Source organism: Cupriavidus sp. SK-3, assembly GCF_000611145.1.
In the GTDB taxonomy this organism is placed as follows: Bacteria; Pseudomonadota; Gammaproteobacteria; order Burkholderiales; family Burkholderiaceae; genus Cupriavidus.
Genome location: NZ_JFJV02000228.1, coordinates 1 through 55,318 on the forward strand (window position 1 = coordinate 1; position 55,318 = coordinate 55,318).

Sequence of the window (55,318 nt, forward strand, 5' to 3'; positions counted from 1 at the left end):
CGCAGGGGGGTGAAACCGCCTTTGACTTTGACTTTAAGGTTTTAGGCTTCTGACGGACCCACAAAAAAGAAACCGGGGAGTACCAAATTGGCTGACTTCGAAATCGGCGGGATCGTACTAGCCCTGCAGCAAGTACGCCAACAATGGCGCGAAGGCCAACAACGCCTGCTGGAACCAGGCGGCCGGGACCTACCCTCCCGCGACGCCCTGTCACAAATCATCGCCACGCTAAAAGGCATCCTGTTCCCCATGCGCCTGGGCCCCCCCGACCTCCGCCAGGAAAGCGAAAACCTCTACATCGCCCACTCCCTCGACGCAGCCCTGCACGGCCTGCTGGCCCAGACACGCCTGGAACTGCATTACGCGGCGCGCCATGGCGACCGCGACGAAGCCGCGCTGCGCGCGCGGGCGCTGACCGCAACACGTGAATTCGCCGGAGAACTCCCCCGCATCCGCAGCCTCCTCGACAGCGACGTCCTGGCCGCCTTCCACGGCGACCCCGCCGCCGGCAGCGTCGACGAAGTCCTGCTCTGCTACCCCGGCATCCTCGCGATGATCCACCACCGCATCGCCCATGCCCTCTACGGCCTTGGCCTGCCACTGCTCGCGCGCATCGTCGCCGAACTGGCGCATGCCGAGACCGGCATCGACATCCATCCCGGCGCCCGGATCGGCGGCGGCTTCTTTATCGATCACGGCACCGGCGTGGTGATTGGCGAGACCACCATCATCGGCGAGCGAGTCCGCTTGTACCAGGCCGTCACGCTGGGCGCCAAGCGGTTCCCGCGCGACGCCACCGGCAAACTGGAGAAGGGCCTGCTGCGCCATCCCATCGTCGAGGACGATGTGGTGATCTACGCCGGCGCCACCATCCTCGGCCGCGTCACGCTGGGCCGCGGCGCGGTGATCGGCGGCAACGTCTGGGTGACGCAGGACGTAGCACCGGGCGCGCATGTCACACAGGCCGTGTCGCGCAACGAAACCGCCAGGGCGCCATCCGCAAGCGGCGCGCAGCGCGCCATCGAGGCGAGCCTGCCATGAACGACCTCGTAAGGACCCTGGGCGCCACGGTGCGCCAGTTGCGCGAGGCGCACGCGTGGTCGCAGGAAGAGCTTGCCGAGCATGCGGGGCTGAACCGCTCGTATATCGGCGAGATCGAGCGCGGCAGCGCGATTGCCTCGATCGTCACGGTGGAGAAGCTCGCCGCCGCGCTGGGCGTGCCGATCTCCTGGCTGTTGAAAACGGGCGGCGCGCATGTGCCGCCACGCGACGTGGAGATTGCCGGCACACGGACGTAGCAAGTTCCGGGGGATGCGCGCAAATCCGTGCGCATTGCCGTCTATAGCATGTTGAACGGGCCGGGCCGCCTCCCGATAATCGCTGCGGTAATAACGATTCTTGTTTTTCTCATATAGCAATGCAATCCGCTAGCAATCCGCTAGCAATCTGCTAACAGCCCAACGGAGTAGCACATGTCGGTAAACGGGAGCGTCCAGACGGCGCTCGGCGATAACGCAGCACGGCAACTAGCCAATGCCACCAAGACCATTCCCCAGCTCGCGACCATCACGCCGCGCTGGCTGACGCATTTCCTGCAATGGGTTCCGGTGGAAGCCGGCATCTACCGCCTGAACAAGGTGCAGGATCCGGAATCGGTCAAGGTGGCCTGCACCCAGCGCGACGATGAGGGCAAGCTGCCCCGCACCTTCGTCAACTACGAAGAGCAGCCGCGCGAGTATTTCCTGAACGCGGTGAGCACCGTGCTCGACGTGCACACCCGCGTGTCGGACCTGTACAGCAGCCCGCACGACCAGATCAAGGAACAGCTTCGCCTCACCATCGAGACTATCAAGGAGCACCAGGAGGGCGAGCTGATCAACAACCCTGACTACGGCCTGCTGGCCAACGTGGCCGAAGAGCAGCGCATCTTCCCGCTGACCGGCGCGCCCACCCCGGACGACATGGACGAACTGCTGAGCAAGGTGTGGAAGGAACCGGCTTTCTTCCTGACCCACCCGCTGGCGATTGCCGCCTTCGGCCGCGAATGCACGCGCCGTGGCGTGCCGCCGCCCACGGTCAGCCTGTTCGGTTCCCAGTTCATCACCTGGCGCGGCATTCCGCTGATCCCGTCGGACAAGGTGCCGGTGGCCGACGGCAAGAGCAAGATACTGCTGCTGCGCGTGGGCGACAAGCGCCAGGGCGTGGTCGGCCTGTTCCAGCCGGGCGTGGCGGGCGAGCAGGGCCCGGGCCTGTCGGTGCGCTTCATGGGCATCAACGACCAGGCTATCGCTTCGTACCTGATCTCGCTGTACTGCTCGCTGGCCGTGCACGCGCCGGATGCGCTGGCGGTTCTCGATGACGTGGAGATCGGCAAGTACCATGACTATCCTGACACCTACAAGTAATCCGGTGAATCCGTCCGCCAGTTCGCCGGCAGCGCTGCCGGGCGCGCCCGCGGTGCCGCCCGGCCTGCCCGATCCGGCGGTGCTGGCGCGCCTTGCCGGGGCGTTCTTCTCGGCGCTGCCGGGCACGTCGCCGGCCGCCGCGCAGTCACTGCCGGTGGTGAACAACCCGGCCCCGCCGGGTTCGCCCGTGGCCGGTCCTGGCGGCACGGGCACCGGCGTGCCGGGTGCGTCGATTCCGCAAGGCCATGTGCCTGGCGCCAACCTGCTTCCGCCGGCGCCCACGCATGTGCTGTCGCTGCCCGGCCGGGCACCCGCGCTGCGGCCGGCCGCGGTGGCGCAGAACGGCCTGCCCGATACGTTAGCCACGGTGGCGCCCGCGCTGGAAAGCCGCTTCGGTGGCCAGGCGCTGGGCGTGCCGCACGCGGCGGCGCCGTCGCCGCAGTCCTCGGCTGCCCCTGCCTACTACTTCCTGGACGGCGCGGGCCGCGACCTGCATGGCGGCCCGGCGGGGCTGCGCGACATCGCCACGTCCGGCGTTCCGCTCTCGCTGCATCTGCCGCAGCAAGGGCCGGGCGCTTACGGCTATGGGCGCGAGCAGGAGGAGGCGCTGCCGTGGGCATCGTCTTCGGCGCGCGTGCCGTTCGACGTCAACGCGATTCGCCGCGATTTCCCGATCCTGCAGGAGCGCGTCAATGGCAGGCAGCTGGTCTGGTTCGACAATGCCGCCACCACGCACAAGCCGCAGTCGGTGATCGACCGGATCTCGTACTTCTACGCCCACGAGAACTCCAACATCCACCGCGCCGCCCATGCGCTGGCAGGGCGTGCCACGGATGCCTACGAGGCCGCGCGCAGCAAGGTGCAGCGCTTTATCGGCGCATCCTCGCCCGACGAGATCATCTTCGTGCGCGGCACCACCGAGGCCATCAACCTGATCGCCAAGACCTGGGGCGCACAGAACGTGGGCGAGGGCGACGAGATCATCGTCTCGCACCTGGAGCATCACGCCAATATCGTGCCGTGGCAGCAGCTTGCCGCGCAGACCGGGGCGAAGCTGCGGGTGATCCCGGTGGACGATTCGGGGCAGGTGCTGCTGGATGCATACCGCCGGCTGCTCAACGACCGCACGAAGATCGTGTCCGTGACCCAGGTCTCGAACGCCCTCGGCACCGTCGTGCCGGTCAGGGAGATCGTCGACCTGGCCCACCGCGCCGGCGCCCGCGCGCTGGTCGATGGCGCGCAGTCGGTCTCGCATATGCGGGTGGATGTGCAGGCCATCGATGCCGACTTCTTCGTGTTCTCCGGCCACAAGGTGTTCGGGCCTACCGGCATCGGCGTGGTCTACGGCAAGCGCGAGGTGCTGGAGGACATGCCGCCCTGGCAGGGCGGCGGCAACATGATTGCCGACGTGACCTTCGAGCGCACCGTGTTCCAGCCGCCGCCCAACCGCTTCGAGGCCGGCACCGGCAATATCGCCGACGCGGTGGGGCTGGGCGCCGCGCTGGACTACGTGGAGCGGGTGGGTATGGAAAACATCGCCCGCTACGAGCACGACCTGCTCGAGTACGCCACCCACCTGCTGCAGCCCATCCCGGGCGTGAGGCTGGTGGGCACGGCGCGCGACAAGGCCAGCGTGCTGTCCTTCGTGCTCAAGGGCTACGAAACCGAGGAAGTGGGCAAGGCGCTCAACGAGGAAGGCATCGCCGTGCGCTCCGGGCATCACTGCGCCCAGCCCATCCTGCGGCGCTTTGGCGTGGAGGCCACGGTGCGGCCGTCGCTGGCCTTCTATAACACCACGGACGAGGTGGACCGGCTGATTTCAGTGGTCAGGCGGCTTTCCGGGCGCCGCTAGGGTCCTGTCACGGCCCTGTCAGGGCCGGGTTGGGGCGGAAAACGTGGGGCGTGGGGCTTAAAACCCCCCCTGGACGTGCATGAATCGGGACGCGCCCTGCGTTTTCTTCTAAAATCCGCTATCTTCTCACCTTGATCGGCGCGTCTTCCTGCCTTCGGACCGGAGCCCGCCTTGTTGAACGCACCCGGCAAGCTACCGCCCAGCCACTGGCATCAGGCCCACCGACGCCGGCGCTATCCAGCGCTTACCGCGCTTTATTCATGAGCAATCTCAACCAGCAAGCCATCCTCTCCGTCCACCACTGGACCGACACGCTTTTCAGCTTCACCTGCACCCGCGACCCCGGTTTCCGTTTCGAAAACGGCCAGTTCGCCATGGTCGGCCTGGAAGTGAACGGTCGTCCGCTGCTGCGTGCCTACAGCATCGCCAGCGCCAACTACGAGGAAACGCTGGAATTCTTCAGCATCAAGGTGCCCGACGGCCCCCTGACGTCCCGCCTGCAGCACCTGAAGGAAGGCGACCAGATCTTCGTCGGCAAGAAGCCCACCGGCACGCTGCTGGTCGACAACCTGCTGCCGGGCAAGACCCTGTGGCTGCTGGCCACCGGCACCGGCCTGGCGCCGTTCCTGTCGATCATCCGCGACCCGGAAGTGTATGAGCGCTATGACAAGGTCGTGCTGACCCATACCTGCCGCTTCGTCGAGGAACTGGCCTACCGCGAGTTGATCTCGGAGCACTTGCCGCAGCATGAGCACCTGGGCGAGCTGATCCGCGAAAAGCTGGTGTATTTCCCCACCGTGACCCGCGAAGAGTTCGACAACCAGGGCCGGATCACCGACCTGATCGCCAACGGCGAGCTGTTCGAGCGCCTGGGCGTGGAGCCGTTCTCGCTGGAGAACGACCGCATCATGCTGTGCGGCAGCCCCGATATGCTCAAGGACATCCGCGCGATGCTGACCGAGCAGCACTTCACGGAAGGCAATATGAGCGCGCCGGGCCACTTTGTGCTTGAAAAGGCGTTTGTGGGCTGATCGTCGGTCCATCTTGGCGATAGCCGGGGCTCCCCGGCATCGCCTAGGCTTGCAGGCGGGACATCACCCAGAAGTGAAGATCCAGGGTGGTCAGGACGATCCCCGCCAACTGGTGCACGGGGCAATCGGAGGCGGGGCGAACATGCGGGTCGCACATTGCTTTGACGGCCTGACAGACCTGACACAGGGACGGTTGCTGCAGGCACTCGCCCGCTACCGTGCGCGCACAAGCCGGACACCGGCACCCGGGAGCCGCGCATAGACGGTCAGGAGATCGCGGGCGCCTTTCTTGCCAAGGACTGTACGAGGCCGTCCAGCGCGCCGAAGCGCAGCGCCTGCGCAAGGCCTACCCACCATTGATTCGCGCCGGTCATCAACCTGCGTTGCCACCCCGTTGCGGATGAAGCGGACAACGGATTCGCGGAACAGATCGTGTTCCGCTTCAAAGATCCGACGTCTCGTGCACATGCAATCTCCATCTCATTGAGCGGCCTCTGCGCGAGGCAGGATTTCGATGGATCATCCGCAGCCAGGGCAGATCCGCCTCATCCGAGGTGATGAATTCCGGGTAATGCGCTCCGGGCACCGGCCCGCCGCCCGATAATTCATCCTTTCGAATGAGGCAATGCGCCGACATCGCGCCACATAATTCTCCGGCCGGTGGATCCTGGCCAACACAGTCCATCCGGCATTCCATGCATACCTTCCTCGAGAATGCCGTCATGAGCCCTTTCGAAAGCCACGCGCAGGTGACTGCCTGCCATCAGAGCGTTCTGCTCTTCTACTATGGCCTGGACAGGGGGGATTATCCCCTCGCAATGAAGCAAGTCGCACCCGAGTGCCTGTGGGAACGCGGTGGTGTCATGCTGAGCGGTCGGCAACAGATTGAAGAGTCAGTGAGGAAGAGATCGGCAACGCAAGTCGCGCGGCATATCGTCAGCAACTTTGCGATGCTCGTGCAGGATCCAGAGCGTGCCACGGCGGCCTATTGCCTGGCCCTGCATCTGTATGACAACGGCGCGCCCGCCACCCTCCCGGTACCGGGTTCCACACCATTTCTGCTCGCGGATGTGACATGCCAGTTCGCACTGGAGCCAGGCAATGCCTGGCGCATACGGCAGCTGGATGTCGGGCGCGCATTCAGCTATTCCCGGGAGGTGATCTCTCCCTTGGCGCAAGCCCCCGGGCTGGGTTGATCCGGACCAGCGTACCATCGCAACCGCGGATCACACACTGCCCGTTCCCGCGTTTCGCTCAAGGTCCCATGGATTTCTCCCTGACTCCCGAGCAGCAGGGGTACTCCCCGGGGACGCAAGCAAAGGGCTCCTTGCGCGGCTCCTTGCTTTCTGCCGCGTGTCGTTTCTACTGCGTGCCGCTCCGGCGCGCGCATCGCCAGCTCAGATCGGCCAACGGCCGTACCTTCGCTTCCATGCTCGCCGCATCGGCCGCTGACGCATTGCCTCCCGCCGCGCGCGCCGCAACGCCGCGCAGGATGGCGGCCATGCGAAACAGGTTGTAGGCGAGATAGAAGTCCCAATTGCGAATGGCGTCGATGCCGCGCGCGCGGCAGTAGTCCTCGACGAACGCGTGCTCCTGCGGAATGCCGAGCGCGGTCAGGTCGACCCCCGCGACGCCGCGCCACAGTTCAGGCGGAACGCACCACGACATGCAGAAGTACGAGAGGTCCGCCAGCGGATGCCCTAGCGTGGAGAGTTCCCAGTCGAGCACGGCGACCACGCGCGGCTCGGTTGGATGGATGATCAGGTTGTCCATGCGCATATCACCATGTACGACGCAGGTCTCATCGCCATGGGGAATGTGGGCTGGCAACCATTCCATCAATGCTTCCATTGCCTCGATCGGTGCACCTCCCGAACTGCGGTACTGGCGGCTCCAGCGGTCGATCTGCCGCGCGAAGTAATTGCCCGGCCGGCCGAAAGTGTCCAGGCCGGCCGCGCGATGGTCCACGCCGTGCAGCGAGACCAAAACGCGGTTGATGTCCGCGTATATCGCCTTCCGCTCGGCCACGGCGATCCCGGGCAGGGTGGGATCGATAAAGTTCCTGCCGCGCACGTACTCCATCAGAAAGAACGGTGTGCCAATCAGCGAGGCGTCATCGCAATAGGCCACCATACGAGGCACCGGAACGCCGCTGCCGTTTAGTGCCTGCATTACCCGGTATTCCCGGTCAATGGCGTGCGCGGACGGCAGCAGCGCCCCTGGCGGCTGCTTACGCAGGACAAATGCGTCGCTCGCCGTCTGGAGCAGGAAGGTCGGGTTCGACTGTCCGCCCGACAGTACGCACGCATTCAATCCGCGTGGGTCCAATCCCGCCTGGCGCATCCAGCCGGCCAGGCGTTCAAGATCAAGATCGGCGCAGCCAACGGAGCCCCCTGGGGGCGATGTCAGGTTGGAAACCAATGGCGAAGAGGGCATGGCGGGGCGTCTACCGGAAGGTCAGAGAGAGGAAACAAGATGGCCGCCGTCGATGGCAAGCACCGCACCCGTCATGAACGTCGCGGCATCGGAAGCGAGCAGCAGGAGCGCTCCGTTGAGATATTCAGGCTGCCCGACCCGGCGCTGCGGCACGCGGCGGATCAGTGCCTGTCCGGCCTCGCTGGCAAAGAAGTCGCGGTTGAGGTCGGTTTCGATATAGCCAGGTGCGAGTGCGTTGACCCGGACGCCATGCCGGGCCCATTCGAGCGCCAGCGCCTGCGTCAGATGGATCAATCCGGCCTTGGCGGCGGCATAGGCGGGCACTTGCTGCGCCACCCGCAGGCCGAGGATCGAGGCGATATTGATGATCGATCCCTCGCGCTGCGCGATCATGCGCTGGCCGGCAGTTTGCGCGACGCGCCATGCGCCGTTCAGGTTCACGTCGATGACGCTCTGCCAGTCGTATGCATCGCACTCCACGGCAGGGCGCGTTACGGCAATGCCGGCGTTGTTGACGACGATTTGCACAGACCCGCCGAGCCGCGATTCCGCGGCGTCAAAGGCGTCAGCGACAGAAGCGGCGTCCGTCACATCCATGGAGACTACGCAGGCCGTGCCACGATCCCGCTCGATCTGGGCCGCGACCTGCCGGCCCGCCTCGACACGACGGCCAGCCAGCGCCACCTGAACACCGGCACCGGCCAGCACCTTTGCGAAATGACTGCCCAGTCCGCCGAAAGCACCCGTCACCAGGGCTCGCTTGCCGCGCAGATCTTCGAACATGCTGTTCTCCCATCATCATGATTGCCGAATCGGCACGAGGGATTATCTGCGTCAGCACAGGAACCTGCATCATTCGAAGGGATGATTTGCTGCCCACGCGGAAATGGCCGCGGGCAGCGGGCCAGGTGGCACTCGCGAATTCATCCCATCGAACGAGGCGGCTGGAACTAGTGCTCACCATACTTGCTTCTGACCTCAACAACCCGCCAGCGCTGGTGGATTTCTCGGGTAAGTACCCATTCAATAATTGTTAGTAGGCTAAGCATAATGGATCGAGCGGACCCTGAATTCGGAACGAGAGGCGTCGCGACGACATGACTTCAGTAACACAAATGCCCGCGACGATGACCTTGGCCGTGACGCGCGATAGCTGGGGAGAAATGGGAAGCGAGCCGATACCGGAGCCATTCAACGGCAAGAGATACGCCTGGGAATCGCTGCTTCCGGTCGCGACCGTGCCTGACGGAAATTGTCCACGTCTGCGGACAAAGCCTCTGGGTGCGTCAAGAACTGGATTCACCAAATAATATCTTCGGAGATGTATGAATGCGGCTACTTTCGAAAACGTACTGGAATGGAACTTGGGTGAAGTTTCGCGAGCCAGTCGATGAATTTGCGACTTGCGAACAGGTTACAGCCTACGCCAACGATGGCGCACAAAGCCGGGGCCTATATTGGACACCAAAGAAAAATCCGCGTCCTCGCGTCGCCATTGTGGCGGCCCATCCGAGGGTGGATTTTAGCCAACACTACGCATTTCCCGGCTTACTGCGCGCGGGATATGCCTGCCTTGGCGCTAATGTTCGCACGCTGAACAATGACATGACCTGCGTCCACGAACAGATCATCCTGGACATTGCGGCCCAAGTCCGGTGGCTGAAGGAGCACCGCGGAGTGGAGAAGGTCATCTGGCTCGGTAACTCAGGTGGGGGGTCACTTGGCGGCTTCTACCAATCACAAGCCCAGCTGGAGCCATCGAGACGTCTTGAATTGACGCCTGCGGGCCGGCCGACCGCGCTGCGTACCGCAGTGATGCCGGCCTTCGATGCGATGATTGTCTCGGCAGCGCATACAGGGCAAGGTCTGGTAGTCAACGAGACGATCGACCCCTCCGTCGTGGACGAGCACAATCCGCTGCTGACCGATCCGAGCCTCGACATGTATGACCCGGTCAACGGGTTCAAGCCTGCGCCGCAGTGGTCGCGATACAGCTCGGAGTTTATCCAGCGCTACCGTAGGGCACAGCTCGACAGGGTTGCGCGCATCGACGCGATAGCGCGAGCCTTGATCGCAGAGCAGAGCGATGCGGAGTGCTTGGCTGCCGGGCCGGAGTTCTCGGCTTTGACGCCGCCACGGCAGCGAGCGATTTTGCAGCGCAGTGTGTTTCAACCGGTGATGACGGTCTACCGAACGATGGCGAATCCGAATTACACGGATAACTCGCTCGATCCCGGAAATCGCGGCTACGGCAGCCTGCTCAGCGATCGTCCGGATCTGATGAATCTCCAGTTGCTCGGCTTCGCACGCGTCGTAACACCGGATGCCTGGCTTTCGACGTGGTCCGGCTTGTCAAGCAATGCCAACTTCCTGAAGACCGCACCGACGATCAGGGAACCGGTGATGGTCATCCATGCGGGACGCGATCTGGACTGCTACATGCAGACGCACTCCAGGGCAATCTTCGCCGCGTTCGCAAGCCAGGACAAAACGTTCGAGGACTTCGCGGATCAGTTGCACTACTTCGAGCCGGACGAGGGCGAGCCAGAGAACGCAGGCGCGTTGGCCCAGACCGCGAAGGTCGTGCCATGGGTCGAGTCGCGGATGCCGCTGTAGCGCGTTCTGCAATCCTTCCGACACAATAAAGACGAAAAGATCAGATCACCCCGATGCACCCCTTCGGGTAGGTGCGTCGGGGTGACACTTGCCTTTTCAGTCGGGCGGGTTCCAACGCGCGCCAACAACAACCGGAGGGGAAGAGAATCGAAATGGGGAAATCACTGTTGAGGCTTGGGGCGCCGGCGACATTTGCGGGGGCGTACATCCCTACCGGCATGGCATCCTGCAACGAGCATTCGCGCTCAATGCTCACGTCGTTTAGCAGCTGCGCGCGAGCGACTCCCGATCAGCGCCTTGATCAGATAGCGCGGCAGCCTCGTGCCGGTTGCCGCGATTTATACAAGCCCCAATAGCGACCTTACTGTCTGCCGCAGGCGGCTTAAGCTATTTTCAGGGTCCTGATTTCCGCGGCCGCCTTCTCCAGGCCTGCTTTGGCGGCATCGGGCCCAAACGCCAAACCTTCAGCGCGGACCACGGTTACATCGATGATGCCGATGAAGGCAAGCAATTGTTTCAAATGCGGAACCATGAAGTCCGCCGTTGCGGTGGGTCCTTTGCTGTAGACACTGCCCGTGGCAACCAGCAGGATGGCGCGCTTACCCTTCACCAGACCCTCCGGGCCCGAAGCCGTGTAGCGGAAGGTGCGGCCGGCTTGCAGCACATAATCAAACCACGTTTTCAATTGCACCGGCACACCGAAGTTATACATTCCAGCGGACAGGACAACGGTGTCTGCCGCTTTGAGTTCGTCGATCAGGGTTGTCACCAGGGCTGTCTGTGCCTTCTGCACTGAGTCTAGCGCGTCAGCGGGGGCGAACAACGCATCAAGCAAGGCACCATCGAGGACTGGCAGCGGATTCCCGCCCAGGTTGCGTTCCAGGATTTCGTTGCCCGGGATGACGTCTAGCTGTTCCTTGAGGCTAGCAGCCAGCTGACCCGAGACCGAGGCTGCGCCACGAATGCTGCTTTGGACGAATAGAAATTTTGGCATCTGGTTTTCAGTGTGATGGGTGAGGGCGAACATGCCTCGAATACGCCTCCGATCCGGGGCGCGAAAATGGATAGCATGCCCCCGATCGAGAGGCGTTCTGTCGGGCGCCGATCGCCGGCGCCCGATCAGAAGATAACGCGTAGGCCTGCGGCCACGGCGACCTGGCTCTTCTGACCGTTGGCAAGGCCGTTCAGGGTGGTGGGGTTGCCGTAGCCGTACGACGCACCGGTTTGCAGCAGGGTGTCATAGTCCACTGGACCGTTGTGCGCGTAGGCGCTGACCAGGTAGACGGTGGTGCGCTTTGAAAGCGAGTAGGCGCCCATCAGGCTGAACTGGCTGAAGTTCGGCAGGCTGGCAGCCTTCGTGTTCGGGGAAAGGGACGCGCCCAGGACTTGATCGTAGTAGTAGCCCGCGATCAGCTTCATGGCGGCGGTCATGCTGTAGCTCATGCCGGCCCAATAGACGTTGTCGCGAATCGCCGTGACACCATTGCCGTACCTGGAGTCCCGCCAGCGATATCCGCCCATGAACCGGATGGGGCCGGTTTCATAGCTGGCGGCAATGAATGCCTTGCGGTCCTCCCCGATCGGAGACGTCGCGGTTAGCGCATTATTGATCTGGTCATAGCCCGTGGCAATCCCAAACGATTCGCCGAGGTAATAGACCCCGGCGCCGAAGGCAGCCTGAGCACGAGAATTGCCCGGCACCTCGCCATTGGGGATGGTCGACATCTGGCCGCCCTGGAACGCAAATCCCGTTCCGAAGGAGTAGTGCGCCAACACATGGGTGTTGCCAAAATCCCCGGTATACTTGAGCATGTTGTCTTCGCGATAGGCTGCACCCGCGATCGTATTGGCTGGCTCATAGGCAACGCTAGTCTTGAACGGCAGGAAGTTCACCATCGATTCCATCAGGCTGGTGTATTGCCTGCCCAATGAAACCTTGCCGAAACCGCTTTTCGTCAGGCCGATTGCCGCCTGGCGATAGAACAACTGCGAAGCGGAGACGAGCTTGCCGTCCCCCGGCGTGAAACCGCTCTCGAGCCAGAAGGTTGCCTTCAGGCCATCGCCAAGGTCTTCTTCCCCTCTCAAGCCCCAGCGTGACGCGGAGAGCCCCCCGTATTTTTGCAGTCTGACGAGACCTCCGGCACTCGTTGCGGTCGATGCCCGGTTCACGTACTCGATCCCGGTATCGAAGACCCCGTACAAGGTGACGCTCGATTGCGCACACGCCAGAGACGAACTCAGGCTGCAGAGCACGGCAGCAGCAATAGCTATTTTCCTCAATTTAATGTCTCCCGATTTATCTTGTTGTTTTAATTTCTAAAGTTGGAACTATGCGATAACCATCTTTCGCGCAGCTCAGCTGCGCGCGACCGATGCCGGTTCGCAGATCACATCGATCTCACGTGTCCAGCATGCAAACTCAAGGCAAATACCATCAGGATCGAAAAAATAGACTGAGCGCATGAAGACATCATCAGTCATGGTTTCGGTGATTTTTTGCGGAGAGTCGTCGTGATTCAGAACGCGTGAAATCTCGATGCCTTCTTCCTCCAGGCGCGCAACATAGGCATCGAACTTCTCAGCCGGTACGTGGAAGGCGAGATGGTTCAACGAACCATGCGCTGTCGTGATCGACCCGTTCCCCGGGAGAGATTCGGGTGCAGCGATCCCTGGATGTGCTTGCGGGGCATCGGGGAACCAGAAGAAGGCGATTGCGTCGCCATTGCCCATATCGAAAAAGAAGTGCTGGCCCCGTCCACCCGGGAGATCAATCGTCTTGATCAAGGGCATCCCGAGCCGGTCCCGATAGAACTCGATCGTCCTGGTCATATCCTTGCAGACCATGGCTACATGGTTCACGCCCCGGATGTCGAACTTGGTATTTACCTTTCTCACCATTGCTGCTTCTCCTCGTTGAGTGACTTTTACTTCTTGTGCAGACCCACCGGTAACGGCGGAGTACAGCCGAGCCGCTACTGCGGCTCCACGCCCATGCTGCGCAGCAGATCGTTAGTCATGGCGAATTCGACTGCGATGTCGCGCGCGAACGGCGCCGGCTCCTTGAGCGTGGGGCGAGCGCCGCCAATGCTGGTATTGAGAAACTTCTCGTAGTCCGGTGTACGGCACACGTCGTTGAGAGCGCTGACCAGGCGCATCTGCACCTCGACAGGCAGGCCCTTGGGCGCTACCAGGCCAATCCAGGGCGTGGTCTGCAGGAGGGGCGCATCCACACCCTGCTCCTTGTAGGTCGGCACATCGGGCAGCAGGCCGCTGCGAGCGGCTCCCTGGACGGCGAGCGGCTGTGCGTAGCCTTTCTGGACATACTGGGCCACGAGCGCCGGCGGGCCGGCGGTGATGTTGATGTTGTTGCCCACGATGTCCTGGAACGCCGGCGCCGCGCCCTTGTAGGGCACGTGAAGGAAAGACACGCCCGCCGAGCGCTCCAGTATCACCATGATCTGGTGCACGGCGGTGCCGGTACCCCAGGAGCCGAAGGTGATCTTGCCCGGGTTGGCCCTGGCGGCCTGGAACAGCTCCCGCAAGCTCTTGACGCCCAACTGCCGATTGGCAAACAGCACCATCTGCCCTTCCATGACCTGGAACAGCGGCGTCAGATCCTTGCGCACGTCGTAGCCGGGCTTTTTCACAAGGGAGGCAACGCTGATCACAGAGTCCGCGATGGCGATGCCCAGGGTATAGCCATCTGCCGGCGCGCGCGCCACTTCGGCCGTGCCGATCGCGCCATTGGCACCGGCCTTGTTTTCCACGATCACCGGCTGGCCCAGGCGCACCGTCAGCATTTCGGCCACCTTGCGCCCGACGACGTCGGCGGTGCCGCCCGCGGGGAACGGGTTGATGAGGCGGATGACGCGGCTAGGGTAGTTCTGCTGGGCCCATGTGCGCGTGCCCGCTATCGACAGGGTGGCGATGCCGGCCTGGATCAGTGTTCTCCTCTTCATGCTCGTGGTCTCCGTTGGAATGTCGATGGATCAAAGTGTCTCGGCATGAAGAGGCTGGATACACGAGCCCATCGCGATGCCCTTCACTCGCCCGCCTTCTCTGGCACCGAGGATTGCCGTGGTTTGCGCCAGTATGCAAACAGGGCGCTCCTTTGACTAATGCGCATGGCATTGAAGGCTATGCAGAAAAGCTATATCCTGCGACTGGCGCCGGCTCGTCCATCGACATGCGGCGACGGTACTGGGGTGCGCCGCACTCCGCCTGCCGCTCGTCTTGGTATAGAGTCCCGGAGCCTGCACATGCAGTTTGCCTATAGCCGGCGAGGAGATGCGATGGACCTGTACAAGCTGAGCTTGGGTGGCATGCTCAATTGCCTGGAGGTCGAACAGCACCGTTCGATCAACGCGGCTGCCCGTAGCCGCGATATGTCGCAGCCAGCACTGTCGCGCAGCATCCAGATGCTGGAGCGGGAGTTGGGCGTGCCGTTGTTCGAGCGGTCGTCCAACGGCGTCAATCCCACGCCCTACGGCGAAACGTTGCTGCACCACGCACGCATCGTACAAAGCGAGCTGCAACGCTGTCTGACCGACATCCAGGAACGCAAGCAGACCGGTCGCATGAGCCTGCGTGTCGGGGCGACACCTTCGGTGGTGACCTGGCTGATCATGCCCACCATCGCTGCAACCTACACGGACAAGAATCAGGAACAGACGAACATCGGACTGATCGAGAGCCATCCGGACGACTTGATGTCGGGCCTCATCCGCGGCTCGCTCGACATCACCATACAGCCCCCGTCGGACGAAGACATCAATGACGACGTGGTGGGCGTTCCGCTGGCCGAATCTGCCGTGGGCGTCGTAGTGGGCGCCCGGCATCCACTGGCCAAAAAAGGCAAGGTCGACGCGAGCGAACTCAAACGCTACCTGTGGCTGTTGCCAGCGTGGGCCTCCACCTGGAACCGGCGGTTCCAGCTCGAGCTCCAGGCGTTGGGCCTCGAGCAGCCGCAACGCGCGCTGCTGAGCAATTCGTTTCAAGCCCTGCGCCAGATGCTGCTGGACTACGAAGCACTGGCCATCTTGCCACTTGAGTACGTGGGGGCCGACATTCGGGCTGGCGTGTTGAAGCAGTTGCCGATTCGGCATGTCTTTGCGAAGACACAGTACTGGGCCTATGTCAAGCGTGGACGCGCCATGTCTTTGGCCTCCATTGCCTTTCGCGATAGCCTCATTGCCTTCGCAAGGCAAATGGGCAAGGCGCCGGCGGCGGACCCGTTGTGAAGCGTCAATAGACAATGTCTTGAGCCAGGCCCGGAGATACGCGCTCAAGCCAAAGGCAGGATCAGACCCGCGGCAAGCACCCGCTTCCCGTTCAGATCTTCGAACATTAGCGCCCTGCCATTTTCCTGCGCACCCAGTTGCATCGTCATCTGCTGGATAGCGTTCTCTCCAGCCAGTCTGCCGCGTGCCTCGCTCAGAGGAGTGATCCGCGGGCGGGGCGCCATCTGAAGCCGCCTTTTTTTCTGGCACCCGCGGGAAAACCCGGGCAGGGAGGCGCCCGAAGAATCATCCGTTCGAACGAGGCGACGCCCCGGTTCCCCCACAGATAATCGACTCGCAGGCTGTGTCCCTTGGCAGGGCGTCGATACCTGTGCCCAACGACAAGACAAGAAGGAGACTACCGGATGACCACTGCGACGCTTTCCTATTCGATGGAAATGCCCATGCTGCTTTCCACGTTGCTGCATGGCGCGGCACGCCACCACCGTAAGACGGAAATCGTATCGGTGATCGACGGCAGCACACATCGCCAGACCTACGGCGAATGCGAATTGCGCGCACGCAAGGTCGCGCAGATGCTGCTTGCGCAGGGCGCGCAGCCGGGCGACCGCATCGCCACGCTGGCGTGGAACGATCATCGCCATCTGGAGCTGTACTTCGGCATCAGTGGCATGGGCGCGATTTGCCATACGATCAACCCGCGGCTGTTCGCCGAGCAGGTAGTGCACATCGTCAACCATGCGCAAGATCGCTTCGTGGTGTTCTCGCCCGACTTCCTGCCGCTGCTCTCGTCAATTGCGCCGCAGTGTCCTGGCGTGGAGCGGTGGATCATGCTGGGCGAGCCGGGCGACGGGCTCGAACTGAATGGCATGGCCGTGGCCGGCTTCGAGGCATTGCTGGCGCACCACGAAGGGATCTGCGACTGGCCCGAGCTGGATGAGCGCAGTGCCGCGTTCCTTTGCTACACGTCCGGCACGACCGGCCTGCCAAAGGGCGTGGTATACGGGCACCGCGCCACGGTCCTCCACGCTTATGCGTGCGCGCTGCCCGACGCGCACAACCTGTCGGCACGGGACGTTGTGATGCCAGTGGTGCCGATGTTCCATGCCAACGCCTGGGAAGCGCCTTTCTCGGCGACACTCACAGGCGCAAAGCTCGTACTGCCGGGGGGCCGGCTCGACGGTGAATCGCTGCATCGCCTGATCGAGCAAGAGGGCGTGACGTTCTCGATCGGCGTGCCGACGGTGTGGTTCTCACTGCTGCGCCACATGCAGCAGCATGGCTTGCGTTTCCGCACATTGCGCCGGCTGCTGCTGGGCGGTGCGGCCACGCCGCCGGCCATGATCGAAGGCTTCGCCGAGCTGGGCGTCGAGCTCTACCAGGGCTGGGGCATGACGGAAACTGCCGCGCTGACAACCTGCGCCCGCCCGCTGCACCACCAGGCGGGGCTGTCGGACGCCGAATTGCGCAAGACGATTTACCGCAGCGCCGGCCGTGCCGCGGCCGGCGCCGACATGCGCGTGGTCGATCCTGAAAACCGGGAGATCGCCTGGGGAAGCGGCATTGCCGGCTCCTTGCAGGTGCGGGCACCGTGGGCCATCACCCGCTACTACGGGGCTGCCGATTCCGCGTTGCAGGACGGCTGGCTGCCCACCGGCGATATCGCCGAGATAGACGAAGACGGCTTCATGCGCCTTACGGACCGCAGCAAGGATGTCATCAAATCCGGCGGCGAGTGGATTTCCTCGGTGGAGATCGAGAACATCGCTGCCAGCATCCCCGGTGTGCACCTGGCAGCGTGCATCGCGGCCGCGCATCCGAAATGGGGCGAACGCCCGCTGCTGGTCGTGCAGCGCAAGCCTGGCAGCAGCGTGTCCGAGCAGGAAGTGCTGGCCGAACTGGAGGGCAAGATCGTCAAATGGTCGCTTCCGGATGCGGTGGTATTCATTGACGAGATGCCACTGACGGCAACGGGCAAGCTTTTCAAATTGCAATTGCGCGAACGCTATGGCAATCACCTGGCGGACAGGCTGCAGGCAGCCTGAGCGCAACCTCCACGCGAAGCGAAACCCAAAGACGGCAGCAGAACCGTCAACACAAATGACAGGCCAAAGCGCCATTCCAAGGAGACTATCGCATGAAATCGCAGCAATCCCGGGCAGGATCCCGCCCCCAGCTTTCACTGTCTGTCCTGTTGGCGCTGATGCTGGCTGGCGCGGCGCCCGGCCTGGCATCCGCCGCCGCGCAGCCCGCTGGCCTGTCGGATGGCGAAGTCCGCATCGGCGTGCTGACGGATCTGTCAGGCATCTACGCGGATGCAAGTGGGCGCGGCTCGGTGCTGGCCGCACAGATGGCGATCGACGACTTTACGGCGCAGGCCAAGCCCGCCTTCAACGTCAAGCTGGTTTCCGGCGACATGCAACTCAAGCCGGATGTTGGGGCCAATATCGCGCGCACGTGGTTCGACCGCGAGGGTGTCGACATGATAGTGGACTTGCCTTCCTCAGCCGTGACACTGGCTGTGATGAACCTCGCAGCCGAGAAGAATCGCGTGGTCATCCCCACCGGACCCGCCTCGCTGCGCATCACCAATGAGGACTGCATGCCCACTACGCTTCACTGGGCTTACGACGAGTACTCCCAAGGCCAGGGCACCGCGCGCGCCATTACCGATGCGGGTCACAAGACCTGGTATTTCATCGAGGCCGACTACGCCGGCGGCAAGGCACTGCGCAACGGGTTCGAGGAAGCGCTGAAGGCTGCCGGCGGCAAGGTCGTGGGTGGCGCGAAGCACCCACTCGGCGCAGCCGATTTCTCGTCGCAGATCGTGCAGGCCCAGGCCTCCAAGGCCGAGGTCATCGGCATGGCCAATGCGGCCGGCGACTCGGCGAACCTTGTCAAGCAGGCCGCGCAATTTGGCGTCACACCCAAGCAGATCATGGCCGCGTCGCTGATCCATATCACCGACATTCACGGGCTGGGCCTGAAATCGACCAAGGGCATGTATCTGACCGACGGCTTCTACTGGGATCGCAATGAGGAGACGCGCGCGTGGTCGCGCCGCTTCTTCGAAAAGCAGAAGAAAATGCCAACCATGGTTCAGGTCGGTACCTACTCGGCAGTGCTCCACTACCTGAAAGGTGTCAATGCCGCGGGGACCGACGAGGCGAAGGCAACTGTGGCAGCCATGAAGGCGATGCCGGTCAACGATGTGTTCGCCAAGAACGGCCGCATCCGCGAAGACGGCCGCATGGTCCACGACATGTACCTGTTCGAGGTCAAGAAGCCCGAGGACGCCAAATACGCGTGGGACTACTACACGCTGCGCGCGACCATCCCGGCCGACAAGGCCTTCCGCCCGCTATCGCAGTCCAGCTGCAAGTACGTCAAGCCGCAGAAGACCTGATCCGCGAACGTGCCGGCGTTGTTGCACAGCGCCGGCGTCGTCAGGCGATCAGCCCCAGTTTGCGCGCGACGGCCACGGCGTGCGTGCGCGACGAAGCGCCGAGCTTGGCATTGATGCTGCGCAGGTGCGTCTTGACGGTCGTTTCCGAGACAAAAAGCCGGACCGCCATTTCCTTGTTCGCCATCCCGTCGGCCAGCAGGTGGAGCACCTTCAGTTCCTTCTTGGTCAGGCCCTGGCCATCCTGCACCGGATGGGCGTTCGCCATGGCTGGCACTGCCCCCTCCGGTGCGGCGCCGGTGCGCTCGGCAAACATGCCGGCGAGTTGCGCCACCAGGCCGCGGGCCGCCGGCGACAGCTGCGGGCCACCGCGCGTCCCGGCTGCGCCCACCGCGCCTATCATGCGAGCCACCGGCTCGCCCTCGTCGATGAACGTACTGACGAAGCCTTCGCTGGCGCCGAATTCCAGTGCCGGCGCCAGCTCCTGCAGCGCAAGCGCACTGTCGCCCGCGGCCTGCAATGCCGTTGCCAGCAGGATGCGCAGCTTCAGTGCCCGGCGCCCTCGCTGTGCTGCCTGGGCCAGCGCCAGCGCCTCGCGCAGCGCTTGCGCGGCGCCGGCGGGGTTGCCAAACGCGATCTCCAGCCTGCAATGCGCCAGTTCCACGGTCTCGACGTCGTTGGCATGCGGCACGAACTCCGGGCCGAACGACCAGGCGCGCAGCGCCTGCGCCGCCGCCAGTTCCAGTTCCGCGCCATCGCGGTCGCCGCGCTGCACCGCGATGCGTGAACGCTCCAGCCGCGCGTTGGCGACCATGCGCAACAGCCCGGTCCGGTAGCCCATCTGCTCGCAGTCGTGCAGCCACAACATCGCGTCCTCCTCGCGGCCGTCAGCTAGCGCACCCCGGCATAACAGCACAAAGGTGACAATGAGCGGATCGATATAGGCCGCCTCGCGGATCAGCGGCAGGTAGGCGCTCAGCAAGCGCTGCGCCTGATCGCTGCGTCCCGATTCATAGAGGGCTTCGGCCAGGAAGGCCCCGGCGATCTCCTGCCCGTCCACGCGCTGTTCGCCCCGGCTCGCGTCGGGTTCGTGCGCGCCGCGGTAGCGTGTCAGCGCCTGCCGCAACCGGCCCTGGACCAGGTCGATCGATCCGTCCAGGCAATGCGCCACGCGCATGTTCGCCCCGCCGCCGATGCCGGCGTGGACCTGCCGGCTGCTGTCCAGCATCCGGCGCGCCTGCTCGAAGTGACCCAGGTAGATATGGCAGGACGCCAGTGAATTGAGTTGCACGCCATAGGGAAACACGTGGCTTGGGGAGAGCTTGCGCAAGCAGTCCTGCCATGCGGTGTAGGCCTGGTCGAGTTTGTCGCCCAGCGCCAGGATAAAGGCATGCAGCGCAAGCATGTGCGCGGCAATCTCGGCATCGCGCTCGCCGGCGTCGCGCATGTCTTCGAGCATGCGCAATGCCTTGTCGCCGCGATGCAGGAAGGTCAGCGCCCAGGCCTGCACCAGCCTGAGCCGTGGACGGTTCGACAGGCTGTCGGGCGGCAGGCATTCAAACCAGCGTGCCAGCAGGCGGACCCGTCCCTGCCAAAGCAGCGGGTCGGCGTGCTGCTGCAGCAAGTCCAGTGCGGCGCAGAAGTCTTCCGCCTTGAGCGCGTGCTCGATGGCGGGCACCGGCCGGCCTTGTCCGACAAACCACTCGCTCGCCAGGCGGTGCAGCCTGGCGATCTCCACGCCGCCGTGCAGTTGCGTCAACCGTGCCTTGAGAAAGTCGGAGAACAGGCTGTGATAGCGGTACCACTGGCCGGCCGCATCGAGGCTGGTAAGGAACAGATTCTCGTGCGCGAGCCGTTCCAGCATCGCGGTGCCGTCGCCGCGCCCGGTCACCGCATTGCAGAGTTCGGCGCTGAACGGACCCAGCAGCGATGTCTTCAACAGGAAATCCTGCACTTCGGGCGACTGGCGCGAGAGCACGTCTTCGGCCAGGTAGTCCGCCACGGCTGCGTCGGAGCCGGAGAATGTACCGATGAACGCCGAAACATCCTCGCAGCGCTGCATGGCCAGTACCGCCAGCCAGATCGCCACGACCCAGCCCTCCGTGCGCAGGTGCAGCTTGCGCAGGTCTTCCTTGGAAACGCTTTGCCCGATGCGCTCGCGCAGGTAGGCGCCTGTCTCTTCGAGGGTGAAGCGCAATGCGTCGGTCGTGATCTCGAGCAGCCGGCCGTGGGCCCGCAGCCTGCCGAGCCCCAGTTCCGGTGTGCCGCGCGAGCCGACCACGAACTTGCCGTGCGCCGGCAACTGTCCGATCAGCTGGCGCAGGAATTCCAGCGCGGCCGGGTTGTGCAGCGCCTCGAAGTCATCGATGAATATGGCGAATGGCATCGGGAAGCGCGTCAACCGGTCGACCAGCGTATCCGTCGGCAAACCGTCCTGCCCGGCCGCGATCACGTCTTCGTTCCCTTCGCACAGGGCATCCACCGCCACGTTCAGGGATGCCAGGAAAATGGAGAAGTCGTTATCCGCGGCCCCCAACTGGCACCACGCCGTACGCATGCCGGCGGCCACACACGCCGCATGGATATCGAGCATGGTGTTCGTCTTGCCAAAGCCGGCCGGCGCCTGCACCGAAACGAGCCGCGCATCGCTGGCCTGTATGACGGGCGCCGCCAGGCGGTCCCGGGTCAGGTGCGTGCGCAGTCGCTGGGGAACAAGGAACTTGGCGGGCGGGGTACGCATGGCAATCCGGGTGGACTTCGCTACTGGTTGGGATAAGCGTGGATTCTATCCGCTCATGGCGCTATCCTGTGCCGGTCATGGCGTGCTCTGCCGGTATCGACGCGACAATGCGGGAAAATCGTCCCTTTGGATGAAGTATCGCCCGTGCGCAGGCGCTAACCTTGGCGGCACCCCGGCTTGGCCCGGCCCAAGCGTGTACCCGCCTGCCGGCCGCACACCGGCAGGCGTCACCACAGCACCAGAGCGAGACGAATATGGACTTCAGTTTGAATGCCGCGCAGCAGGCCTTGCAGGCACGCACCCGCGAGTTCATCGCGGAACACATCATGCCGATGGAGCGCGATCCCAGGCAGACCGCGCACGGACCCACCGAAGCGCTCCGCGCGGAACTGGTTGCAAAAGCCCGCGCCGCCGGCCTGTTGACGCCGCACGCCTCGAAGGAAGCAGGCGGCCTTGGCCTGAGCCATGCCGACAAGGCGATTGTGTTCGAAGAAGCGGGGTATTCGCCTCTTGGTCCGGTCGCGCTGAACATCCACGCCCCCGACGAGGGCAATATCCATCTGATGGAAATCGTGGCGACGCCGGCGCAGAAGAAGCGCTGGCTGCAACCGCTGATCGACGGGCACACACGCTCCTGCTTTTGCATGACGGAGCCGTCGCCAGGTGCCGGAGCGGACCCCTCCATGCTCCAGACCGTCGCGGTCCAGGATGGCGACGACTACCTCATCACCGGCCGCAAGTGGTTCATTACCGGTGCCACGGGCGCCACCTTCGCCATCATCATGGCGCGCATGGAAGACGGCACGGCAACGATGTTCCTTGCCGACATGGACCAGCCGGGCGTGGAAATCGAGCGCCAGATGGATGCCCTCGACACCTGCTTCACCGGCGGGCATGCCGTCGTGCGGTTCGACAAGCTGCGCGTGCCGGCCACCGATGTCCTCGGCAAGGTGGGGGAAGGCTTTCGCTATGCGCAGTTGCGTCTCGCCCCCGCCCGCCTTACCCACTGCATGCGCTGGCTTGGCGCGGCACGGCGCGCCCATGACGTGGCGGCTGACTATGCCCGGCAGCGCCGCGCGTTCGGCCGTAGCCTGGTCGAGCACGAAGGCGTGGGCTTCATGCTTGCCGACAACGAGATGGAACTGCACATTGCCCGGCTGACCATCTGGCATTGCGCCTGGGTCCTGGACCAGGGCGAAAAAGGCCGGCACGAGTCAAGCCAGGCCAAGGTGATCTGTTCCGAAGCCCTGTGGCGCATCGTGGATCGCTCTGTCCAGGTGCTGGGTGGCAGCGGCGTAACCGACGAGACCATCGTCGCCCGCATTTTCCGGGACATGCGCGCATTCCGCATCTACGACGGCCCTTCGGAAGTCCATCGCTGGAGCATGGCGAACCGCATCGCGCGGGGATAGGAATCCGGGCGTTTCCGTTGGCCGGAAACGCCCGTATTCTTCTGTCGGCCTGTACGGAGAAGACCCGTGCGCTAGGCCATGCGCTCCGACAACCCCAGCGAGCGGCCGACAATCTCCAGCATGATCTCCGAGCTTCCCGCATAGATCCGCGACACTCGCGCATCGCGGTACATACGGCTGATCCGGTATTCGTCCATATAGCCGGCTCCGCCGTGGAACTGCAGGCAATCGTCGATCAGGCGATTCTCCAGTTCCGAAGTCAGCAGCTTGGCCGAGGCGGCCGTCGGCGCATCCAGCCGCCCGGCGTTGTGCTCAATGACCAGTGTGTCGATCCAGGACTGCATCGCGTCGAGTTCCGCATGCTTGCGCGCCAGTGCGAACCGTGTGTTCTGGAAAGCGCCCAGCGGACGGCCGAACGCACGTCGCGCCTTCACATAGTCCAGCGTCAGGTCCAGCGCCACCTGCGCGTGCGCGACCGACTGGCAGGCACTGAGCAACCGTTCTTCCGCCAGTCCTTCCGCCAGGTAGCCAAGCCCCTTCGCGGGGTCACCCAGCAGGTTGGCATCCGGTACGAATACGTTGTCGAAGAACAGTTCTGCCGTGTCCTGCGCGTCAAGGCCAAGCTTGTCCAGCTTGCGCCCCCGCTCGAAGCCGGGCATGCCGCGTTCCACCAGGAAGAGCCCGAAGGCGCGTGGCTGGGCCGGATCGGTGCGGGCCACCACGATGACCGCATCGGCATTCAGCCCGTTCGAGATATACGTCTTCGTGCCCTGCAGCAGCCAGCCGCCGTCGGCTTTCCGCGCGCGCGCCTGGATGCCCGCCAGGTCCGAGCCTGTTCCGGGCTCGGTCATGGCAATGGCAAGGATGCGCTTGCCGCTTGCCGCATCGGGCAGCAGCCGCGCCTTCTGTTCATCATTGCCCAGGCGTGCGATGTATGGCGCTACCAGCCGTGAATGCAGCGTAAAGAACACGCCGATGTCGCCATGCCGGATCATCTCTTCGTACAGGATCTGTTCGTAGCGGAAGTCCGCCATGCCGGCGCCCCCATACTGCTCGGCGGCCCACATCAGCAACAGGCCCTGCTCGCCGGCCTTCTCGAAGACGGTACGGTCACAACACCCGCTCTTGCGCCAGGCATCGACATGCGGCGCCACCTCCTTGCGGATGAACCGTGCCACCGCGTCGCGGAACTGGTCGTGCTCGGGCTCGAAGATTCTCCGTTTCGTGCTCATGCCGCCTCCTTGCTGTAGAACGGCTCGCCGCGCCGTGCGCGTTCGCGAAGGGCCTGCGTAGGCCGGAACCGGGAGCCGTAAGCATCGGCAAGCGCATCGCAGGCAAGCACGAAGGCGCGTACGCCAATGGTGTCGACCAGCGACAGAGGCCCGCCAGTCCATGCCGGGAAACCGAGCCCAAGGATGGCGCCAATGTCTGCGTCTTCCGGCGCCGAGATCACGCCTTCTTCCATGCAACGGACCGATTCCAATGCCTGGACATGCAGGAGACGCCGCTTCACTTCTTCCAGTCCGGGTTGCTGTCGCGCCGCCGGGTACGCTTGCGCCAGTCCCGGCCACAGGTGCTTCCTGCCGCCCTCCGGGTAGTCGTAGAATCCGCCGCCGCGCTTGCGGCCCAGCCTGTCAATGGCATTCATGCGGGCGATGACCGGCTGTGCGTGGATGCGGCGCAGCGGCTCGGGCACACCGTCCGCCTCGGCCTGCCTGACCACGCGCTGCTGCAGGTCCAGCGACACTTCGTCCAGCACGGCCAACGGGCTCACCGCCATGCCGGCCATGCGGGCGGCGTTTTCGATCAGCGCCGGCTTGACACCCTCGGCAAGCATCGCCATTGCCTCGTCGACGTATGCGCAGAAGATGCGGCTGGTGTAGAAGCCCGGGCTGTCATTGACCACGATGGGCGTCTTCCTCAGCCGGGCAGCCAGGTCCATCGCGTGCGCCAGGGTTTCGCGCGATGTCCGCTCGCCCAGGATGATCTCCAGCAAAGGCATGCGGTCCACCGGGGAGAAGAAATGCATGCCGATGAAGCGCTCCGGCCGGCCGGTGCCCGTGGCCAGGCTGGTGATGGGCAAAGTGGACGTATTCGAAGCAAAGATTGCCGTGGGCGATAGCACGGTCAGCGCACGGGCGATCACATCGGCCTTGACAGCGCGGTCTTCGAACACGGCTTCGATCACGAAGTCGCAACCGTCGAGGTCGCCGTAATGCGCCGTCGCGTGAATCAGCTTGCCGGCGTGCTGCGTGGGTTCGCTTTGCGTCGTTGACACCGCCGCGCGGGTTGCCATCTCCATGGCGCGGAGCCGGCCAGCGGCCGCTTGCTCGCGTGTGGCATCGAGCAGTACCACTTCGATGCCGGCCCGCGCAGCGGCGAACGCGATGCCTGCCCCCATCATGCCTGCGCCGAGAATCCCGAGCCGTTGTGCCGCCCCCTGGGGAATGCCCTGCGGACGGTGCGCAAGCCGCTCGTAGCGCTTGCGGTTGACGAACTGCGTGCGGACGAGGTTGCGTGCGACCGGGTCTGCGGCGAGTTGCGCGAAGTACTGAGCTTCGATCGCCATGCCGCGGTCGAAGGGAAGCTGCGTGCCTTCATAAACCGCCGAAAGAATCGCCAGCGGCGCCGGATAGTTGCCGTGCGTACGGCTGCGGACTTGCGCGATGCCGGTATGGAAGCTGCGCAACGCATGCTCGGCCAGCGCGCCGGCGCCCCCTGGCAGGCGGTAGCCGTCCCGGTCCCAGGGCTGGCGCGCACCGCGATTGGCCAGCAGCCAGCGCTTGGCGCGCATTACCAGCTCCGCGCATGGTGCGATCTCATCCACGACGCCGAGCGCCAGCGCGCGCTCGGGGGCGAGGGGGGTGCCATCCAGCAGCAGCGGCAACGCGGCTTCGATCCCGAGCAGGCGTGGCAGGCGCTGGGTTCCGCCACCGGCCGGCAATAGGCCGACCCCGACTTCCGGCAGCCCGACGCGCGTATTGGGCGCATCCGACAGCACGCGGTAGTGGCAGGCCAGGCAAAGCTCCAGCCCGCCGCCGAGCGCCGTGCCGTTGATGGCGGCAGCGAACGGCTTGCCGCCGGTCTCCATGCGGCGCATGAAAAGGTTCTCGGCGACGAAGCCGGGCAGCGCGCTTCGCCCCTGCGTCAGCGCTGCCTCCAGCCGGCCAAGCACCGCGTTGAGGTCGGCGCCGGCGAGGAAGCCGTCCTTGCCGGAAGTGATGATGGCGCCGACGATCGCGTCGTTGGCCAGCACGTGCTCGACCGCCTCGCTCATCCCAGCCGTCAAGGCCGGCGTATAGACGTTGACGGGCCGATCGGCGCAGTCGATTGTAATCAGTGCAATCCCGTCTTGATCGACGGAAACGGAAATGGGCTTCATCAGTACGTTTCCTGATTGGGGGTGCGGTATGGCTTGACCATAGTCCGCAGGTTAAACACGCTCGATCAGCGTCGCGGTGGCCTGGCCGGCAGCAGCGCACAAGGTAACCAGCCCACGGTGCAGGTCGCGACGCTCCAGTTCGTCGAGCAGCGTGCCCAGCAGCATGGCACCGGTCGCACCCAGCGGATGGCCCAGCGCAATCGCACCGCCATTGACGTTGACCTTCGCGTGGTCGATATCGAAGGCCCGCATGAATACCAGCGGTACGACGGAGAACGCCTCATTGACTTCGAAGAGATCGATGTCGGCAATGCGCAAGCCGCTGCGCGCCAGCAGCTTCTTCGTGACGGGGACCGGCCCCCCCAGGTTCATGTCGGGATCGCTGCCAAGCGAGGCAAAGTGGCGGATGCGGGCGCGCGGCCTCAGGCCGGCGCGTTCGCCGAACGCCTTGCTGCCGACCAGCACCACGGCGGCGCCATCGACAATGGCGCTGGCGTTTCCGCTTGTGTGGATATGCTCGATCTGCTCCAGTTCCGGATAGCGCTGCAGGGCGATCGCGTCGAAACCCTGCTTTCCGGCGCCGGCAAACGCAGGCGCCAGCTTCTTGAGGCCTTCCATGCTGGTCTCGGGCCGGACGGCTTCATCCCGCGCCAGGACGACGTCGCCGATCACGTTGCGCACCGGAATCAGCGATCGGTCAAAATGACCTTGCTGGCTCGCATGCGCCGCGCGCTTCTGGCTCTCCAACGCGTACGCGTCCACGTCGTGACGCGTCAGGCCCTCCAGGGTGGCTATCAGGTCGGCCGCCACGCCATTCGGCATGTAGGGAAACTGCCGCGTAATGGACGGATCGGTATAGATTGCACCGCCATCCGAGCCGATGGGCACGCGCGACATCGATTCGACGCCGCCGCCGAGGGCCGCTTCGATCTGGCCGGCCATGATCGCCGCCGCGGCCTGGTTGACGGTATCGAGGCCGGATACACAGAAGCGGTTGAGCTGGTAGCCCGGCACGCTCTCGCCGTAGCCCGCTGCCAGCAACGCGATGCGCGTCAGGTCGGCACCTTGTTCGCCCAGGGGCATGACAATGCCCAGGCCCGCTTCCTCGATCAGTGTCGGATCCAGCTCATGGCGCTCGCGCAGCGCACGCAGCGTCTGCACGGCGAGCGAGACAGGCGTGATGTCGCGCAAGGCTCCGGTGTCGCGGCCCCTGCCGCGCGGCGTTCGGACGGCGTCATAAAGAAAGGCTTCGTTCATTTCGATTCCTGGTCTGCATGGGTTCGGACCGGGCGGCAAGCGCGCGCGGCCTCCGCGGTACCACATATTTTGCGAAAGGATTATGTTGTGCCGCCCGGGCGACTCGCCTCGTTCAAAGGGATGAATATTCGGTGGGCTTCGGTCTGCCCGGCCTCCGAGGCAGCATCGGCAGACATCTCCCAGCCTCCACATGAGGTACTTCAGCAGCCTGAACTGGGGCGTGACTAGGGTAAGTCCGCATTCGGATATTGTTAGGGCCATAAGCATAATTGTTTCGGGAGGCCCAGGTGCTCACGGTGCGATGCATCGCGATGAGGAGACCCGCATGACAATCAGGGGGAGAAAGAATGAAAGATCTTGTCAGCAAGAAGCGCCGTTTTATCTTGAGCGGGCTGAGCATGGCAGCGCTGGCATCGATGCAGAAGCCGGCAATGGCTCAACGCGGGACGTGGCCGGATCACCCTATCAAGCTCGTGGTGCCAGTCGCCCCTGGCGGAGTTGCCGACGCTATCGCGCGCCGATTTGCAAAGAACGTGGCGGAACAGCTCGGCCAGCAGATAGTCGTGGAGAATCGCCCCGGCGCCAGCACAATCATCGGAACCCTTGCCGTCGCGAAGGCCCCACCGGACGGCTATACGATTCTCCTCGCGCAGACCTCTCATATCCAGAATCCAATTCATTTCAAGAAGGTCGCCTATGATCCGCTGAAAGATTTCACGCCTCTGGGCAGGATCGGACTAAGCGCAACGGTTGTTGTGGTTCGTCCGGATTTGGGCGTAAAGAATGTCGATGAATTCGTTAAAGCCGCTCGAGGTAAGCGCTGGAGCTATGGCGCAGGGTCAACCGGACCGCAGGTGATTTTGGAGATTTTCAATAAGGAGAATGATCTGGGAATGACCGGGGCATTGTACAAAGGGGAGACTCCTGCCCTTACTGATCTGCTTGGTGGCCAGATTGAGATGGGATTGTTTTCCGTGTTTGCTGCCAAGAGCTATCTGCTCTCCGGCAAGCTCACGCCCATTGCCGTTATCGGCGAAAAGCGGGTGGCCTCACTGCCAAATGTGCCGACGTTTGCCGAGCAAGGGCACAACGAGATGAGCTATGGGGGAGGCTGGTATGCCTTTTTGGCACCGGCGAACGTACCGCCGGAAATTGCAGGCCGTCTGAGCATGGCTATCAAGGCATTCCTCGACAACCCGGTCGAGAGAAAGTACCTGGAGGATATGGACGTGATTATAAATTGGACCAATGGTAATGCGTTCGCGCCACAAATGAGGCGGGACATGGAGGCTTGGCGCGGGATGGTAAATCGCTCCGGGGTTGTTATAGAGCAGTAATTTTCTGGAGGAGGATGAGGATATCTGCCATCGCACCGTGGACGTCAATGTCCGAAGCCTGTGGTCTTGCGCGAAGGTCCGGATCGCCCGGATGTCGACGGGGGAGGGCGGGGGACGATCAGGCGCCGCACCTTCAGAAGCCGGCGCGAGATATCCGCCAGGGCGATACAGCACGCCGGAGGAAATGGTTTCTGGCATCCCCTGGCTGAGTTCGGCAGGCGCTGCCTCGGTGATTGGCAGCGCCATGGCAACTGATGCGGGTTACACGGCGGCTTAATCCGGGCAGCCGGAGCTACTCCGCCTGGGCATCGGCACCGAGATTGTTGATCATCAGGAGCAGCGCACGGCGAGTCGTCTCCACTTCCTTGGCCGGAATGCCATTCAGTGCCAATGCGTTGACTTCTTCGGCAAGCGGAACAAGCAGCTTCTTCAGCTTCCTGCCCAGAGGCGTCAGGAACACGTAGATATTCTTGCGGTTGTCGGGCCGCTGCTCGAGACTGACGTAACCCAGTTTTTCCATGGCTTTGAGGGCGACTACCGTGGTGGGTTCCATCACGCCTGCCTCTATGCTGAGCTCGCGCTTCGTCAGGCCGTCGCGCTCCCATAGGATGCGCAGGAAGGTCCAGTGCCCCAACTGCACATCGTGGCGGGCAAGCCTCGTCTGCAGCGCTCGCAAGAATCCCCGCGTTGCGTCCTTGACGAGATGTGCCATCCGATCGTTGGGGACTGCTTCGTGCCAGTGCCGCAGCATGCGACTGGCAATTTCGGTATCTCTGGTGTTGCTCGGCATGGAAAGGTCCGGAGGCTCTTCAAGAGGAATTTGTTTATGAGCCTAATATTAACATCATGCCGGAAATGGACTGCGCGGACACGGATCGGCAGGTGGAGACCGCGAGAGCGGATCCGGCGATGTGGCTGCCGGATATCCGCTGACAGGATCATGCTACTCGGCGACTACCTGGGCCATCTTGATGGCTTCGGCATAGCGCGCTGTCTCGTCGCTGAGCGCCTTGGCGTAGTCCGCGCTCGACCCACCCACCGGCTCTATGCCAGCGACGTGCAACTGCGCGATGACTTCGGGCATCTTGACGGCATTCGCGACGGCGTCTGCCATCTGCTTCACCACGGCCTCAGGCGTTCCCGTCGCCGCGAGCACGCCAACGGTCACGGCATAGTCGTACCCGGGCACCACTTCCGAGATCGCCGGAATCTGCGGTGCGAGCCTGGACCGCTGCAGTGAGTTGGTGCCAAGGATCTTCACCTGGCCAGACTTCACGAAGCCCGATAGCGAGGGCAAGGCGGCGAACACCACTTGCACCTGGTCCCCGATCAGCGCCGGGACGGATTGGCCTGAGCCGCGGAAGGGAATGTGCCTGATATCGATCTTGAGTGAGGCCTTCAGCGCTTCCATCGATAGTTGATGCGTGCTCCCTATGCCGGACGAGCCGTAGTTGAGCTGGCCAGGCTTCGACTTTGCAAGAGCAATGAATGATTGAAGCGAGTTTGCCGGCACACGGGCATTGACTGCCAGAAACAACGGAGATCTCGCCGCCAATGAGACCGGCACGAAATCGCGCTTGGGCTCATAGGACAGGTCCTTGTAGATCGCAGGGTTGATTGTCATCATCGACCCGTCGGTGACCAGAAAGGTATAGCCGTCGGCGGGACTCGTCTTGAGCGCCTGCGCAGCTACCACGCCGTTGGCGCCGGGACGATTCTCGACCACGAATGGCTTGCCCAGCCGTTGTGTCAATTGCTGCGACAGGATACGGGCAACGGTGTCGGGCAGACCGCCCGGCGCATAGGGAACGATCAGCCGGATTGCCTTGTTAGGCCAGGGATCAGCGCCTGCCGGCGCCGCCGTTGGGGCGAATGCGGCGGCCGTCAGGCACAGGCATAGGCACAGCTTGCGCCGTGCGAGATGGTTGGGGGGGCGTCTCATGGTGTCTCCTCTCTTTATATAGTGCGCCGCTATGTCGGGTAAGTCTGATGCGGCAACTCGATGTCCCGGGCCTCACGCGCCGAAGACAGCATCGCGAGGCAGACTTCGAGCGTGGCCTTGGCCCAGGGTCCGCCGTGGATTGGGCGCCGTCCGTGAACGACGGCGTCAATCAGTTCGTCGATGACCTCGAAACGCGGCACCGACGGTGCCGGCAGCGGGATGTGTTCCCGTTCCCTATCGCCATAGACCCAGATGCCGTCTGGCATGGGGCGGATGTCGGCATGCTCGCAGCTGACGATGACCGGCCCGAAGTGCTGGTGAGCGAGCGGGGGGGCCGCGCCGGCGGGCGATGTCCAGGATGGCCCGCCGTAGGTGGCGTCCGCCTTGAGTCGTGTTTCCGCCTCGGCCGAGCCGATGCCGGCCAGCCTGCGCCGCGCCTTGCCATAGTCCTCTTCGTGGGCCGGGAAACCCATTTCGGTGAATCCGCCGTTCCACGGGTCCGAGTCGAAGCGGCCATAGCCGCTATAGGTCAGGGAGGCATAACTCCCGTTCTCGAACCAGAGCATGGCGGAATAGGCGCCTTCGGTCGGTCTGGATGGATCCCATCGGCCAAGCGTCGCCCGGACCCGACTGGCCGGGGAACCGGCGAGCAGGCGGACCACGTCGACCTGGTGCGCTGCCTGGCTGAAGACAACGCCGCCGCCAGCCTCGGTCTGAAGTTCCTCCGGGCGCCGCGGCCGGTAGAGAAAGTCCGTGTAGTTCAGGGCGTGGATCATCCGCACCGCGCCGAAGCGGCCCGAGTCGAGCAGGTGACGAGTGTGCAGGTAGGGGGAGTCAAAGCTGTGGCAATGCCCGACGATCATTTGCACGTTGGCCCGCGCGCATGCCTCGATCATCTGGTCGCACTCCGCCATCGATAAGGCCATCGGCTTTTCGACCAGCAGGTGCTTGCCATTCGCCGCGGCAAGGCATGCGTGGGCGGCGTGAAACTGATGTGGACTGGCAACGTAGACTGCATCGATGGCAGGCGAGCGTGCCATCTCAGACAGGTCCTCGTACACCGGGGCGCCGAAATCGCGCGCAAACTGCCGGCGCGCGGTGTCACGCGGGTCGCAGGCGGCGGCGAGGACCACGCGATCGTCCGCGAGGAAGGTGGGCAGCATGAGCGAAAATGCCCGGCCGAGGCCGACGACGCCCAGGCGCACCTTTCCGTCAGGTTTCCGTTTCATAGCTCGATCACGAGTTCGGCGCTTCTCGCACGCGAGACGCAGATCATCACCTGGCCTTCCAGTTCCTCCGGCATCAGGACCATGTCGCGGTGGTCCGCCTCGCCCGCCACCAGCGTGGTGCGGCAAGTACCGCAGGTTCCGCTCTCGCAGGAAGAAGGGACCTCACAGCCATGCTGACGCAGGACATTCAGGATACTCATGCCCACCGGAACCTCGAAGCGCTGTCCGGTACTGTTCAGCACAACATCGAACGGCTTGTCGTCCACGCGCACCTCGCCTCCCTCGTTGAAGCTCTCAAAGTGGATCTTCGTGGCGGGCCAGTGACCCGACATGTCACGCACGGCGTTCATCAGCCCGCGCGGCCCGCAGCAGTAGACGTGCGTGTCGCAGGGCTGCTCCAGCACCGGCCACAGGTCGAATGCCTTGTCGGGATCCCCGAAGTCATGATGGATCGTTACCTTGCCCCGGAGTTCGGGTGACTGCAACTCATCCAGGAACGCGGTGGCCCCCGGTGAGCGCGTGAAATAGTAGAGCTTCCACTTGGCCGTCGACAGTTCCCCAAAGCTGCGGATCATCGACAGGATGGGCGTGATGCCGATGCCACCGGCGATGAAGATGAACGCCCTGGCATTGCCGACGAGAGGGAATGCATTCTCCGGCACGCCAACGGGAAGCAGGTCGCCTTCCCTGGCGTCGTCGCAAAGGCTCATGGAGCCGCCCTGGCCGTTGGCGTCACGCTTCACCGTGATGAGGTAACGGTGACGTTCCGCGGGGTCGTTGCACAGCGAGTACTTCCTCGGCAGGCCGTTGGGCGTCTGCACCTTGATATGCGAGCCTGGCGTGAAAGGAGGCAGGTCGGTGCCATCGGGCTGCACGAGCTCGAAGCTGCGGATCCCTTCCGCCGGGTCATGGATGCGGGCGATACGCAAGAGCATCTGCGTATCGGCGAGGGGCTGTGTGGTGGTCGTCATGAGTTTCTCTTGTCAGGCGTCGAACCGCATCGACAGGTCGATGGCGCGCACGTCCTTGGTCAGCTTGCCGCTGGATATCCGGTCTACGCCGGTGCTCGCGATGGCGCGCAGCGATTCCCAGTCCACACCCCCCGATACTTCCAGCAGCGCGCGCCCGGCGTTCAGGGCGAAGGCCCGGTGCATTTCGTCCAGGCTGAAGTTGTCCAGCAGAACGTTGGTGGCGCCTGCCGCGAGCGCATCTTCCAGTTCCATCAGGTTCTCGACTTCGATCTGGACGGGCACATCGGCGCCGAGGTGCCTGGCCCGCTCGAGTGCCTCCTTGATCCCGCCCGCGGCCGCGATGTGGTTTTCCTTGATCAGTATCCCGTCCCACAGTGCCATGCGGTGGTTGACGCCGCCGCCAACGCGAACGGCGTACTTCTGGGCCTGGCGCAGCCCGGGCATGGTCTTGCGGGTGTCGAGCATGGCGCAGCCCTTCGGGTTCGGCGATACATTGGCGATGCGCTCGGCATAGCGGCGCGTCACCGTTGCCACGCCGGACAGCATCTGCAGGAAATTCAGTGCCGGGCGTTCGGCAGATAGCAGCGCCCGCGCATCGCCTTCCAGGCGAACTAGCTCGTTGCCCGCCGTCGCCGTGGCACCTTCGGGGACCAGCCATTCGACCGACGCGCTCGGGTCGAGGCGCAGTATGCAAGCGCTGAACCATGGCTGGCCCGCTATCACCGCGCTCTCCCTGGCGATCACGCGAGCGCGCATGCGCCTGTCGGCCGCCACTAGCTGAGCCGTCCAGTCGGTGCGCCCGATGTCCTCCCGCAGGGCATCCTCGACATTGCGATGCAGCGCCTGCTCCAGGCTCTCGTTGTACTCGAACATCCTTGCTCCCAGGGGCACGCGCCGCAGCACGATCTGCGCGCGCGATCATGTCAAATGCTATATGACTCGTAGGTGGACGGATGGAAGATGTCTTCCACCGGGACCAGGCGCTCGGACAGTCCCTGGCCATGGTGATGCCGTACAAAGGTCTCCAGGGTCCTGCGGTTCGCTTGAACGCCGTAGGACCAGTAGTCCTCGCCGAGCGTCTCGCGAGCGGCCTTCAGCATCTCCTCGACAAAAGGCATGGTCACCTTCGTCGCCGACGTGTCGGACAGCTGTTCGAGTGCGTGGTCCTTGGACTGGCTGAACGCCTTGAACACCGCGCCGGGAAGCCAGGGATGGGCTTGCGCCAGGGTCTTCCGGACGCCAACCACGTGCATGATCGGAAAGACACCCGTGCGACGGAAATAGTCCTTGGCTTCCGCGGTGGGATCATCGAACAGCCAGGCAATGTTCTCGTTGCGCAATGCCGTGGCGCCAGGCGGCCGGGGCGCGATAAAGCCGTCGATCTCGCCACGGTCGAGCATGTCCGAGATCGTGCGTCCTTCCGGCGCGGGCTCGACGCGAACGTCGGGCGGCAGCTGGAGCTTGATCTTCTCCGGGCGGCCCGGCGTATCAATGCCGCCGCGCACCCACGTGACGTCGGATGGATGGACCCCGTACTCGTCCTGGAGGATCGCTCGGGCCCATACGATTGCGGTGAGCTGGTATTCGGGGACGCCGATGCGGCAGCCCTTCAGGTCTTCAGGCCGCTTGATGCGGTCCTTGCGGACATAGATGGACGTATGGCGAAAAGCACGGGAGAGAAAGACGGGGACGGCGATGTACGGGCAGTCGCCACGCGAGTGCTTGACCAGATAGCTCGAGAAGGAAAGCTCCGAGATATCGAAGTCCTGGCTGCGCATCGCGCGGAAGAACATCTCCTCGGGGGTGAGGGTCATGTAGACCGGATCGACGCCGTCGATCTGGATGCGGCCATCGAGCAGGGCGCGGGTACGGTCATAGTCGCCCATGGCGACGGAAAGGCGTAGTTTTGTCATCGTGCGATGGCTCCGGGGGCTGGGTCTGATGAATGGAAAGGCGCCGGGAGCGTCCTACGCCGTGATCGAGTAAGAGGGCTCGAACTCCGGCCGGTCCTGGCCATCGGCCCATACGTAGGAGACAGCGAAGGTCCGCCAGTCGTCCGACTTCGGCACGACGGCCTGGAACGCGCAGACGTCGGCGGGAACCGCGTTGGCGCCGGTGCCGATCGCCTCGCTGCCTTCCTGAAAGGCCTTGACGGCATCCAGCATCTGCTTGCGGAACTCGACGATGGCGAGATCGCTGGCACCGAGCCGGTCATGGGTTCGGTCAGCAATCGGCCCCATGGTCAGCCACATTGCCACGTCCTGATTGGGAAAGCCTGAGATGCCGGTGAAGTTGCCAGCCTTCATGGCCTGGCGATCCTGCCAGAAGCGGTTTTCCATATTTCGCAGCGGCCGGTAGGACGGGTCCAGGTCGACGCCCACGGTCTGGCGGAGGAACTTGCGCCAGGATTCGGTCTCGGGTGTCTGCGCAGGATGGCCCCAGGCGATAAAGTAGAACGCCGTGTTCGTGTCATCCATCGGGACGTTGACGTTGGCGACGTTGTAGAGATTGTTTGGAGGAATCAATGCCGTCGCGGGGGCAACGAACACGGTCGAGCGGACGTAGTCGTGGGTCTGCGCCTGCTGGATGGGCCGGCGAATGGCGGCATAGCGGAATCCGTAGCCGCCGCGCTGCACCTGCAAGCGCGGCGCCTTGTCGGTCGAGGGACGGAGCCAGAGGTTCGAGGTGGCCTTTGCGCTGCTCACCCGTGCCGGAACCATATCGGAGCTGTGCAGGCTGGAGCTGTGGGCCGAATCGATCGCTCCCTCGAGCACTTGTGCCCAGTTGCATGGCAGGAGCACCTTGGCAATGCTCACCCGGGCCTCTTCGCTCGGCGCCCATTGTGGCGGCGTAAATTCCGGTACCGAATCGGCCGGCCCCATATAGGCCCATACCATCCCGCCCCATTCCTTGTTGGGATACGCCTTGTGCTTGACCTTCTGAGCCATGCAGCTCGAGGGTGGCTCCGAAACCATCTCCAGCACGTTGCCTGCGACGTCCATCTTCCAGCCGTGGTAGAGGCAGCGCAATCCACCCTCCTCGTTGCGCCCGTAGACCAGAGAGGCGCGGCGGTGCGGGCAGTATTCGTCCATCACGCCGACCCGGCCATCGCTGTCGCGGAATACCACCAGGTCTTCCCCGAATACGCGAGATTTCACGGGCGCACCGTCAGGTTCCGAAACCTCCTCGATCAGGCATACCGGAGTCCAGTGCCGGCGCATCAGTTGTCCCATCGGCGCGTCGCCTTCGACTCGGCACAGCAGTTCGTTGTCTTCTTTGGTGATCATTTCTGGGCACTCCTGGCGGACGTCTCCCGGGTAGGATCGGTCGTGCACATCGGTTGTTTTGGTTAATAAAACTTAGTTGACTAAGCATAATGAGGTGAGGCGGCAATGGCAAGAAGGCAGAACGAAAACCAAGGGAAAATACTTAGTGGCATAAGTATATTTTCAGGGGCGCGGGCTCGGCGGGCATATGCGAAAGCCGGCATCGGCCGAGCGGATGGGGGGCGAAGGAGAGGGTAATGGGGAGCCGTCACGCGAGCGGGCGCGTCTGGCATGGCGCGGGAGGCACAAATGGCGCGCAGCATGTACTCGCCGGGTGCGAGCGTCATTGCAACTGCATCCGGTCGTCGTTGCTGCCGACGGTGAGGAGGTTCTGCGTCTTGTCGAGGTGACGGTCGCCGCATCGCGTGCGAACCCGGTGCCCGACCAGCTATCGCGGGCGAGGTGCCCGACATGCCCGTCCGGGTCGGGCACCGGTGGTACTTCGGCCGCCTGGCTGGTTCGGCGGCTACTCCGCCAAGGACAGATTGTTCGCACAACTGTGTGTGCGCAAGCCGGAGGAGGATGCGCAAGCGCAGACGTACTCCGTCAAGGGCTTGCGCACCGCTGTCGCCGGCGGGATCAAGGCCTCGATCGGCAAGGTGGAAGGCGACAACGGCATGTGATGGGTCCCTCGCCGCCCGGCAGCCGGATCATTCGCTGATCTCGACCTCCATGTTGGTGATGGTCGGGAAGTGCTTGTCCTGTTTCAGGTTGACGGTAAACGCCACCCCCTTGCGCTTGCCTGCCATGAAGCCGGTATTGCCATCCAGGTCGGACACAGCATCCTGCAGCGGCGGCGTCAGTTGCTTGTAGAAGGCCAGCACCTGCTCGATGCTGTCGGTGGTCTGCAGCCTGAGCACGCGCCTGGCCTTGGCGTTGCTCAAGGCATCCTGCGCGGTGCGATGGACGATTGCCCGCGGGTACAGCGGCACTTGCGGCGAGAATCCCTTGGTGAGCCTGATCGGCCTGGCCGTCGTGTTGCCGGCATCCAGCGTGATGGTCTCCACCTTGGCGATCTTCTCGCCGCCGTCGGTCTGCAGGTCTTCGGGCACGTCCTGGCTCCACGTCACCAGCGGTTGTGCCTTGGTGCGGTCGAAGCCGGGCCGAAGGAAGACGGACAGCCGGCCGTGCTGGTCGTCCTGGCAGCCATCCTTGCCGCATTCGCGGTGCACCAGCGCCGCGGCGAGCACGTCACCGCGCTCGTCTACCAGCACGGCCGCGCGTTCGGCGCCGTGCGACAACTGGCGGCGCGACGACAACAGGCGCTGGCCGTCGGGGAGTTCCTGTTCGGCCCGGTTGGTGCGCGACTGCAGTCCGGACAGGATCTGCTCGGCCAGCAAGCCATCCTCCCAGTAGTAGGTACCGGACGCGTTGCCCGCAAATCGGGCCACGGCGAGATCCAGCGCGGGGGCATCCCTCGTTTCCCTGTGGCTGGTGTCCAGGACCAGGACGGCATCGGCGGCCAGGGCATAGGGCGCGGCGCCGAGGGTGGAGAGCAGCAAAGCCAGTGCGGCGCAGTGGACGGGACGAAATCGAAAAGTCATGCAGTGAGCGGAAAAAGGTAACGATGTCAGGCCGGGAAACAAGTAAAACGGACGCCGGAGCGCCCGTTTTGACGGAAGGCTGCGAAGCCTTATGTGATTAAAAGTATACTTGCTAATGCCGGGTAGTTGAAGCCGGGCACGGATGACGGTGGCGGCGGCGACGACAGGTGGATCGAATAACCCTGCATTTGAATGGATGCATAGCGAGATATGAACAAGAAGATTTCAGTATTCCTGATGGCCGCCGGCACGATCGGGCTTTCCGCACCGGCTCACGCACAGGCGGACCCGGCTGTGCTCAAGGGTATGTACGAGATGTCCCGCAACGTCGCTGGCCTCACCAGCTACTGTGTCGGAAAGGGCTTCCTGAAAGCGGACAGCATCAAGAACGCCAGGAAGATGGTGGCTTTGATGGCGGGGCTTCCCGGCGTCGACACGAGCGGGGGCGATGCCAGCGAGGCTGCGGGTTTGCGCGGCAAGGTGAGGCTGTCCGACGGCAGGGAAGATGGGATTGAAAGCAGCCCGCTCGGCGTCAGGCAGTGGTGCAAAGACTCGGCGCAAGGCGTGTCGGACGGCTTGAAGAGCGCTGCTGCCGGCTGATCGCGCGGCCGCGCAGAGACAGCCTTCGGCGGCTTCGGTGCCAACCGCGCAGGCACCGCACGGTACCGCGCCCAGGCTCCCGCGCAAAACCGCATATCGACACGCGTTCTTATTCCTTAAGGATTGAACCGCCACGGGGTAAGTTCATGTTCCAGCCGCGTGGCGCCTTTCATCCCGGCGCCGCGGCGTTACCGAGAACCAGGAACAGGAGCCTACGATGAGCGTGGAAATCATTGGCATGATCCAGAGCCAGAAGCAGTCGGAAATCCATCCGGCCAGCGGCCCGGTGGTGGATCGCGACTATGTGCGGGCGTTTGCGCAAGCGCATGAGAACGCCGGTTTCGACCGCGTGCTGGTGCCGCATCACTCCACCGGCCCTTCCGCCACACTCACCATCGCCTACGCGGCAGCCGTGACCGAGCGGGTGCATTTCATGCTGGCGCACCGGCCGGGCTTTACCGCTCCCACGCTGGCGGCCAGGCAGATTGCTTCGCTCGACCAGTTCAGCGGCGGCCGGCTGGGCGTGCATTTCATCTCTGGCGGCTCGGATTCGGAACAGCAGCGCGACGGCGATTTTCTCGGCCACGACGAGCGCTATGCGCGTACCGATGAATACCTGGGCATCCTGCGGCGCATCTGGACGGAGGACAAGCCGTTTGATCACGAAGGCAAGTATTACCGCTTTACCCAGGGCTTCTCGGAAGTGAAGCCGGCCCAGAAGCCGCATGTGCCGATCTTCTTCGGCGGGGCTTCGGACGCGGCGATTGAAGTCGCCGGACGTCATGCCGATGTCTACGCCCTGTGGGGCGAATCGCTCGACCAGGTTCGCGACATCACCACGCGGGTGCGCGCCGAAGCTGCCAGGCATGGGCGGCAGGTGCGTTTCTCGGTCTCGTTCCGGCCGATCCTGGCGGAAACCGAAACGGCGGCATGGGCCCGCGCCAATGCCATCCTCGAAGAAACGCGCCGCGTGCGCGAAGCAGCCGGCCTGGGGCAGGGCGGCCCGCAGCAAAGCGAAGGCGCTCGCCGCCTGCTGGCCGCCGCCGACAAGGGCCCGCGCCTGGACAAGCGCCTGTGGACGGAGATCGCCAAACTGACCGGCGCGCGCTCCAACTCCACGGCGCTGGTCGGCACGCCGGAGCAGGTGGCCGACGCGCTGCTGGACTACTACGACCTTGGCGTGACCACCTTCCTGATCCGCGGCTTCGATCCGCTGGAGGATGCGGTGGACTATGGCCGCGAGCTGATCCCGCGCGTGCGCGAACTGGTGGCGCAGCGCGATCTCGCCACCGGCGCTGGCCGCAAGGCAGCCTGAAAAGGATGGCGAGCGGCATCATGACGACATCCCGAAGACAATTCCTGCGCTACGGCGCGGCGGCGGCAGCTGCGGCAAGCGGCGCCTTGCCGTTTGCCGTTTCCGCCCAGGGGCGGCCCGTGCTCAAGGCCGGCGACCAGAAGGGCGGCCTGCGGGCGCTGCTGGAAAGCGCCGGCGAGCTGAAGGGCCTCGCCTACGATATCCAGTGGACAGAGTTTCCCGCCGCCGCGCCGTTGGCCGAAGCGCTCAACGCGGGCGCCGTGGATTCCGGCCCGATCGGCGATGCGCCGGCCATTTTCGCGCTGGCCGCCGGCACGCCCATCAAGATCATCGGCGCCAACCGCTCGGACCCGTTCGGCACCGCCGTGCTGGTGCGCGCCGATTCGCCTCTCAAGACGGCGGCGGACCTGCGCGGCAAGAGCATCGGCACCAACCGTGGTTCCATCGGCCATTTCGTCGCTCTGAAAGCGCTGGAATCGGCCGGGCTCAAGCCGGAGGACGCCAGCCTGCGCTTCCTGCCGCCTGCGGACGCCAAGCTTGCCCTGGTCAACGGCTCAGTCGATGCGTGGGCCACCTGGGAGCCCTACACCGCGCTGGCCGAGACCAGCGGCCACGCACGCGTGCTGGTCAGCGGGCGCGGGCTGTGGTCGGGGCTGAGCTACCTGGCGGTGACGGACAGCGCGCTGGCTGCCAAGCGTGAAGTGCTGCGCGATTTCCTGCAGCGCGTGGTGCGCGCGCAAGTGTGGTCGTACCAGCATGTGGACAGCTTTTCCGCCGCGCTGGCGCGCATCATCGGCATCCCGCCGGAGGCGGCGCGGCTGCAGTTCGAACGGCGCCATACGCAATGGCGCAATATCGATGCGCAGTTGATCGCCGAGCAGCAGCGCACGGCGGATTTCTACCTGAAGTCCGGGTTGCTCAAGCAGCGGCTGGATGTGCGGACGACGTTCGATACCGGCTTTCCGCTGGCTGTCTGAGGCGCCGCGTTGGCGGCCGCGCCTGCCTGCCCGGTTTCATGGTGGAGGCAGCGCTGGCGGCGGCTGTGGCCGGCGAGCCGGCATCTCTCGCCCAAGCTCAGGGTGTTGATCGACTTCCTGGGCGAGCGGCTGTTCCCGTGCCGCTAGCTAGCTACTAGCTACTAGTGCAGCGGCAGCGCGAGATCGGATTCACGCAGGCTGACTACCCGGTTGCGGCCGCTGCGCTTGGCCTGGTACAGCGCCTCGTCCGCGCTGGCATATGCCTGTTCGAAGCTGGTGCCGGGCGGGTTCCAGCTCACGCCGAAACTGGCCGTCACCTGCAGGCTCCGGGGCAGCGCAAACGCGTGGTTGGCGATATGCAGCCGCATGCGTTCCGCGAGCTTGACCGCGCCGTCGAGCGTGCGCCCCGGCAGCAATGCGGCGAACTCCTCGCCGCCCACCCGGCCGATCAGCCCGCCATCCGGCACGGTTTGTTCCAGGCAGTCGACGACACCGCGAATCACGGCGTCGCCCACCGGATGGCCAAGCGTGTCGTTGACCCGCTTGAAGTGGTCGATGTCGAGCACGATCAGCGACAGGCTGCCGCCGGCAAGCAACGTTCCGGCCCGCTCGATGATGGCGCCGCGGTTCAGCGCGCCGGTGAGCGTATCCCGCGTCGCGCGGAACTCCAGTTCGCGCGCCAGGTCCTGCAGCCGGTGGTTGAGCCGGTTCATTTCCAGCTCTTCGCGGTCGCTGCGCCGTATCAGGCGCCGTGTCTCGCGCATGAGCCGTTCGTAATGGCCAATCAGGTCGCCGAGCTTGTCGCGGTACGCCTGGGCGCCGGCATCGGGATTGGCGAATACCGCCCTGGCACCGGCCAGGACGCTGTTTTCCGACTCGAAAAGATCTGGCTCGGTCATGCGCGGCTCAGCTTGTCGTCGTGGCGTGGTCGAAGAATGCGATGGCCGGAAAATCGGCGTGCAGGTCCTGGCCGAATTCCAGGATGGTGTCATCGTCCACGTCGTGATACCAGTGCAACGTCACCCGGTTGCCCTTGTCGGCCGCATCGTTCATGGCATCGAACATGCTGAACAGCACCTTGGTGCTGGAGCTGTTGAAGTAGGTCAGCGCAACGTGGACGGTGACCTCCGTATCCTCGCACGCAGCCAGGTACTTGCGCAGGCGCAGGATCACGTCGCCGTAGAACACGGCGGCATTCTCCGGATAGGACTCGCCCCTGAGCGAGAGGGTGTGCTGCTTGAAATCGAAGCTCACCTCGGGCGAGGTCGGCGTGGCGGCTATGAACAGGTTTTCCATCAGGTTCCCTTTTGATCCCGTTCAGATTGTTCAGATGGTTGCGGTGAGGAAGAACATGGTCGAGACCGGGTCCGTATCGATAGGCTGGAAGCTGTACTCCAGCGGCGCGCTGGCGTCGCGGGCCACCGTCAGGAAGCCGAGGCCTGCGCCCTTGCTGCCTTCCGGCGCTTCCGCGCGCATGGTTGCCTTGTACGCCTGCTTGATCTGGTCCAGCGTCATGCTGCGCAACGGCTCCAGCGCGGCGCGCAGTTGTCCCACCCTCGCGACCGCCACCGGGTTGGAGCACATCAGCCGGTAGCGGTCGTCGACCATGCAGATGCAGACCGAGCCGTGCCGCAGCTGGTTGCTGTCCTGCGTGGGCGGGGTCAGCGCATCGGACGAGTAATGGACGATGTTCTGCGCCATCTCCACGAACGAGGAGAAGAGCTTGCGCCGGGTCGATCCGTCCACGCCGCTTACCGTCAGTTGCAGCCGCACCGCGTCCGACATCGCCGCAATGATGTTCTGGGAAAAATAGCCGACGTAGTAGAAGATCACGTTGCGTTCCCTGGCCATTTCAAAGAATGGGCCATATTCGTTGTCAATCGAATTACCGTTCATATCTGGACTATCGAACGCGAACTATTGAACGCGAAAACAGAAAAAAGTGAGATCGTCGCGGCGGCGGTGATGGCCTTGCCATGCGCGATACTGATCCAGCACCGCCTGGTTGATCTGAGCCGCCGAGGCATGCCGGCTTGCCCGGATCGCTTCGCGGATACGGCGCTTGCCAAAGGCAATCTCCTTGGGGCCGCCGATCTGGTCGATCAGCCCGTCGGTGGTCACGAACACCACGCCGCCCGGCTGGGTCTGGATCACGCGGTTCCGCCACGCAAAATCCAGGTCTGTGTCGACATAGCCGACGCCCGTGCGCTCGCCGTCCAGGATCTCGCCTTCTTCGTCGCCGGGCTGCAGCACGAACAAGGCGCTCTTGGCGCCGGCGAACGCGAGCCGCCGGCTGGCGTTGTCGAACCAGAAGAACGCCGCATCCATGCCGTCATTGGACCCGGGCGTGTCGTCGTCGCCATCGATCTGGCCCAGCATCTGCTTGATGCCACGGTTCACCGCCGCCAGCAGCGCCCCGGGGTCGCGCGGGCCGCGCTGCTCGATGGCCTGGATCAGGATGGACGAGGAAATCAGGGTCAGGAACGCGCCCGGCACGCCGTGGCCGGTGCAATCGGCCAGCGCGGCGAACCAGCCATCTTCAAAGGCGGCAAAGTGATAGAAATCCCCGCCGACCACATCGCGTGGCTCCCACACCAGGCTGGCGTCGCCAAGCGTTTTGGCAAGCGCCTCGCGAGAGGGGCGCAGCATCGAACGCTGGATGGTGCTGGCGTAGTCGATGCTGTGCATGATCTGGCGGTTCTTCTCGGCCTGCATGTCCGCGACCACGCGCATCAGCTGCAAGCCATGCCCGATGCCAAGGAAGCGGCCATCCCGCGCGATGATGAAGCCGTCGGCAAGCGCCTTCTCGCCATACTCCACCGCCTTGAAGGTCAGGGCCTCGATGCTCATTGCGGCATCGACCACCAGCGGCTCCTTGTCCATGAAGGCGATGCAGCTTTTGCGGTTATACAACTCCCGGTGATAAGGCTTGCTCATCTGCGACATGAAGATCGCACGATTGATCAGGCCGATCGGCGTGCCGTTCTCGGTCACCGGCAGGCTGGCAAGGTCCCGGTGCTTGCCGAATACATCCAGCACTTCCTGGTTGTTCTGCTCCGTGGTCACCGATGGCGTGGTGACGCAGAGATCCTCGGCACAGGGCTGCCGAAAGCGGGAACGAGCCAAGTGTGAGTCAACCGGAACGTCAGGCATCGCCAGGGCATTCGGACTATTGGGAAGCCGCCGATTGTATGGCGCGCGCATGACGGTTACGTGACATGTGACGCACGGCCCATCCTGCTGGATGTAGCGTCGCTAGCCACCGCTAGTCGGTTGCCGGCGCGCTCGCTTCCTTTAGTGCCGCCGCGTCATACTCACGCGCCGCGTCGGCGGCGCGGCCCTTTCCCAACACGCGGAAGGTGGCCGGATCGGCGCCGTCGATCGCCACCAGGTTCACATAGCCGACGATGTAGGCGTGCTTGCGGTCGCGCGCGAAGTCGGCGTCGAGGAATTCGAGGGTGGGCAGGTGCACGCGCCTGGCCGATACCGGGCGGCGCCCGAAGAAGAGCTGCTCGCCGGCCAGCAGGAAGCCGGGGTGGGGCACCTGCAGCGCATCGTGCGGCGCGGCCACCTTGAGCGGCTTGTCGTCGCAGAACAACTGTGCGTCGTCCCACGCGTAGCAGCCCGCGATGCGCAAGGTATCGGGGTTCACACCTTTTTTGGCCGTGCCGCGATGGAAGGCGCGGCTGGCATCCCGGGCCCACGAACGCTGCAGCACGGTAAAGCCGGCGGGATCGACCTTGCGCAGGGCTTGCGGCGTTTCATAGTGGTTCGGTGCGTAGAACACGGTGACGCCGTCGCTGAGATAGCCGTCCCCCAGCGCTTGCAAGCTGCATATCGGCCGCGAGGAAAGCAGGGTCAGCTCGCATGGGCCTTCGCTGTACCGGTGCAGCCAGTGGATACCATGCGCATCGCCACAGAACACGCCGGTAAAGCCGTGGCCAACGGGCAGTTCCCGCGCGGCAAAGGTGTCCGGATCGAGCCCGGTGAGGCGATGGCCGCCGTATAGCACATCGCGCGCTGGCGTGGCTTCTGCGGCTGGCGCCTGCAGGCGGTGCCACCAGTAATCCTGCAGCGTGGGGAGAGCGGCGAAGAAGTCCCGCCAGCGCTCCACCTCGTCCTGGTCGAGCGCGGTCCTGCGCTTGCCGTCGTCGATCGGGCCGAGCTTGTCGGTCATGCGCAGCGGGCCGTCGCCATTAGGCGCCACCACCAGGCTGGCGCGGTCGGCATCGATGCGCTGGCCGAAGTAGTAGACATGCCTGGCATCCGCAATGTAGTTGCCCGGGAGGCCCACCACGGTGGCGCCGTCGGCGCCGATCACGCGCTTGCCGTTGAAGTAGGCCGACTCTGCGTCCACCGCGTAATAGGCATGCGTGCAGGCCACCGGCTGCAGCGGGCCGCTCTCCGGCCAGTGCCAGCCCTGGTAGGTGAGCGGCCGGAAGGCCTGCGGGCTGCGGGTGCGGATGGTCTTGCCGGTAATGAAGTATGCCTGGCGCGCATCGCGGGCGTAGCGCTCGTTCAGGACTTCGAAGGTGGCTGGGTCGGCGTCTTCGATCCGGTAGAAGTAGTGCCAGGCCGTGCCGCTGCCTTGCTGGGCCTGCACGATGACGTGCTCGCCGTCGGTGAACCAGCGTCCGTCGATGCAGCGAAACGCCTGCGGGCGGGCGATGGGCAGCGGGTTGCCGTCCTTTCCCCAGAGCGGCCGGTCGTTGTATGACCAGATCACGGTATCGCCTTCGATGAAGTACGAAGGATGGTTGGTTGGCTGGCGCGATGCAGTCATGAAAGGCCGTTCAGGATGCCGAGTGGAGCAAAGCCGACATGGTAAGTGGTAATCCAGCACAGGCCAATGCCCTCCGCTTTTCATGATTGCAATTAACGGCCAGAAATTTTCCTCGCCCATATGTAGCGCGCCGGCCGCTTGCGGCCGGCGGCAGAGGCGTGCAGGATGTGGGGCGGTAAGCAAAACCCATCAATGAATTGGACGAACTGGAGACCTTATGCCGTACATGCTGCTCATCGTCGAACCGATTGGCCAGCGCGCCGGGCGCACCCCGGAACAGGGGCGCGAAGCCTACGCCAGCATGCAGCGCTTTGCCGAAGGCCTGAATGCGCGCGGGGCGCTGCTGGGCGTCAACTCCCTCACCTCGGAAACCAACGGTGTGCGCGTGCAGGTGAGGGAGGGGCGGCGCGACCTGCTTGACGGCCCGTTCGCCGAGGCCAAGGAAATGATCGGCGGCTACTTCCTGGTCGACTGCGCCACGCAGGACGAAGCCATCGCCATCGCCGCCGAATGCCCCGCCGCGGCGTGGTGCACCGTGGAAGTCCGCGAGGTTGGCCCTTGCTTCATGTAAGGCCGCTGGGGGGCCGCGGCGTGGCGCAGATTAGGTAGTTACCCTGCGTCGGGATTTTTTTCGCATTGCGTGTCGATCAGGGCGCGCGTGGTTCGTCGTACCGGTAAGAGCCACCGAAACGGCAAGGCTCGCTACCGACAACGGATTACCCCGAGTACAAGGAGAACTGCAATGCGATTCATGATCCTGGTGAGAGCCACGCAAGGCAGCGAAGCCGGCACGATGCCGGAAGAAGGCCTCTTCGCCGCGATGGCGGCCTATCACGAGCAACTGGCCAGGGCGGGCGTGTTGCTGGACGCCGCCGGCCTCAAGCCCACCTCCGCCGGCTGGCGCATCCGCTATGCCGGCGGACAGCGCACGGTCATCGACGGACCGTTCGCCGAGACCAAGGAAGTGGTGGCGGGCTACACGCTGATCCAGGTGCGCAGCCGCGATGAAGCCATGGAATGGGCGCGGCGCTTTCCCTCGCCGCACGGCGAACTGGCCGACGGCGAGATCGAGGTACGGCAGCTGTTCGAGCTGGAAGACTTCGGGCCCAGCCCGTCGGTGCAGCGCTTCCGCGACATTGGCGCGGGCCAGCATTGAACCCGGCGCCAGACCCGAAACCCTCCCAGCCAGCCAATCCTCGGACACCCATCATGCTCAAGACCATCCTGCTAGTCGCCTTTTCGGTTGTCGCCCTGTTGCTGATCTTCACCGCCACGCGCCCCGATACCTTCCGCGTGGAACGCAGCGCCAGCGTCAAGGCGCCGCCCGAACGCGTGTTCGCGCTGATCAACGACCTGCACAGCTTCAACCAGTGGAACCCGTATGAAAAGAAGGACCCGGCGCTCAAGGGCACCTACGGCGGCACGCGCAGCGGGCAGGGCGCCGCCTATGCCTGGGAGAGCGACAAGGTGGGCGTGGGACGGATGGAGATCGTCGACACGGTGCCCGCCTCCAGGGTCACGATGAAGCTGGATTTCTTCAAGCCGTTCGAAGCCCACAACACCGCCGAATTCACGCTCAGGCCGGAGGCCGGTGCCACGCGCGTCACGTGGTCGATGCAAGGCGCCGTGCCGTTCTTCGCCAAGCTGGCGCACCTGGTCTTCAACATGGACAAGATGGTGGGCAAGGACTTCGAGGAAGGGCTGGTCAACCTGAAGACGCTGGCCGAGGCGCCGGCGGCCCGGTAAGCCCCGGCCATCTCCAGACATGCACGCCAACACGCGATTCCGGATTCCAAGGACAACATCATGCATAAGCAAATCTACCTGAACCTTGCCGTGGCCGACCTGCAGCGCTCGCAGGATTTTTTCAAGGGCCTGGGATTTACCTTCAACCCGCAATTCACCGACGACAATGCCGCCTGCATGGTCATCGGCGAGAACATCTACGCAATGCTGCTCAAGCATGAATTCTTCAAGTCCTTCACCACCCGCAAGCTGTGCGATACCTCCGACAGCACGGAAGTGCTGATCTGCATCTCCTGCGAAAGCCGTGCCGAGGTGGACGCCCTGGTCGCCAAAGCCGTGGCCGCCGGCGCAACGGCGCCGCGCGCACCGCAGGACCACGGCTTCATGTATGGGCACGGATTCGATGATCTCGACGGGCATATCTGGGAATTGATGTATATGGAGCCCTCGGCGCCCGGCGTGACCAGCGCGGCCTGAAGCACATGGTGACGACGACACCGACGCAGCGGGCGATTGAAGCCGTCTGGCGCATCGAATCCGCCAAGGTCATCGCCCACGTTGCGCGCGTGGTGCGCGACGTGGGGCTGGCCGAAGAACTGGCGCAGGACGCGCTCGTTGCCGCGCTGGAACACTGGGGCGAGACCGGCGTGCCGGACAATCCCGCTGCCTGGCTGATGACCGCGGCGAAGAATCGCGCGCTCGACCATTTGCGCCAGCAGGCACTGCACGCCCGCAAGCACGAGCAGATCGGCCACGATCTCGAAGCGATGGAGGCTCACGTGGTACCGGATTTTGTCGATGCGCTGGATGCCGCGCGTGCGGACGATATCGGTGACGACCTGCTGCGGCTGGTCTTCACCGCCTGCCATCCGGTGCTCTCCACGGATGCGCGGGTCGCCATGACGCTGCGCTTGCTGGGCGGGCTGACCACCGAGGAAATCGCACGCGCCTTTCTCACGCCGGAGGCCACCATCGCCCAACGCATCGTGCGCGCCAAGCGCACTCTCGGCGCGGCCCGCGTGCCCTTCGAGGTGCCCGGCCCGCAGGCACGGGCCCCGCGCCTGGCTTCGGTGCTGGAGGTGATCTACCTGATTTTCAACGAAGGTTATTCCGCCACGGCTGGCGACGACTGGATGCGCCCCGCGCTGTGCGAGGAAGCGCTGCGCCTGGGCCGCACGCTGGCTGGCCTGGTGCCGGAGGAAAGCGAGGTGCACGGACTGGTGGCGCTGATGGAGATCCAGGCCTCGCGCACGCATGCGCGGGTGGATGCGCAGGGCCGCCCGGTGCTGTTGCCCGACCAGGACCGCAGCCGCTGGGACCACTTGCTGATCCGGCGCGGGCTGGGCGCGCTGGCGCGGGCGGAGGAACTCGGCGGCGCGCTCGGGCCCTATGCCTTGCAGGCGGCGCTGGCGGCCTGCCACGCCCGCGCGCCCAGCGCGGAGGAGACCGACTGGACGCAGATCGCCGCGCTCTACGATGCGCTGTCCCAGGTAGCGCCGTCCCCGGTGGTGGCGCTGAACCGCGCGGTGGCCGTCGGCATGGCCTTCGGCCCCGAAGCTGGCCTGGAACTGGCCGATGCGCTCGTTGCCGCGCCGGCGCTGGCGAAGTACCACCTGCTGCCCAGCGTGCGCGGGGACTTGCTGTTCAAGCTGGGCCGTCTGGATGAGGCCCGTGCCGAATTCGAGCGCGCGGCGGGCATGACGCGCAACGCCCGCGAGCGCGAGTTCCTGCTCGGGCGGGCGCGCGATGCGGGGGCCACCCGGTCGTGACTCCCCAGCGCGCATTGCTGTGCGTCACCACCGCTCCCGGTAAAACTCTAATATCGGATACCGAAATATCTGAATTCCCCAATATCGGAAAGCCGACGATGATCCTAGCCGGGGCCCGGGGGATTGATTGCTGCCGGGCCGTGCAAAAGCCATCCGGCCGCCGACGACGGCAGGACCGGCTGGCCTCACCATCGAAGTGTTCCAGGAGACTCCAATGATTCCACGGTTACTGTCGACCGCCAGCCTGGCGCTGGTTGCATTCTTCGCCTCTGGCGCTGTCGGCGCGCAACAACCGGCGCAACAACCGGCGCCACAGCCTGCACCTCAGGCCGCACCGCAAGCCGCGCCTCAGGCGCCCATGAATGCAAAGGAAGCGAAAGCGAAATTCGCGGAAACGTTCGCTGCCGCCGATACCAATCACGACGGCAAGCTGACCCGCGAGGAGGCGGAAGCCGGCATGCCGGAGGTCTACAAGAACTTCGACAAGATCGATACGAGGAAGAAGGGCGTGGTTACGCAGAAGCAGATTGGCTCGTACTTTGCGGCCAAGGCCAAGCAGAAGGCCGCGGCGCAGAACCCGGGAAGCCTGAACTGATCTGGCGGTGCCGGCGGGGAATTCGCGAGCGAAACGCTTCAGGATTCCGCCGGCAGCGGACGGTGGGGCGGTATCGGAAATGCAGGTCCCCGACGACAGAGATCCCCGGAAACTGGCTGGATTGCAACCAGTGCCGGGGAGCTTTAAATATTCTTTAATTCTATTTAATACCTCTTATACCTGAACACGACGGAGGATTTCCGTTGTCGTTTCAGTCAGGTCAGGTCAGGTCAGGAGATTGAAGGCGAATCCTAGCGCAATTGCGCCGCCGAGCGCCTCCACTGCTGCCAGCGCGAGAAGGTTCTTCAAAATGAAGGCATCGTCCTGCTTGGTCACCATGGTGTTGTCTCCTGAGGTAGGAATCAACGGCTGGAAGGTAATGGCTAGCACAGCACAGCAGTACCGATCCACGCTCCAGCCATGTCTTGATTCGCTTCCAGTAGACCGCAACCCGGAGCCGGCGAAAAGCTGGCATAAACCCCTATTCAGGCGTCCGCTCGACCGCTGGCCCGAGTTGCCGAACCACAATGCGGAGCGTGCAGCAGGCCTGGAAGCTGATAGATCCGCGGTTCGGGTTTCTATTCTGACCGCAAGGCCTCCTGCGGGGCAAGCCGTGCCGCGCTTCGTGCCGGCAGCACCCCGGCAGCCAGACCAATCGCCACCGCCAGCAACTCGGCCAGCAGAGCGTAGGACCACGGTGTGTGGACCGGCAGCGCCGGCAGCGCCGCCGTAAGCACCTGCGCGATACCCCATCCCAGCAGCAGTCCGGCCATGCCGCCGATGGCGGCGAGCACCGCGGCTTCACCAAGAAAGAGGAGCATGACCTGTGCCTCGGTCGCCCCGATGGCGCGCAGGAGCCCGATCTCCGATGTGCGTTCGGCCACAGCGATGGTGAGAATCGTGAGGATCCCCACGCCGCCCACGATCAGCGAGATGGCGCCGATCGCTGCCACCGCGAAGGTAATGGCATCGAGCACGGTGCCGAACACCTCCAGCATCTTCTGCTGGGGCGTGACGGTGAAGTCCTCGGCACCATGGCGCGCGCTCAACAGGCGTTTGATGCCGTCCTCCACGTCGGGGAGCGGGGCGGTGGGATCGTAGGTGACCTCGATCTCGACCAGGCTTTCCCGGTTGAACAGGTCCAGGGCACGGCCGGCCGGTATATAGACAGTATCGTCCAGGTCGAAGCCCAGCATCTGGCCCTTCGCTTCCATCACGCCCACCACGCGATAGCGTTCGCCGCCTACGCGGATGCGCGCGCCCAGCGGGTTGTCGCCGCCGAACAGTTCGCGCGCCACTCTCGCGCCGAGTACCGCCAGCGTCCGCGCTGCGCGCGGATCGTCATCCGGCAGGAACTGGCCGGAGGCCACGCGCATGCTCAGCGCCTCGGTGAACCTTGGCCCGACACCATACAACGTCACCCGCCTGCTCTTGCCGAGGTAGTCGACTTCGGCGTTGCCCTGCACCAGCGGGTTGGTCACGCGCACGTGGGGGGCGTGGCGCAGGGCGATGGCGTCCTCGATCGTAAGCGGGCGCACGGTGTTGATCGACCCGAGCGAAGCGCCGTGGGTCTGGGTGCGGCCTGGCGTCACGCCGATCAGGTTGGTGCCGAACTGGGTGAACTCCTCGATCACGAAGCGATGCAGCCCTTCGCCGATCGAGGTCAGCAGGATGACCGCGGCGATGCCGACGGCAATGCCCAGCGCGGTGAGCAAGGTGCGTAGCCGGTGAGCAGCCAGGGACGCGAGGGTGAACTGGATGAAGTCCGCGTAGCGCATGGGTCATCGTCCAGACAGGGCCTGCACCGGATCCAGCTTTGCCGCGCGCTGGGCCGGTGCCACGGTGAAGGCGATGGCGGTCACGACGGCGATGGCCGGCGCCCCCAGCAAGGCCCACCAGGGCGGGGTGAAGGGAATCGCCGGATAGAGCCGTACTGCAAGCCTGCACGCGGCTTCGCCCACAGCCAGGCCCGCGGCCACGCCACCGAGTGCCAGCAGTACCGCCTCGGTGAAGAAGAGCAGCCGGATGTGGCCGGCGGTGGCGCCGAGCGCCTTGAGCAGTCCGATCTCGCGCTGCCGCTGGGTCACCGCAATCAGCATCACGTTCATGATGAGAATGCCGGCCACGGCGAGACTGATGGCTGCGATGCCGCCCACCGCCAGCGTGAGCGCGCGCAGGATGCGGTCGAACGTGGCGAGCACCGCGTCCTGGGTGATGACGGTCACGTCGCGCTTGCCTTCATGACGCTGGCGGATGATCTCCTCGGCGTCGGCCCTGGCGCCCTGGATCTGCTCGCGGGCCTTCGCCTCGATCAGGATGCGGAACAGCGAGTCCGTGTTGAACAGGGCCTGGGCCGCCGACAGGGGAACGATGACCAGTTCGTCCGTGTTGAAGCCCAGCGACTCGCCCTGGCCGGCCAGCAGCCCGATCACGCGAAAGCGCCGGTCTCCGATGCGCAGCCATTCACCCAGCGCCTGGCGCGTGCCGAACAGCTCCATCGCCACCCTGGCGCCGATCACGCACACGGGCTGGCCGTGGTGCGGATCGCCCTCGGGCAGGAAACCGCCCTGGGCTAGTGCCATATGGCGTACCGCCAGCAATTCGGCGGTGGAGCCCAGCACCGGCGCTTCGCGTCGTAGCGCGCCAACATGCAGATCCGCGTTCCCGACAATGAGCGGCGCGACGCGCAGGACGGCGGGACTGCGCCTGAGTGCTAGCGCATCGTCCAGCGTCAGGTCGCGCGTGGTTGCGCCCAGCACGATCCCCGGCGCCGCGCCGGCCGTTTCGCTGCGCCCGGGCAGCACGATGACGAGGTTGGTGCCAAGCGCGCCGAACTGGTTCACCACGTACAGCCTGGCTCCCTCGCCGAGCGCGCTCACCGTCACCACGGCGGCGACGCCGATTCCCATGGCGAGCAGGATCAGCAGGCTGCGTGAGCGGTAGCCGCGCAGCACCTGCCAGGTGAAACCGAGGATGTCAGTGAGCCGCATGGCTATCCTGCCGCGGCTCGTCACCGGCGATGCCGCCGTCCACCATGCGCAGCCTGCGCCGGGAGCGGGCGCCGATCTCCGGGTCGTGCGTGACCACGATCAGCGTCGCACCCTGTGCATGCAGGCCTTCCAGCACGGCGATGACTTCCTGGCCGGTATGCCGGTCCAGGTTGCCGGTGGGCTCATCGGCGAGAATCATCGCCGGGCGCATGGCCATGGCACGGGCGATGGCAACCCGCTGGCACTGCCCGCCCGAGAGCTCGTCGGGCCGGTGCCTGGCGCGGTCTTGCAGGCCGTACTCGCCGAGCAGCGCGTCCACGCGGCGGCGGCGTTCGGCCGGGTCCATCCCTGCGAGCACCATGGGCAGCTCGATGTTTGCGGCGGCAGTGAGGCGCGGCACCAGGTGAAAGAACTGGAATACAAAGCCGATCTTCTCACGCCGCAGGCGCGCCAGTTCGTCGTCCGGGAGCGCGGTCACGTCGCGGCCGTCCAGCTGGTAAGTCCCTGTATCGGCGCGATCCAGCAGGCCCAGGACATTCAGCAAGGTGGACTTGCCGGAGCCCGACGGGCCCATGATGGAGAGATATTCGCCCTGAGCAACCGCAAGGTCGACTCCATGGAGCGCATGCACAGCCTCGCCGCCCAGCACGAAAGTCCGCCCGATGCCGTCGAGCCGGATCATTTTGCTCGCGTCTCCACGGTAGTTTGTTTTTCCTCGACAGCGGCGATGCCGGCCTGGAGGCCAATCCGTTCCGGTGACGTGACGACGCGCTCGCCGCGCTTGAGCCCCGCCGTCACCTCGGTGAACTCCGCGTTGGAAATCCCGGTGTCGAGCTTGCGCGCCTCCAGCCTGCCGGCGGCATTCAACACCAGCACGCGGTTGCCGGTTGTCAGTGCGGCGGTAGGGATACGCAGCGCGTGGTCGCGGGCATCGGTCACGATTTCCACGTCGGCGCTATAGCCCACCAGGAGATGGCGGACGATGTCGGGGCTGTCGAACTGGACCTCGACATCAACGGTGCGGGCCTGCTTCTCCAGTGCCAGGACATAGGGGGCGATGCGGCGCAATTTCCCTTCGAAATGCCTGCCCCGATAGGCGTCCAGGGTAACGCGCGCCGGCATGCCTACCTGCAGGCGTGCCGCGTCGATTTCGTCGATCGGAGCGGATACATAGAGGCACGAGTCGTCGATCAGGTCCACGGCGGGCAGCGTCGGGATGCCGGGCGGCGAGGGCGTCAGGTATTCGCCAATCTCACCGTTGACTTCGGCCACCACGCCGTCGAAAGGCGCCTTCAGCACCGTGCGCGCGGTATCCGCGCGCGAAGCGGCGATACGCGCCCCGGCCTCCTTCACCTGCGCTTTCGCTGACTCGCACGCGGCGCGCCTGGAGTCGGCGTCGGCATCGGTCCGCTCCACCGCCTGGGGCGAGACGAAGCCTTTCCCCACCAGTTCCCGCGAGCGCCTGGCGTCGCTTGCCGCCGCCTTGGCCAGTTCGCACACTTCGCGCACGTGCGCGGTGGCTGTCAGCAACTGGTTTTGCGAGAGTTGTTCTCGCGCGACGAGGTCTTCGTTCCAGAGAACGAGCAGTACCTGGCCAGCCTTCACCCGATCACCCTTGTGGATATTCAATACCTCGATGCGGCCGGCCGCCGGTGGCGCCAGCTTCGCCCGTCGGCAGGCTGAAACCGAGCCCGCCCGGGTGTTGGCGACAGTGGCCTCGACTCGTCCCTGCTCGACCCTGGCCGTCAGTACCGCTACCGGCTTGGCCCGGGTTGCGTACCAGCCTGCGGCAACGAGGCCTGCGAGTATCGCCACGACAATCGCGATGCGCCTGACGAGGCGGCTGCGTATCAGCGTTCCTGGCGGAGACAGGGGCTTGTCTGGCATAGGGTAGGGGTGCGAAGACGCCGGGTGCGAATGTTGCGCTGCATCAGCCTCACCGTCCCGCGGTCTCTGTATCGTAGCCCATCCGAGCAACGCCCATGCAGCGCATTTCCAGGCCCATGCGATGCGCGAGCGGCGCGAGGCGGCGCTGCGCAGTGTCGTTACCGGCACAACCTCATTCCTGTGGCGCGCCGAGCCGGCTGGAGCGCTTCGAAATACGGCGCTATGGCGAAAAGTGCATGACCATGCACTGCGGCTTGCCTGAAGGCCGGACTGGGCTACGCCGCCGTGCAGGCGCTGTCCGCGCCCCGGCTCGCGTTACCTGAGGAACGCGTAGTTTGGTCAGACGCATATCCGAAAATTCCTATCGAAGAGTGGGAAATTTCCGAATATTCATTGTGGAAATTCCTAGGTGGCATGCCTGCCGAACCAGAACGTATCGAGAAATTTCACGGAATTTTGCATTCCGATTTTCGAATGGTCACTGGTATTTCTTCATCGCTTCACGGGCTGCCGCCATACTGCCGTAGCTGTGC

The 55,318-nt window shown here is 64.4% G+C and carries 50 protein-coding genes; 23 read left to right on the forward strand and 27 right to left on the reverse strand.

The features are described 5' to 3' along the window. Positions 1–87: 87 nt before the first annotated feature. The 6 genes from epsC (at position 88) to CF70_RS23115 (ending at position 6,484) form a co-directional block, all read left to right on the forward strand. A complete protein-coding gene (epsC, locus tag CF70_RS23090) occupies positions 88–1,041 on the forward strand; it encodes a serine O-acetyltransferase EpsC (RefSeq protein WP_035870240.1) in 954 nt (317 codons plus the stop codon). Next, the gene (locus CF70_RS23095) at positions 1,038–1,298 is read left to right on the forward strand and encodes a helix-turn-helix domain-containing protein (protein ID WP_035870242.1); all 261 of its coding nucleotides are present in this window, start codon (positions 1,038–1,040) and stop codon (positions 1,296–1,298) included. The genes epsC and CF70_RS23095 overlap by 4 nt, the downstream gene beginning before the upstream one ends. 174 nt (positions 1,299–1,472) lie before the next feature. Next, the gene (locus tag CF70_RS23100; protein ID WP_035870245.1) at positions 1,473–2,405 is read left to right on the forward strand and encodes a family 2A encapsulin nanocompartment shell protein; all 933 of its coding nucleotides are present in this window, start codon (positions 1,473–1,475) and stop codon (positions 2,403–2,405) included. After that, complete coding sequence (locus CF70_RS23105; protein WP_035870247.1) at positions 2,380–4,257, forward strand: family 2A encapsulin nanocompartment cargo protein cysteine desulfurase; 1,878 nt, start codon at positions 2,380–2,382, stop codon at positions 4,255–4,257. Before CF70_RS23100 ends, CF70_RS23105 begins: the two co-directional genes overlap by 26 nt. Positions 4,258–4,517: 260 nt before the next feature. Then, on the forward strand, positions 4,518–5,288 hold the full coding sequence (locus CF70_RS23110; RefSeq protein ID WP_035870249.1) for a ferredoxin--NADP reductase: 771 nt from the start codon (positions 4,518–4,520) through the stop codon (positions 5,286–5,288). A 695-nt stretch (positions 5,289–5,983) separates the two neighbouring features. Beyond that, a complete protein-coding gene (locus tag CF70_RS23115) occupies positions 5,984–6,484 on the forward strand; it encodes a nuclear transport factor 2 family protein (protein WP_035870250.1) in 501 nt (166 codons plus the stop codon). 166 nt (positions 6,485–6,650) lie between these two features. Here CF70_RS23115 and CF70_RS23120 read toward each other — a convergent pair whose 3' ends face one another. Next, on the reverse strand, positions 6,651–7,631 hold the full coding sequence (locus CF70_RS23120) for a phosphotransferase family protein (protein ID WP_051648832.1): 981 nt from the start codon (positions 7,629–7,631) through the stop codon (positions 6,651–6,653). Between the two features lie 114 nt (positions 7,632–7,745). After that, the gene (locus tag CF70_RS23125) at positions 7,746–8,507 is read right to left on the reverse strand and encodes an SDR family NAD(P)-dependent oxidoreductase (RefSeq protein WP_035870252.1); all 762 of its coding nucleotides are present in this window, start codon (positions 8,505–8,507) and stop codon (positions 7,746–7,748) included. 546 nt (positions 8,508–9,053) lie between these two features. Between CF70_RS23125 and CF70_RS23130 the strand changes: the two genes are divergently transcribed. Then, a complete protein-coding gene (locus tag CF70_RS23130; RefSeq protein ID WP_200876798.1) occupies positions 9,054–10,340 on the forward strand; it encodes a hypothetical protein in 1,287 nt (428 codons plus the stop codon). A gap of 382 nt (positions 10,341–10,722) precedes the next feature. Here CF70_RS23130 and CF70_RS23135 read toward each other — a convergent pair whose 3' ends face one another. From CF70_RS23135 to CF70_RS23150, 4 genes are all read right to left on the reverse strand, one after another. After that, positions 10,723–11,367 carry an FMN-dependent NADH-azoreductase gene (locus CF70_RS23135; protein WP_235185176.1) on the reverse strand — a complete coding sequence of 215 codons (645 nt, stop codon included), beginning with the start codon at positions 11,365–11,367 and terminating at the stop codon, positions 10,723–10,725. A 92-nt stretch (positions 11,368–11,459) separates the two neighbouring features. Further along, positions 11,460–12,593 carry a porin gene (locus CF70_RS23140; protein WP_081862315.1) on the reverse strand — a complete coding sequence of 378 codons (1,134 nt, stop codon included), beginning with the start codon at positions 12,591–12,593 and terminating at the stop codon, positions 11,460–11,462. Between the two features lie 102 nt (positions 12,594–12,695). Beyond that, a complete protein-coding gene (locus CF70_RS23145; RefSeq protein WP_035870258.1) occupies positions 12,696–13,238 on the reverse strand; it encodes a VOC family protein in 543 nt (180 codons plus the stop codon). A gap of 74 nt (positions 13,239–13,312) precedes the next feature. Continuing rightward, a complete protein-coding gene (locus tag CF70_RS23150) occupies positions 13,313–14,299 on the reverse strand; it encodes a Bug family tripartite tricarboxylate transporter substrate binding protein (protein WP_051648835.1) in 987 nt (328 codons plus the stop codon). A gap of 333 nt (positions 14,300–14,632) precedes the next feature. Between CF70_RS23150 and CF70_RS23155 the strand changes: the two genes are divergently transcribed. The 3 genes from CF70_RS23155 to CF70_RS23170 all read left to right on the forward strand — a co-directional run bounded on the left by CF70_RS23155 (position 14,633) and on the right by CF70_RS23170 (position 18,986). After that, on the forward strand, positions 14,633–15,580 hold the full coding sequence (locus CF70_RS23155) for a LysR family transcriptional regulator (protein ID WP_035870260.1): 948 nt from the start codon (positions 14,633–14,635) through the stop codon (positions 15,578–15,580). Positions 15,581–15,984: 404 nt separating this feature from the next. Next, on the forward strand, positions 15,985–17,625 hold the full coding sequence (locus CF70_RS23165; protein ID WP_051648837.1) for a long-chain-fatty-acid--CoA ligase: 1,641 nt from the start codon (positions 15,985–15,987) through the stop codon (positions 17,623–17,625). Between the two features lie 92 nt (positions 17,626–17,717). Then, a complete protein-coding gene (locus CF70_RS23170) occupies positions 17,718–18,986 on the forward strand; it encodes an ABC transporter substrate-binding protein (RefSeq protein WP_235185178.1) in 1,269 nt (422 codons plus the stop codon). 40 nt (positions 18,987–19,026) lie between these two features. On the opposite strand, the gene CF70_RS23175 is transcribed toward CF70_RS23170, so the two are convergent. After that, positions 19,027–21,723, reverse strand: a complete 2,697-nt coding sequence (locus tag CF70_RS23175; protein WP_035870264.1) for a LuxR C-terminal-related transcriptional regulator — start codon at positions 21,721–21,723, stop codon at positions 19,027–19,029. Between the two features lie 254 nt (positions 21,724–21,977). Between CF70_RS23175 and CF70_RS23180 the strand changes: the two genes are divergently transcribed. Continuing rightward, entirely contained in the window at positions 21,978–23,135 is a 1,158-nt protein-coding gene (locus CF70_RS23180; protein WP_035870266.1) for an acyl-CoA dehydrogenase family protein, read from the forward strand. 71 nt (positions 23,136–23,206) lie between these two features. On the opposite strand, the gene CF70_RS23185 is transcribed toward CF70_RS23180, so the two are convergent. From CF70_RS23185 to CF70_RS23195, 3 genes are read right to left on the reverse strand one after another with little or no spacing between them, the layout of a single operon-like run. Continuing rightward, positions 23,207–24,367, reverse strand: a complete 1,161-nt coding sequence (locus CF70_RS23185) for an acyl-CoA dehydrogenase family protein (RefSeq protein WP_035870268.1) — start codon at positions 24,365–24,367, stop codon at positions 23,207–23,209. Continuing rightward, positions 24,364–26,517, reverse strand: coding sequence for a 3-hydroxyacyl-CoA dehydrogenase NAD-binding domain-containing protein (locus CF70_RS23190; protein ID WP_035870270.1), 2,154 nt, complete (start codon positions 26,515–26,517; stop codon positions 24,364–24,366). Before CF70_RS23190 ends, CF70_RS23185 begins: the two co-directional genes overlap by 4 nt. Before the next feature lie 51 nt (positions 26,518–26,568). Beyond that, complete coding sequence (locus tag CF70_RS23195) at positions 26,569–27,774, reverse strand: acetyl-CoA C-acetyltransferase (RefSeq protein ID WP_035870272.1); 1,206 nt, start codon at positions 27,772–27,774, stop codon at positions 26,569–26,571. 347 nt (positions 27,775–28,121) lie between these two features. Here CF70_RS23195 and CF70_RS23200 point away from each other — a divergent pair, with 347 nt between their 5' ends. Continuing rightward, complete coding sequence (locus CF70_RS23200; RefSeq protein WP_035870273.1) at positions 28,122–29,111, forward strand: Bug family tripartite tricarboxylate transporter substrate binding protein; 990 nt, start codon at positions 28,122–28,124, stop codon at positions 29,109–29,111. A gap of 292 nt (positions 29,112–29,403) precedes the next feature. Here the strand turns inward: CF70_RS23200 and CF70_RS23205 are convergent, their stop codons facing one another. The 7 genes from CF70_RS23205 to CF70_RS23235 form a co-directional block, all read right to left on the reverse strand. Next, positions 29,404–29,901 (reverse strand): MarR family winged helix-turn-helix transcriptional regulator, encoded by a 498-nt coding sequence (locus CF70_RS23205; protein ID WP_035870275.1) that lies wholly within the window; start codon positions 29,899–29,901, stop codon positions 29,404–29,406. Between the two features lie 153 nt (positions 29,902–30,054). Beyond that, on the reverse strand, positions 30,055–31,053 hold the full coding sequence (locus CF70_RS23210) for a Bug family tripartite tricarboxylate transporter substrate binding protein (RefSeq protein WP_035870277.1): 999 nt from the start codon (positions 31,051–31,053) through the stop codon (positions 30,055–30,057). Positions 31,054–31,082: 29 nt separating this feature from the next. Beyond that, positions 31,083–32,282 carry a Gfo/Idh/MocA family protein gene (locus CF70_RS23215; RefSeq protein ID WP_035870280.1) on the reverse strand — a complete coding sequence of 400 codons (1,200 nt, stop codon included), beginning with the start codon at positions 32,280–32,282 and terminating at the stop codon, positions 31,083–31,085. After that, positions 32,279–33,253, reverse strand: coding sequence for a PDR/VanB family oxidoreductase (locus CF70_RS23220; RefSeq protein ID WP_035870283.1), 975 nt, complete (start codon positions 33,251–33,253; stop codon positions 32,279–32,281). The genes CF70_RS23215 and CF70_RS23220 overlap by 4 nt, the downstream gene beginning before the upstream one ends. Positions 33,254–33,265: 12 nt before the next feature. Further along, a complete protein-coding gene (gene nadC / locus CF70_RS23225; protein ID WP_035870285.1) occupies positions 33,266–34,126 on the reverse strand; it encodes a carboxylating nicotinate-nucleotide diphosphorylase in 861 nt (286 codons plus the stop codon). A 50-nt stretch (positions 34,127–34,176) separates the two neighbouring features. Continuing rightward, the gene (locus tag CF70_RS23230) at positions 34,177–35,166 is read right to left on the reverse strand and encodes a 4,5-dihydroxyphthalate decarboxylase (RefSeq protein WP_035870287.1); all 990 of its coding nucleotides are present in this window, start codon (positions 35,164–35,166) and stop codon (positions 34,177–34,179) included. 54 nt (positions 35,167–35,220) lie between these two features. Next, positions 35,221–36,540, reverse strand: a complete 1,320-nt coding sequence (locus CF70_RS23235) for a Rieske 2Fe-2S domain-containing protein (protein WP_035870289.1) — start codon at positions 36,538–36,540, stop codon at positions 35,221–35,223. A 524-nt stretch (positions 36,541–37,064) separates the two neighbouring features. Between CF70_RS23235 and CF70_RS36735 the strand changes: the two genes are divergently transcribed. Then, positions 37,065–37,202, forward strand: coding sequence for a hypothetical protein (locus CF70_RS36735; RefSeq protein WP_160172285.1), 138 nt, complete (start codon positions 37,065–37,067; stop codon positions 37,200–37,202). A 27-nt stretch (positions 37,203–37,229) separates the two neighbouring features. Here the strand turns inward: CF70_RS36735 and CF70_RS23245 are convergent, their stop codons facing one another. Then, the gene (locus CF70_RS23245; protein ID WP_235185179.1) at positions 37,230–38,123 is read right to left on the reverse strand and encodes a hypothetical protein; all 894 of its coding nucleotides are present in this window, start codon (positions 38,121–38,123) and stop codon (positions 37,230–37,232) included. A gap of 210 nt (positions 38,124–38,333) precedes the next feature. Here CF70_RS23245 and CF70_RS23250 point away from each other — a divergent pair, with 210 nt between their 5' ends. The 3 genes from CF70_RS23250 to CF70_RS23260 all read left to right on the forward strand — a co-directional run bounded on the left by CF70_RS23250 (position 38,334) and on the right by CF70_RS23260 (position 41,015). Beyond that, the gene (locus CF70_RS23250; RefSeq protein ID WP_035870295.1) at positions 38,334–38,723 is read left to right on the forward strand and encodes a hypothetical protein; all 390 of its coding nucleotides are present in this window, start codon (positions 38,334–38,336) and stop codon (positions 38,721–38,723) included. A 217-nt stretch (positions 38,724–38,940) separates the two neighbouring features. Continuing rightward, on the forward strand, positions 38,941–40,038 hold the full coding sequence (locus tag CF70_RS23255) for an LLM class flavin-dependent oxidoreductase (protein WP_035870297.1): 1,098 nt from the start codon (positions 38,941–38,943) through the stop codon (positions 40,036–40,038). Positions 40,039–40,058: 20 nt separating this feature from the next. After that, complete coding sequence (locus CF70_RS23260) at positions 40,059–41,015, forward strand: ABC transporter substrate-binding protein (RefSeq protein ID WP_035870333.1); 957 nt, start codon at positions 40,059–40,061, stop codon at positions 41,013–41,015. Between the two features lie 161 nt (positions 41,016–41,176). Here the strand turns inward: CF70_RS23260 and CF70_RS23265 are convergent, their stop codons facing one another. The 5 genes from CF70_RS23265 to CF70_RS23285 all read right to left on the reverse strand — a co-directional run bounded on the left by CF70_RS23265 (position 41,177) and on the right by CF70_RS23285 (position 45,798). After that, positions 41,177–41,914: a GGDEF domain-containing protein gene (locus CF70_RS23265; protein WP_035870300.1), complete on the reverse strand. Its 738-nt coding sequence runs from the start codon at positions 41,912–41,914 to the stop codon at positions 41,177–41,179. A gap of 7 nt (positions 41,915–41,921) precedes the next feature. After that, positions 41,922–42,311 carry a DUF1987 domain-containing protein gene (locus CF70_RS23270; protein WP_035870302.1) on the reverse strand — a complete coding sequence of 130 codons (390 nt, stop codon included), beginning with the start codon at positions 42,309–42,311 and terminating at the stop codon, positions 41,922–41,924. A gap of 30 nt (positions 42,312–42,341) precedes the next feature. Beyond that, positions 42,342–42,911, reverse strand: coding sequence for a SiaB family protein kinase (locus CF70_RS23275; protein WP_035870304.1), 570 nt, complete (start codon positions 42,909–42,911; stop codon positions 42,342–42,344). Positions 42,912–42,932: 21 nt separating this feature from the next. Next, on the reverse strand, positions 42,933–44,168 hold the full coding sequence (locus tag CF70_RS23280) for a SpoIIE family protein phosphatase (RefSeq protein WP_035870335.1): 1,236 nt from the start codon (positions 44,166–44,168) through the stop codon (positions 42,933–42,935). Positions 44,169–44,280: 112 nt separating this feature from the next. Beyond that, positions 44,281–45,798: a DKNYY domain-containing protein gene (locus tag CF70_RS23285; RefSeq protein ID WP_051648839.1), complete on the reverse strand. Its 1,518-nt coding sequence runs from the start codon at positions 45,796–45,798 to the stop codon at positions 44,281–44,283. 217 nt (positions 45,799–46,015) lie between these two features. On the opposite strand from CF70_RS23285, the gene CF70_RS23290 reads away from it, so the two are divergent. From CF70_RS23290 to CF70_RS23315, 6 genes are all read left to right on the forward strand, one after another. After that, positions 46,016–46,369 (forward strand): YciI family protein, encoded by a 354-nt coding sequence (locus CF70_RS23290; RefSeq protein ID WP_035870306.1) that lies wholly within the window; start codon positions 46,016–46,018, stop codon positions 46,367–46,369. 171 nt (positions 46,370–46,540) lie between these two features. Next, the gene (locus CF70_RS23295) at positions 46,541–46,954 is read left to right on the forward strand and encodes a YciI family protein (RefSeq protein WP_035870308.1); all 414 of its coding nucleotides are present in this window, start codon (positions 46,541–46,543) and stop codon (positions 46,952–46,954) included. 53 nt (positions 46,955–47,007) lie between these two features. Next, positions 47,008–47,544 (forward strand): SRPBCC family protein, encoded by a 537-nt coding sequence (locus tag CF70_RS23300; protein WP_035870310.1) that lies wholly within the window; start codon positions 47,008–47,010, stop codon positions 47,542–47,544. 60 nt (positions 47,545–47,604) lie between these two features. Further along, complete coding sequence (locus CF70_RS23305) at positions 47,605–48,021, forward strand: VOC family protein (protein WP_035870313.1); 417 nt, start codon at positions 47,605–47,607, stop codon at positions 48,019–48,021. 5 nt (positions 48,022–48,026) lie between these two features. Continuing rightward, entirely contained in the window at positions 48,027–49,313 is a 1,287-nt protein-coding gene (locus CF70_RS23310; protein WP_081862318.1) for an RNA polymerase sigma factor, read from the forward strand. 214 nt (positions 49,314–49,527) lie between these two features. Beyond that, positions 49,528–49,908: an EF-hand domain-containing protein gene (locus CF70_RS23315; RefSeq protein WP_035870314.1), complete on the forward strand. Its 381-nt coding sequence runs from the start codon at positions 49,528–49,530 to the stop codon at positions 49,906–49,908. Between the two features lie 578 nt (positions 49,909–50,486). Here CF70_RS23315 and CF70_RS23320 read toward each other — a convergent pair. Genes CF70_RS23320 through CF70_RS23335 form a run of 4 tightly spaced genes read right to left on the reverse strand, consistent with a single transcriptional unit; the run spans position 50,487 to position 54,713 of the window. Further along, positions 50,487–51,686 (reverse strand): ABC transporter permease, encoded by a 1,200-nt coding sequence (locus tag CF70_RS23320; protein ID WP_035870316.1) that lies wholly within the window; start codon positions 51,684–51,686, stop codon positions 50,487–50,489. A 3-nt stretch (positions 51,687–51,689) separates the two neighbouring features. Next, the gene (locus tag CF70_RS23325) at positions 51,690–52,898 is read right to left on the reverse strand and encodes an ABC transporter permease (RefSeq protein ID WP_035870319.1); all 1,209 of its coding nucleotides are present in this window, start codon (positions 52,896–52,898) and stop codon (positions 51,690–51,692) included. Further along, positions 52,885–53,580 carry an ABC transporter ATP-binding protein gene (locus CF70_RS23330; protein WP_035870321.1) on the reverse strand — a complete coding sequence of 232 codons (696 nt, stop codon included), beginning with the start codon at positions 53,578–53,580 and terminating at the stop codon, positions 52,885–52,887. Before CF70_RS23330 ends, CF70_RS23325 begins: the two co-directional genes overlap by 14 nt. Continuing rightward, a complete protein-coding gene (locus tag CF70_RS23335) occupies positions 53,577–54,713 on the reverse strand; it encodes an efflux RND transporter periplasmic adaptor subunit (protein ID WP_235185180.1) in 1,137 nt (378 codons plus the stop codon). Before CF70_RS23335 ends, CF70_RS23330 begins: the two co-directional genes overlap by 4 nt. A 357-nt stretch (positions 54,714–55,070) precedes the next feature. Here CF70_RS23335 and CF70_RS38225 point away from each other — a divergent pair. Continuing rightward, positions 55,071–55,318, forward strand: a 248-nt coding sequence (locus CF70_RS38225; protein ID WP_235185181.1) for a hypothetical protein, incomplete at its 3' end; no start/stop codon positions are given.

Bases quoted from the DNA above. Each gene is read 5' to 3' on its own strand.
- CF70_RS23095 (WP_035870242.1), top strand. From the start codon at position 1,038: ATGAACGACCTCGTAAGGACCCTGGGCGCCACGGTGCGCCAGTTGCGC.
- CF70_RS23100 (WP_035870245.1), top strand. From the start codon at position 1,473: ATGTCGGTAAACGGGAGCGTCCAGACGGCGCTCGGCGATAACGCAGCA.
- CF70_RS23105 (WP_035870247.1), top strand. From the start codon at position 2,380: ATGACTATCCTGACACCTACAAGTAATCCGGTGAATCCGTCCGCCAGT.
- CF70_RS23110 (WP_035870249.1), top strand. From the start codon at position 4,518: ATGAGCAATCTCAACCAGCAAGCCATCCTCTCCGTCCACCACTGGACC.
- CF70_RS23115 (WP_035870250.1), top strand. From the start codon at position 5,984: ATGCATACCTTCCTCGAGAATGCCGTCATGAGCCCTTTCGAAAGCCAC.
- CF70_RS23120 (WP_051648832.1), bottom strand. From the start codon at position 7,631: ATGCGCCAGGCGGGATTGGACCCACGCGGATTGAATGCGTGCGTACTG.
- CF70_RS23125 (WP_035870252.1), bottom strand. From the start codon at position 8,507: ATGTTCGAAGATCTGCGCGGCAAGCGAGCCCTGGTGACGGGTGCTTTC.
- CF70_RS23130 (WP_200876798.1), top strand. From the start codon at position 9,054: ATGCGGCTACTTTCGAAAACGTACTGGAATGGAACTTGGGTGAAGTTT.
- CF70_RS23135 (WP_235185176.1), bottom strand. From the start codon at position 11,367: ATGTTCGCCCTCACCCATCACACTGAAAACCAGATGCCAAAATTTCTA.
- CF70_RS23145 (WP_035870258.1), bottom strand. From the start codon at position 13,238: ATGGTGAGAAAGGTAAATACCAAGTTCGACATCCGGGGCGTGAACCAT.
- CF70_RS23150 (WP_051648835.1), bottom strand. From the start codon at position 14,299: ATGAAGAGGAGAACACTGATCCAGGCCGGCATCGCCACCCTGTCGATA.
- CF70_RS23155 (WP_035870260.1), top strand. From the start codon at position 14,633: ATGGACCTGTACAAGCTGAGCTTGGGTGGCATGCTCAATTGCCTGGAG.
- CF70_RS23165 (WP_051648837.1), top strand. From the start codon at position 15,985: ATGACCACTGCGACGCTTTCCTATTCGATGGAAATGCCCATGCTGCTT.
- CF70_RS23170 (WP_235185178.1), top strand. From the start codon at position 17,718: ATGAAATCGCAGCAATCCCGGGCAGGATCCCGCCCCCAGCTTTCACTG.
- CF70_RS23175 (WP_035870264.1), bottom strand. From the start codon at position 21,723: ATGCGTACCCCGCCCGCCAAGTTCCTTGTTCCCCAGCGACTGCGCACG.
- CF70_RS23180 (WP_035870266.1), top strand. From the start codon at position 21,978: ATGGACTTCAGTTTGAATGCCGCGCAGCAGGCCTTGCAGGCACGCACC.
- CF70_RS23185 (WP_035870268.1), bottom strand. From the start codon at position 24,367: ATGAGCACGAAACGGAGAATCTTCGAGCCCGAGCACGACCAGTTCCGC.
- CF70_RS23190 (WP_035870270.1), bottom strand. From the start codon at position 26,517: ATGAAGCCCATTTCCGTTTCCGTCGATCAAGACGGGATTGCACTGATT.
- CF70_RS23195 (WP_035870272.1), bottom strand. From the start codon at position 27,774: ATGAACGAAGCCTTTCTTTATGACGCCGTCCGAACGCCGCGCGGCAGG.
- CF70_RS23200 (WP_035870273.1), top strand. From the start codon at position 28,122: ATGAAAGATCTTGTCAGCAAGAAGCGCCGTTTTATCTTGAGCGGGCTG.
- CF70_RS23205 (WP_035870275.1), bottom strand. From the start codon at position 29,901: ATGCCGAGCAACACCAGAGATACCGAAATTGCCAGTCGCATGCTGCGG.
- CF70_RS23210 (WP_035870277.1), bottom strand. From the start codon at position 31,053: ATGAGACGCCCCCCCAACCATCTCGCACGGCGCAAGCTGTGCCTATGC.
- CF70_RS23215 (WP_035870280.1), bottom strand. From the start codon at position 32,282: ATGAAACGGAAACCTGACGGAAAGGTGCGCCTGGGCGTCGTCGGCCTC.
- CF70_RS23220 (WP_035870283.1), bottom strand. From the start codon at position 33,253: ATGACGACCACCACACAGCCCCTCGCCGATACGCAGATGCTCTTGCGT.
- nadC (WP_035870285.1), bottom strand. From the start codon at position 34,126: ATGTTCGAGTACAACGAGAGCCTGGAGCAGGCGCTGCATCGCAATGTC.
- CF70_RS23230 (WP_035870287.1), bottom strand. From the start codon at position 35,166: ATGACAAAACTACGCCTTTCCGTCGCCATGGGCGACTATGACCGTACC.
- CF70_RS23235 (WP_035870289.1), bottom strand. From the start codon at position 36,540: ATGATCACCAAAGAAGACAACGAACTGCTGTGCCGAGTCGAAGGCGAC.
- CF70_RS23245 (WP_235185179.1), bottom strand. From the start codon at position 38,123: ATGACTTTTCGATTTCGTCCCGTCCACTGCGCCGCACTGGCTTTGCTG.
- CF70_RS23250 (WP_035870295.1), top strand. From the start codon at position 38,334: ATGAACAAGAAGATTTCAGTATTCCTGATGGCCGCCGGCACGATCGGG.
- CF70_RS23255 (WP_035870297.1), top strand. From the start codon at position 38,941: ATGAGCGTGGAAATCATTGGCATGATCCAGAGCCAGAAGCAGTCGGAA.
- CF70_RS23260 (WP_035870333.1), top strand. From the start codon at position 40,059: ATGACGACATCCCGAAGACAATTCCTGCGCTACGGCGCGGCGGCGGCA.
- CF70_RS23265 (WP_035870300.1), bottom strand. From the start codon at position 41,914: ATGACCGAGCCAGATCTTTTCGAGTCGGAAAACAGCGTCCTGGCCGGT.
- CF70_RS23270 (WP_035870302.1), bottom strand. From the start codon at position 42,311: ATGGAAAACCTGTTCATAGCCGCCACGCCGACCTCGCCCGAGGTGAGC.
- CF70_RS23275 (WP_035870304.1), bottom strand. From the start codon at position 42,911: ATGAACGGTAATTCGATTGACAACGAATATGGCCCATTCTTTGAAATG.
- CF70_RS23280 (WP_035870335.1), bottom strand. From the start codon at position 44,168: ATGCCTGACGTTCCGGTTGACTCACACTTGGCTCGTTCCCGCTTTCGG.
- CF70_RS23285 (WP_051648839.1), bottom strand. From the start codon at position 45,798: ATGACTGCATCGCGCCAGCCAACCAACCATCCTTCGTACTTCATCGAA.
- CF70_RS23290 (WP_035870306.1), top strand. From the start codon at position 46,016: ATGCCGTACATGCTGCTCATCGTCGAACCGATTGGCCAGCGCGCCGGG.
- CF70_RS23295 (WP_035870308.1), top strand. From the start codon at position 46,541: ATGCGATTCATGATCCTGGTGAGAGCCACGCAAGGCAGCGAAGCCGGC.
- CF70_RS23300 (WP_035870310.1), top strand. From the start codon at position 47,008: ATGCTCAAGACCATCCTGCTAGTCGCCTTTTCGGTTGTCGCCCTGTTG.
- CF70_RS23305 (WP_035870313.1), top strand. From the start codon at position 47,605: ATGCATAAGCAAATCTACCTGAACCTTGCCGTGGCCGACCTGCAGCGC.
- CF70_RS23310 (WP_081862318.1), top strand. From the start codon at position 48,027: ATGGTGACGACGACACCGACGCAGCGGGCGATTGAAGCCGTCTGGCGC.
- CF70_RS23315 (WP_035870314.1), top strand. From the start codon at position 49,528: ATGATTCCACGGTTACTGTCGACCGCCAGCCTGGCGCTGGTTGCATTC.
- CF70_RS23320 (WP_035870316.1), bottom strand. From the start codon at position 51,686: ATGCGCTACGCGGACTTCATCCAGTTCACCCTCGCGTCCCTGGCTGCT.
- CF70_RS23325 (WP_035870319.1), bottom strand. From the start codon at position 52,898: ATGCGGCTCACTGACATCCTCGGTTTCACCTGGCAGGTGCTGCGCGGC.
- CF70_RS23330 (WP_035870321.1), bottom strand. From the start codon at position 53,580: ATGATCCGGCTCGACGGCATCGGGCGGACTTTCGTGCTGGGCGGCGAG.